The sequence below is a fragment of the Bradyrhizobium lablabi genome (assembly GCF_018131005.1).
GTDB classification, from domain to species: domain Bacteria; phylum Pseudomonadota; class Alphaproteobacteria; order Rhizobiales; family Xanthobacteraceae; genus Bradyrhizobium; species Bradyrhizobium lablabi_D.
This window is the reverse complement of sequence record NZ_JAFCJK010000001.1, coordinates 912,116-968,973: the sequence shown is the minus strand read 5'-3', so window position 1 is coordinate 968,973 and position 56,858 is coordinate 912,116. Positions and strand designations below refer to the sequence as shown.

At 63.6% G+C, this 56,858-nt stretch carries 52 protein-coding genes and 1 tRNA gene (2 of these 53 running past the window's edge); 18 read left to right on the top strand and 35 right to left on the bottom strand.

All coding sequences use genetic code 11. The features are described from left to right. Window positions 1–363, top strand: partial view of a ParA family protein gene (locus JQ553_RS04500; protein WP_212498646.1) — the final stretch only. 489 nt of this gene lie to the left of the window's left edge; the window shows 363 of its 852 coding nt (coding positions 490–852); the start codon falls outside the window, past its left edge; its stop codon occupies window positions 361–363. Between the two features lie 138 nt (window positions 364–501). Beyond that, window positions 502–1,383, top strand: a complete 882-nt coding sequence (locus JQ553_RS04495; protein WP_212498645.1) for a ParB/RepB/Spo0J family partition protein — start codon at window positions 502–504, stop codon at window positions 1,381–1,383. Between the two features lie 59 nt (window positions 1,384–1,442). Here the strand turns inward: JQ553_RS04495 and holA are convergent, their stop codons facing one another. The 4 genes from holA to JQ553_RS04475 all read right to left on the bottom strand — a co-directional run bounded on the left by holA (window position 1,443) and on the right by JQ553_RS04475 (window position 8,235). Then, window positions 1,443–2,471, bottom strand: coding sequence for a DNA polymerase III subunit delta (holA, locus tag JQ553_RS04490; RefSeq protein ID WP_212498644.1), 1,029 nt, complete (start codon window positions 2,469–2,471; stop codon window positions 1,443–1,445). A gap of 8 nt (window positions 2,472–2,479) precedes the next feature. Next, the gene (gene lptE / locus JQ553_RS04485) at window positions 2,480–3,031 is read right to left on the bottom strand and encodes an LPS assembly lipoprotein LptE (RefSeq protein ID WP_212498643.1); all 552 of its coding nucleotides are present in this window, start codon (window positions 3,029–3,031) and stop codon (window positions 2,480–2,482) included. After that, window positions 3,018–5,654, bottom strand: a complete 2,637-nt coding sequence (leuS, locus tag JQ553_RS04480; protein ID WP_212498642.1) for a leucine--tRNA ligase — start codon at window positions 5,652–5,654, stop codon at window positions 3,018–3,020. The genes lptE and leuS overlap by 14 nt, the downstream gene beginning before the upstream one ends. Before the next feature lie 889 nt (window positions 5,655–6,543). Then, window positions 6,544–8,235 (bottom strand): diguanylate cyclase domain-containing protein, encoded by a 1,692-nt coding sequence (locus JQ553_RS04475; protein WP_212498641.1) that lies wholly within the window; start codon window positions 8,233–8,235, stop codon window positions 6,544–6,546. Window positions 8,236–8,343: 108 nt separating this feature from the next. On the opposite strand from JQ553_RS04475, the gene JQ553_RS04470 reads away from it, so the two are divergent. Then, entirely contained in the window at window positions 8,344–9,033 is a 690-nt protein-coding gene (locus tag JQ553_RS04470) for a YggS family pyridoxal phosphate-dependent enzyme (RefSeq protein WP_212498640.1), read from the top strand. 68 nt (window positions 9,034–9,101) lie between these two features. Here JQ553_RS04470 and JQ553_RS04465 read toward each other — a convergent pair whose 3' ends face one another. Continuing rightward, window positions 9,102–9,887 carry a 2-keto-4-pentenoate hydratase gene (locus JQ553_RS04465; RefSeq protein WP_212498639.1) on the bottom strand — a complete coding sequence of 262 codons (786 nt, stop codon included), beginning with the start codon at window positions 9,885–9,887 and terminating at the stop codon, window positions 9,102–9,104. A 95-nt stretch (window positions 9,888–9,982) separates the two neighbouring features. Continuing rightward, on the bottom strand, window positions 9,983–10,522 hold the full coding sequence (locus JQ553_RS04460; RefSeq protein ID WP_212498812.1) for a L,D-transpeptidase: 540 nt from the start codon (window positions 10,520–10,522) through the stop codon (window positions 9,983–9,985). Window positions 10,523–10,763: 241 nt separating this feature from the next. On the opposite strand from JQ553_RS04460, the gene JQ553_RS04455 reads away from it, so the two are divergent. Further along, the gene (locus JQ553_RS04455; RefSeq protein WP_212498638.1) at window positions 10,764–11,450 is read left to right on the top strand and encodes a response regulator transcription factor; all 687 of its coding nucleotides are present in this window, start codon (window positions 10,764–10,766) and stop codon (window positions 11,448–11,450) included. Window positions 11,451–11,507: 57 nt separating this feature from the next. Then, entirely contained in the window at window positions 11,508–11,948 is a 441-nt protein-coding gene (locus JQ553_RS04450) for a cyclic nucleotide-binding domain-containing protein (RefSeq protein ID WP_212498637.1), read from the top strand. A gap of 179 nt (window positions 11,949–12,127) precedes the next feature. Here JQ553_RS04450 and JQ553_RS04445 read toward each other — a convergent pair whose 3' ends face one another. The 9 genes from JQ553_RS04445 to JQ553_RS04405 all read right to left on the bottom strand — a co-directional run bounded on the left by JQ553_RS04445 (window position 12,128) and on the right by JQ553_RS04405 (window position 22,500). After that, on the bottom strand, window positions 12,128–12,943 hold the full coding sequence (locus JQ553_RS04445) for an exodeoxyribonuclease III (protein WP_212498636.1): 816 nt from the start codon (window positions 12,941–12,943) through the stop codon (window positions 12,128–12,130). 136 nt (window positions 12,944–13,079) lie between these two features. Next, complete coding sequence (locus JQ553_RS04440; protein ID WP_212498635.1) at window positions 13,080–13,892, bottom strand: outer membrane lipoprotein carrier protein LolA; 813 nt, start codon at window positions 13,890–13,892, stop codon at window positions 13,080–13,082. A gap of 99 nt (window positions 13,893–13,991) precedes the next feature. Further along, the gene (locus JQ553_RS04435; RefSeq protein WP_212498634.1) at window positions 13,992–16,457 is read right to left on the bottom strand and encodes a DNA translocase FtsK; all 2,466 of its coding nucleotides are present in this window, start codon (window positions 16,455–16,457) and stop codon (window positions 13,992–13,994) included. A 22-nt stretch (window positions 16,458–16,479) separates the two neighbouring features. Continuing rightward, window positions 16,480–17,706 carry an aminotransferase class I/II-fold pyridoxal phosphate-dependent enzyme gene (locus JQ553_RS04430; RefSeq protein WP_212498633.1) on the bottom strand — a complete coding sequence of 409 codons (1,227 nt, stop codon included), beginning with the start codon at window positions 17,704–17,706 and terminating at the stop codon, window positions 16,480–16,482. Between the two features lie 167 nt (window positions 17,707–17,873). Beyond that, window positions 17,874–18,278: a GFA family protein gene (locus JQ553_RS04425; protein ID WP_212498632.1), complete on the bottom strand. Its 405-nt coding sequence runs from the start codon at window positions 18,276–18,278 to the stop codon at window positions 17,874–17,876. 196 nt (window positions 18,279–18,474) lie between these two features. Then, window positions 18,475–19,923: an ammonium transporter gene (locus JQ553_RS04420; RefSeq protein ID WP_212498631.1), complete on the bottom strand. Its 1,449-nt coding sequence runs from the start codon at window positions 19,921–19,923 to the stop codon at window positions 18,475–18,477. 38 nt (window positions 19,924–19,961) lie between these two features. Next, on the bottom strand, window positions 19,962–20,300 hold the full coding sequence (locus JQ553_RS04415; RefSeq protein ID WP_212498630.1) for a P-II family nitrogen regulator: 339 nt from the start codon (window positions 20,298–20,300) through the stop codon (window positions 19,962–19,964). 457 nt (window positions 20,301–20,757) lie between these two features. Further along, window positions 20,758–22,095 carry an ammonium transporter gene (locus tag JQ553_RS04410; RefSeq protein ID WP_409363024.1) on the bottom strand — a complete coding sequence of 446 codons (1,338 nt, stop codon included), beginning with the start codon at window positions 22,093–22,095 and terminating at the stop codon, window positions 20,758–20,760. Between the two features lie 66 nt (window positions 22,096–22,161). Then, the gene (locus JQ553_RS04405; protein ID WP_212498628.1) at window positions 22,162–22,500 is read right to left on the bottom strand and encodes a P-II family nitrogen regulator; all 339 of its coding nucleotides are present in this window, start codon (window positions 22,498–22,500) and stop codon (window positions 22,162–22,164) included. Window positions 22,501–22,858: 358 nt separating this feature from the next. On the opposite strand from JQ553_RS04405, the gene JQ553_RS04400 reads away from it, so the two are divergent. After that, on the top strand, window positions 22,859–23,749 hold the full coding sequence (locus JQ553_RS04400; protein WP_212498627.1) for a DUF4339 domain-containing protein: 891 nt from the start codon (window positions 22,859–22,861) through the stop codon (window positions 23,747–23,749). Window positions 23,750–23,765: 16 nt separating this feature from the next. Here the strand turns inward: JQ553_RS04400 and tesB are convergent, their stop codons facing one another. Beyond that, window positions 23,766–24,629, bottom strand: coding sequence for an acyl-CoA thioesterase II (tesB, locus tag JQ553_RS04395; protein WP_212498626.1), 864 nt, complete (start codon window positions 24,627–24,629; stop codon window positions 23,766–23,768). Window positions 24,630–24,781: 152 nt separating this feature from the next. Between tesB and JQ553_RS04390 the strand changes: the two genes are divergently transcribed. Further along, the gene (locus tag JQ553_RS04390; RefSeq protein ID WP_212498625.1) at window positions 24,782–26,002 is read left to right on the top strand and encodes a ubiquinone biosynthesis hydroxylase; all 1,221 of its coding nucleotides are present in this window, start codon (window positions 24,782–24,784) and stop codon (window positions 26,000–26,002) included. A gap of 74 nt (window positions 26,003–26,076) precedes the next feature. Here the strand turns inward: JQ553_RS04390 and JQ553_RS04385 are convergent, their stop codons facing one another. After that, window positions 26,077–26,274 carry a Trm112 family protein gene (locus JQ553_RS04385; protein WP_044539258.1) on the bottom strand — a complete coding sequence of 66 codons (198 nt, stop codon included), beginning with the start codon at window positions 26,272–26,274 and terminating at the stop codon, window positions 26,077–26,079. Between the two features lie 46 nt (window positions 26,275–26,320). Continuing rightward, complete coding sequence (locus tag JQ553_RS04380; protein ID WP_212498624.1) at window positions 26,321–26,857, bottom strand: TetR/AcrR family transcriptional regulator; 537 nt, start codon at window positions 26,855–26,857, stop codon at window positions 26,321–26,323. A 104-nt stretch (window positions 26,858–26,961) separates the two neighbouring features. Here JQ553_RS04380 and JQ553_RS04375 point away from each other — a divergent pair, with 104 nt between their 5' ends. The 5 genes from JQ553_RS04375 (at window position 26,962) to JQ553_RS04355 (ending at window position 29,703) form a co-directional block, all read left to right on the top strand. Next, window positions 26,962–27,312 carry a hypothetical protein gene (locus JQ553_RS04375; protein WP_212498623.1) on the top strand — a complete coding sequence of 117 codons (351 nt, stop codon included), beginning with the start codon at window positions 26,962–26,964 and terminating at the stop codon, window positions 27,310–27,312. A gap of 15 nt (window positions 27,313–27,327) precedes the next feature. Then, on the top strand, window positions 27,328–28,131 hold the full coding sequence (locus tag JQ553_RS04370; protein ID WP_212498622.1) for a crotonase/enoyl-CoA hydratase family protein: 804 nt from the start codon (window positions 27,328–27,330) through the stop codon (window positions 28,129–28,131). Then, complete coding sequence (locus JQ553_RS04365) at window positions 28,128–28,550, top strand: PaaI family thioesterase (protein ID WP_212498621.1); 423 nt, start codon at window positions 28,128–28,130, stop codon at window positions 28,548–28,550. The genes JQ553_RS04370 and JQ553_RS04365 overlap by 4 nt, the downstream gene beginning before the upstream one ends. 277 nt (window positions 28,551–28,827) lie before the next feature. Then, window positions 28,828–29,106 (top strand): PepSY domain-containing protein, encoded by a 279-nt coding sequence (locus JQ553_RS04360; protein WP_212498620.1) that lies wholly within the window; start codon window positions 28,828–28,830, stop codon window positions 29,104–29,106. Window positions 29,107–29,115: 9 nt separating this feature from the next. Then, window positions 29,116–29,703: a cytochrome b/b6 domain-containing protein gene (locus JQ553_RS04355; protein ID WP_212498619.1), complete on the top strand. Its 588-nt coding sequence runs from the start codon at window positions 29,116–29,118 to the stop codon at window positions 29,701–29,703. Between the two features lie 29 nt (window positions 29,704–29,732). On the opposite strand, the gene JQ553_RS04350 is transcribed toward JQ553_RS04355, so the two are convergent. Then, window positions 29,733–30,407: an LON peptidase substrate-binding domain-containing protein gene (locus JQ553_RS04350; protein ID WP_212498618.1), complete on the bottom strand. Its 675-nt coding sequence runs from the start codon at window positions 30,405–30,407 to the stop codon at window positions 29,733–29,735. Between the two features lie 29 nt (window positions 30,408–30,436). Beyond that, window positions 30,437–31,357 carry a thioredoxin gene (trxA, locus tag JQ553_RS04345; protein WP_212498617.1) on the bottom strand — a complete coding sequence of 307 codons (921 nt, stop codon included), beginning with the start codon at window positions 31,355–31,357 and terminating at the stop codon, window positions 30,437–30,439. 393 nt (window positions 31,358–31,750) lie between these two features. On the opposite strand from trxA, the gene JQ553_RS04340 reads away from it, so the two are divergent. Further along, window positions 31,751–31,825 (top strand) — tRNA-Gly (locus tag JQ553_RS04340). A gap of 354 nt (window positions 31,826–32,179) precedes the next feature. Here JQ553_RS04340 and JQ553_RS04335 read toward each other — a convergent pair. Then, window positions 32,180–35,920: a DUF262 domain-containing protein gene (locus tag JQ553_RS04335; RefSeq protein ID WP_212498616.1), complete on the bottom strand. Its 3,741-nt coding sequence runs from the start codon at window positions 35,918–35,920 to the stop codon at window positions 32,180–32,182. Between the two features lie 1,196 nt (window positions 35,921–37,116). Here JQ553_RS04335 and JQ553_RS04330 point away from each other — a divergent pair. Both JQ553_RS04330 and JQ553_RS04325 read left to right on the top strand, forming a co-directional pair. Next, window positions 37,117–38,397, top strand: a complete 1,281-nt coding sequence (locus JQ553_RS04330) for a sorbosone dehydrogenase family protein (protein ID WP_212498615.1) — start codon at window positions 37,117–37,119, stop codon at window positions 38,395–38,397. A gap of 217 nt (window positions 38,398–38,614) precedes the next feature. After that, window positions 38,615–39,202 carry a cytochrome c gene (locus JQ553_RS04325; protein WP_212498614.1) on the top strand — a complete coding sequence of 196 codons (588 nt, stop codon included), beginning with the start codon at window positions 38,615–38,617 and terminating at the stop codon, window positions 39,200–39,202. 42 nt (window positions 39,203–39,244) lie between these two features. Here JQ553_RS04325 and panE read toward each other — a convergent pair whose 3' ends face one another. The 3 genes from panE to JQ553_RS04310 all read right to left on the bottom strand — a co-directional run bounded on the left by panE (window position 39,245) and on the right by JQ553_RS04310 (window position 41,573). Continuing rightward, window positions 39,245–40,168 (bottom strand): 2-dehydropantoate 2-reductase, encoded by a 924-nt coding sequence (panE, locus tag JQ553_RS04320; RefSeq protein ID WP_212498613.1) that lies wholly within the window; start codon window positions 40,166–40,168, stop codon window positions 39,245–39,247. A gap of 129 nt (window positions 40,169–40,297) precedes the next feature. Continuing rightward, window positions 40,298–40,903, bottom strand: coding sequence for a 2-hydroxychromene-2-carboxylate isomerase (locus tag JQ553_RS04315; protein WP_212498612.1), 606 nt, complete (start codon window positions 40,901–40,903; stop codon window positions 40,298–40,300). Window positions 40,904–40,994: 91 nt separating this feature from the next. Then, the gene (locus JQ553_RS04310; protein WP_212498611.1) at window positions 40,995–41,573 is read right to left on the bottom strand and encodes a DUF2239 family protein; all 579 of its coding nucleotides are present in this window, start codon (window positions 41,571–41,573) and stop codon (window positions 40,995–40,997) included. Window positions 41,574–41,721: 148 nt separating this feature from the next. Here JQ553_RS04310 and JQ553_RS04305 point away from each other — a divergent pair, with 148 nt between their 5' ends. Next, window positions 41,722–42,387, top strand: coding sequence for a glutathione S-transferase family protein (locus JQ553_RS04305; RefSeq protein ID WP_212498610.1), 666 nt, complete (start codon window positions 41,722–41,724; stop codon window positions 42,385–42,387). A gap of 40 nt (window positions 42,388–42,427) precedes the next feature. Here the strand turns inward: JQ553_RS04305 and JQ553_RS04300 are convergent, their stop codons facing one another. From JQ553_RS04300 to JQ553_RS04280, 5 genes are all read right to left on the bottom strand, one after another. Then, window positions 42,428–43,783, bottom strand: coding sequence for a serine hydrolase (locus JQ553_RS04300; protein ID WP_312015084.1), 1,356 nt, complete (start codon window positions 43,781–43,783; stop codon window positions 42,428–42,430). 61 nt (window positions 43,784–43,844) lie between these two features. Beyond that, the gene (locus JQ553_RS04295; protein WP_212498608.1) at window positions 43,845–44,720 is read right to left on the bottom strand and encodes an NAD(P)-dependent oxidoreductase; all 876 of its coding nucleotides are present in this window, start codon (window positions 44,718–44,720) and stop codon (window positions 43,845–43,847) included. Between the two features lie 94 nt (window positions 44,721–44,814). After that, a complete protein-coding gene (locus JQ553_RS04290) occupies window positions 44,815–46,113 on the bottom strand; it encodes an MFS transporter (RefSeq protein ID WP_212498607.1) in 1,299 nt (432 codons plus the stop codon). A 178-nt stretch (window positions 46,114–46,291) separates the two neighbouring features. Beyond that, window positions 46,292–48,040, bottom strand: coding sequence for a gamma-glutamyltransferase (gene ggt / locus JQ553_RS04285; protein WP_212498606.1), 1,749 nt, complete (start codon window positions 48,038–48,040; stop codon window positions 46,292–46,294). 328 nt (window positions 48,041–48,368) lie between these two features. After that, window positions 48,369–49,256: a YiiX/YebB-like N1pC/P60 family cysteine hydrolase gene (locus tag JQ553_RS04280; protein WP_249143912.1), complete on the bottom strand. Its 888-nt coding sequence runs from the start codon at window positions 49,254–49,256 to the stop codon at window positions 48,369–48,371. A gap of 184 nt (window positions 49,257–49,440) precedes the next feature. Between JQ553_RS04280 and JQ553_RS04275 the strand changes: the two genes are divergently transcribed. After that, window positions 49,441–50,850, top strand: a complete 1,410-nt coding sequence (locus tag JQ553_RS04275) for an NAD(P)/FAD-dependent oxidoreductase (protein ID WP_212498605.1) — start codon at window positions 49,441–49,443, stop codon at window positions 50,848–50,850. 122 nt (window positions 50,851–50,972) lie between these two features. On the opposite strand, the gene JQ553_RS04270 is transcribed toward JQ553_RS04275, so the two are convergent. The 5 genes from JQ553_RS04270 to pheS form a co-directional block, all read right to left on the bottom strand. Then, on the bottom strand, window positions 50,973–51,917 hold the full coding sequence (locus JQ553_RS04270) for an MBL fold metallo-hydrolase (protein WP_212498604.1): 945 nt from the start codon (window positions 51,915–51,917) through the stop codon (window positions 50,973–50,975). 40 nt (window positions 51,918–51,957) lie between these two features. Further along, window positions 51,958–52,086: a hypothetical protein gene (locus JQ553_RS34835; RefSeq protein ID WP_283817206.1), complete on the bottom strand. Its 129-nt coding sequence runs from the start codon at window positions 52,084–52,086 to the stop codon at window positions 51,958–51,960. A 54-nt stretch (window positions 52,087–52,140) separates the two neighbouring features. Further along, window positions 52,141–54,549 (bottom strand): phenylalanine--tRNA ligase subunit beta, encoded by a 2,409-nt coding sequence (gene pheT, locus JQ553_RS04265; RefSeq protein ID WP_212498603.1) that lies wholly within the window; start codon window positions 54,547–54,549, stop codon window positions 52,141–52,143. 121 nt (window positions 54,550–54,670) lie between these two features. Beyond that, window positions 54,671–55,081 (bottom strand): ASCH domain-containing protein, encoded by a 411-nt coding sequence (locus JQ553_RS04260; protein ID WP_212498810.1) that lies wholly within the window; start codon window positions 55,079–55,081, stop codon window positions 54,671–54,673. A gap of 2 nt (window positions 55,082–55,083) precedes the next feature. Then, a complete protein-coding gene (gene pheS, locus JQ553_RS04255; protein ID WP_212498602.1) occupies window positions 55,084–56,166 on the bottom strand; it encodes a phenylalanine--tRNA ligase subunit alpha in 1,083 nt (360 codons plus the stop codon). A gap of 148 nt (window positions 56,167–56,314) precedes the next feature. On the opposite strand from pheS, the gene JQ553_RS04250 reads away from it, so the two are divergent. Beyond that, window positions 56,315–56,728 (top strand): hypothetical protein, encoded by a 414-nt coding sequence (locus tag JQ553_RS04250; RefSeq protein WP_212498601.1) that lies wholly within the window; start codon window positions 56,315–56,317, stop codon window positions 56,726–56,728. 11 nt (window positions 56,729–56,739) lie between these two features. Here the strand turns inward: JQ553_RS04250 and rplT are convergent, their stop codons facing one another. Further along, window positions 56,740–56,858 carry the 3' portion of a 50S ribosomal protein L20 gene (gene rplT, locus JQ553_RS04245; protein ID WP_212498600.1) on the bottom strand. Its footprint extends 241 nt past the window's final position, so 119 of the gene's 360 nt are visible here — the last part of the coding sequence; its start codon lies off the right edge, out of view; the stop codon is at window positions 56,740–56,742.

Below are 56,858 nucleotides of genomic sequence, written 5' to 3'. Positions count from 1 at the left end.
GCGTCGGACGCGATCCTGGTGCCGCTGCAGTGCGAGTTCTTCGCGCTCGAAGGTCTGTCGCAATTGCTGCAGACGGTTGAGCAGGTGCGCTCGACGCTCAATCCGAACCTGTCGATCCACGGCATCGTGCTGACCATGTTCGACTCGCGCAACAACCTTTCCAATCAGGTCGTCGCCGACGTACGCCAGTTCATGGGAGCAAAGGTCTACAACACCATGATCCCGCGCAACGTCCGCATCTCGGAGGCGCCGTCGTACGGCAAGCCGGTCTTGGTCTACGATCTCAAATGCGTCGGCAGCGATGCCTACCTCAAGCTCGCCACCGAGGTGATTCAGCGCGAGCGCGAGTTGCGGACGTATTGAATGTAGCGTGGGCAAAGGCTTCTTCGCCGTGCCCGCCATCTTTTGCGCCGCTTGGTGGGCACGGATCGCCTTGCTCATCCTGCAATTCAAGATTCGAAGTCCGGAGTACTGCGAGTGAATCCAAGGGAGCTGGCAACAATGGCCGACGAAGCGCGTTCGCGACTGGGGCGCGGGCTTGCGAGTCTGATCGGGGATGTCGGCGGCGAGGCCGCGCATGTCGAACGGCCGCGCACGCAACGCAAGGTGCCGATCGAATTCCTCAAAGCCAATCCACGCAACCCGCGACGCAACTTCGCCGACGCCGAACTTGCCGAGCTCGCCGATTCCATCAAGCAGCGCGGTGTGATCCAGCCGATCGTGGTGCGCGCCATCAAGGGTGCGCAGGACCGCTACGAGATCATTGCGGGCGAGCGCCGCTGGCGCGCATCGCAGCTCGCCGGCCTCCACGAAGTGCCGATCGTGCCGATCGAGGTCAGCGATTCCGACGCACTCGAGATCATGATCATCGAAAACGTCCAGCGCGAAGATTTGAACGCGATGGAAGAGGCGCAGGGCTATCACGCGCTCGCCGACGAATTCAAACGCAGCCAGGAGGACATCGCCAAGATCGTCGGAAAGAGCCGCAGCCATGTCGCCAACATGATGCGGTTGACCAAGCTGCCGGCCGAGGTGCAGGCGCTGATTTCCAGGGGCGAGTTGTCCGCCGGTCATGCGCGTGCGCTGATCGGCGTGCCCGATCCGCTCGGCGCCGCAAAGCGCATCGTGGCCGAGGGCTTGAACGTCCGGCAGGCCGAGGCGTTGGCGCATGACGAAGGCGTTCCGGAACGCAAGCCGCAAAAAGCCCGCGGCGGTGCCGCCAAGGCAAAGGACCCGGACACCATCGCGCTCGAAAAGCGCGTCAGCGATGCACTCGGCCTCAACGTCACCGTCAACCATCGCGATCCCGGCGGGACCGTCCAGGTCAGCTACCGCAATCTCGAACAGCTCGACGAGGTGATGCGGCGGCTGGAAGGCGGCTAGCCCGGCGCCTCCCTTCGTCGCATTCGCGCCTCGCAGCGGCGGTACACGAAACACCGTTTCTATCCGCGCCGTCTTGCGTTCGCCGCGATCGACAGCAGCGCGCGTTGCGCGATCACGGCGGCCAGCGAAGCCTGCTTGCGCATGTCGAGGGCGGCGGTCGCAAGCTGATCGATGATGCCAACCAGCCGCGGCGCGCTGAAATTGCGCAGCGCGATCTCGACTGCATTCTTGCGCGAAAAGTGCAGTCGGGGAAATCCGCCCTCGAGCACGGCGCCGACGGGCGTGCCTTCGGCGACCGCGAGCGCCGATTTGTGCAGCCAAGCTGCCTGGCGCTGCGCGGCCGAGATGATCACGCCGGGATAGGTGCCTGCCACCATCGCCTTTGCGAATTCGCTCTCGACCAGCGCGGTGTTGCCGGCGAAGGCGCCGTCGACGATCGGATCAAGCTTCAATTCCGAGGCGTCGGACACCACCGTCATCACGTCGTCAAGCGTGATTTCGCCCTTGCCGTGGGCGAACAGCGTAAGCTTGCGCAGCTCGTTGCGCGAGGCCTGGCGGTCGCCGCCGAGCAGCGACGTCAGCACCGCGCGCGCATCCTGCGCCAGCCGCAGATTTGAAAGGCGCAGCTCGTCCTCGATCAGCTTGGCGAGATCGCGCTCGGTGTCGGGATAGCAGCCGATCGCCACCGCGTTCTTCGCGCGTTCGCAGGCCTTGCGGAGCGGCGATTCAGGGCGCAGATCGCCGGCCTCGATCACGATGCGGCAATCCTTCAACGGCGAATCTGCCAACGCATCGATGCCGCTCGCGAAGTTGCGGGAGCCGGCGCGCACGCGGATCGCGCGGCGGCCGCCGAACAGCGGCACCGTCATCGCTTCATCGACGAGGCGCGAGGGGTCGGCGGCGAGCTCGTCGCCATCGAGCCGCACCAGCGAGAACGGATCGTTCGGATCGTCGACCGCCGAGACCATCAGCGCTTCGGCGCGTTCACGCACGAGGCCGGCGTCCGGGCCGTAGAGCAGAATGATCGGGCGGCCGGCGTCAGGCCGGGCGAGAAAGCCGTCGATCTCTTTTCCGCGAAGCGCGACCAATGCTGCGATCAGGTCCCGGCGGTGAAGAAGGATGCGAGCCGGGTCTGGATGTTCTCGGCGATCTCCTGCGCGGCGCGATCCTCGGCGTCGCGCAAGGCACGCGAGCGGGAGAAGCGCTGGTAGGAACCCGGCATGTCATAGGACACGCGCGAGAAGGTCGTGCCGGTCATCACCGATTTGTTGGAGGCGATATCGATCAGGTTGAACTGGGCGTCGATGCCGTAATTCTCGCTGGTCGGCAGGGCGGTATTGGGATCGACGATCAGCGACGAGCGGGTGGTGGCGAATCGCAGCACCAGGCGGTGGGTCGGCGGCATGCCGGTGGCGGTGCCGTACAGCTTGAAGGCCAGCGCGTTGCGGACCTCGACGCCGACGCGCGCCTCGCGCGAGGCGTTGGGCTTGTCGACCGGCGGGATCTCCACGCCCATCAGCTTCTCGCGCAGCGCGGGCGTGCCGTCAGTGTGTTCGGCATACATCGGCTGGAAGCAGCCGGCCGTCAGCGCGGCCAAGGCGGCCACGGCGAGCAGCCGCGCGGCGATCCTGGTCCTAGCCGACAACATTGACGATCCTCATGGGCACAATGATCACCTTGCTGACGGACTTGCCGCCCAGGGCAACTTTTACTGCATCCAGCGCCAGAACGGCAGCCTCAATCTCCGGATTTTGGGCACCCCGTGGCACCGAAACATCACCCCGTTTCTTGCCGTTGACCTGGACCACCAGGGTCACACTGTCTTCAACCAGCAAATCGCGTTCGATTTGGGGCCAATTGGCCTCCGAAACCAGCCCGTCCTGGCCCAGAACCACCCAGCACTCCTCGGCCAGATGGGGCATCATGGGCGCAAACAATTGAACCAGGAGAGTCGCGGCCTCATTCACCGCCCAGGCGACGTCAGGCGCTGGTATGCCACCCTTGGCAGTCTCCCGGGCGAGCACCTCGGCCAGCGCATTGGCGAATTCCCTGATATGGGCGAGGCAGACGTTGAAGTGCAGCCGCTCGATGCCCGATGATACCTTGTCGAGCGCGCCATGAGCCGCCTTGCGCAGGGCCAGCGCCTCAGACGCGAATACGGCCGGCCGGCCGGCCGGGGCCGATTTCGCGATTGCCGCCGATTCGTTCACCAGCCGCCACAGCCGCTGCACGAACCGCGCGGCGCCCTGCACGCGTTCGTCGCTCCAGATCACGTCGCGATCGGGCGGCGAGTCAGACAGCATGAACCAGCGCGCGACGTCGGCGCCGTAGCTCGCGATGATGTCGTCGGGGTCGACGGTGTTCTTCTTCGACTTCGACATCTTCTCGATCGGACCGATCGCGACCTCTTCGCCGCCATCGATCACCGCCGCGCGGCGCTCGCTGCCGACGACTTCGACCTTCACCTCGGCGGGCGTGACATAGCTGCCGTCGGCCTTTTGGTAGGTCTCGTGCACCACCATGCCCTGGGTGAACATGCCGGCAAACGGCTCTTCCATGGCGATGTGGCCGGTCGCCTTCATCGCGCGAATGAAGAAACGGCTGTAGAGCAGATGCAGGATCGCATGCTCGACGCCGCCGATATACTGGTCGACCGGCATCATCCGGTTCACGACCGCGGGCGTCGTCGGCGCCGTCGCGTTCCAGGGATCGGTGAAGCGCGCAAAGTACCAGGATGAATCCACGAAGGTGTCCATGGTGTCTGTTTCGCGCTGTGCCTTGCCGCCGCACTTCGGACAGGTGACGTGCTTCCAGGTCGGATGATGGTCGAGCGCGTTGCCCGGCCTGTCGAAGGTTGCGTCCTCCGGCAGCGTCACCGGGAGTTGATCGTCCGGCACCGGGACGACGTCGCATTTCGGACAGTGAATGACCGGGATCGGGCAGCCCCAGTAGCGCTGGCGCGAAATGCCCCAGTCGCGCAGGCGGAAATTCACCTGTCGCTCGCCGACCGGCGCGTTGCCCCGCAACTCCGACTCGAGCCGCTTCGCCACTTCTTCCTTGGCCTGATCGATCGTCATGCCGTCGAGAAAACGCGAATTGATCATGCAGCCATCGCCATCATAGGCGATGTCCGTGATCACGAAGGTCGTCGGGTCTTGCCCTTCCGGACACACCACGGGCGTGTTGCCGAGATTGTACTTGTTGACGAAGTCGAGATCGCGCTGGTCATGCGCCGGGCAGCCGAAGATCGCGCCGGTGCCGTACTCCATCAGCACGAAATTCGCGACATAGACCGGCAGCTTCCAGTTCGAGTCGAATGGATGGATCGCCTTGATGCCGGTGTCGAAGCCCTGCTTCTCGGCGGTGTCGATGATCTCCTGCGCGGTGCCGATGCGCTTGATCTCGGCGATGAACTCCGCGAGATCAGGATTCTTCGCGGCCGCGGCCATCGCCAGCGGATGATCCGCCGAGATCGCCATGAACTTGGCGCCGAACAGCGTGTCCGGCCGCGTGGTGAAAATCTTCAGCTCATTCTCGCCGGCCGGCGTCGTTGCCGGATCCAGTGCAAAGCGGATCAAGAGGCCTTCGGAGCGGCCGATCCAGTTGCGCTGCATCAGCCGCACCTTGTCGGGCCAGCGGTCCAGCCCGTCGAGCGCGTCCAGCAGTTCCTGCGAATATTTCGTGATCTTGAAGACCCACTGGCTCATCTCGCGCTGCTCGACGACAGCGCCCGAGCGCCAGCCTCGTCCGTCGATCACCTGCTCGTTGGCGAGCACGGTCATGTCGACCGGATCCCAGTTGAGCTTGCGCTTCTCGCGCTCGGCGAGTCCCGCGCGCAGCATGTCCAGAAACATCTTCTGCTGATGCCTGTAATAGCTGGGATCGCAGGTCGCGAACTCGCGCGACCAGTCGAGCGACAGCCCGATCGACCGCAACTGCTTCTTCATCGCGGCGATGTTGTCGTAGGTCCAGGCCTTCGGCGCCACCTTGCGTTCGATCGCGGCGTTCTCCGCCGGCAGGCCGAACGCGTCCCAGCCCATCGGGTGCAGCACGTTGAAGCCCTTGGCGCGCTTGAAGCGCGCCAGCACGTCGCCCAGCGTATAGTTGCGGACATGCCCGATATGGATGCGCCCGGACGGATAGGGAAACATCTCGAGCACGTAATATTTCGGCCGCGGATCGTCGTTTTTCGAGGCGAAGATCGCCTTTTCGTCCCACAGGCGCTGCCAGCGGGGTTCGGAATCACGGGCGTTGTAGCGTTCGGCGGTCATGGAATCGCAGGGCTTTTGGTGGATTTTTTCGGTCCCATCGAAGGACGGCGGACTAGGCCACAAAAGCGCCCGTGGGGTCAACGGCTTGGGCCCTCATGGCCCTCTCCGGGCGGCGCGGAACGCGTGTCCGGTGGCTACGCCCTCGAGACAGCCGCTCAGCGGCCTCTTCAGGTTGAGAGGATGAATTGGCCGGCGTGGGTGAGGTTCGGGAACCATCCTGACAAACCACCGCGATCTCGCGACGCCGTGCGCCCGAGGTTTGCATCACTTTCCGCCCTCATGAGGAATGAGGGCGCAGGGAAAGCCGGGCGCCGATCGCACCCATGGGTCCCGTGCAACAAAAAGCACGGGGGTAGGACCACAGGTGTAACCGGAAACAACCCGGCTTTCCCTGCGCGATGGTTTACGGCTTATACGCGCTCTCCTCGGTGAGACCGGGCTTTGTTGCCACCGTCGTCCGCGAGAAGCTTGCGTCTCACGAACTTAACACCAGCCACTGGGGCGTCAGGACCACACGACTTCGCCGTCCGCGTTGTGCGCACTCGTCAGTTGCACGCTCCGCGTCCACCGCATCTCACCGCAACGTTCGTGACGACCGCGAAGCGTCCCTCGATCGGGTGAGACGAGCGGATTAAACGACTGATTTGGGTGAAACGCGAAGCGGAATGTTTTTCGCGTGAGGTCTTGCCTCGTCGGGCAAATCAGCGATCGTGCCAGGAAGTGGCTATTAAACCCGTCATCCTGAGGTGCTCGCCTCTTCGGCGAGCCTCGAAGGATGAACCGCCTCAGTCGGGCCGTCGCGCTTCGAGACGGCCGCCGTGCGGCCTCCTCAGCGCGACGGTGATAGATAGTGCTCGCTGCTCGATCGGCGTCATCGCACGCGACGCTCTCAACTCGCCAGCGCCATTCCGGCTTCATCCACCATCTGCACGAATCCGTGGTCGACCACGGCATTCCGGCCGCGGTGCTTGGCGGCATAGAGGGCGGCGTCCGCGGCCTCGATCAGGTCGCCGGGGCGCAAGGCATCGGTCGGCTTGCCGGTAGCGACGCCGACGCTGACGGTGACGATGGCGTGGCTCGACGTCCGGTGCGGCAGGCCGAGGCCGAGGACCGCCGTGCGAACGGTTTCACCGATTGCGAGCGCGCGGGCGGGGCCGGTGTTCGGCAACAGCAGGCAGAACTCCTCACCGCCATAGCGGGCGGCAAAACCCATGGTGTCGGCGGCAATTCCGGCGAGCGTTTCGCCGATCCTGGCGAGGCAGGCGTCGCCTTCGGGATGGCCGTAGGTGTCGTTGAAGAGTTTGAAGTGATCGACGTCGATCATCAACAACGACAGCTCGCTGCCATATTGCTGCGCCCGCATCCATTCGAAATCGAGCCGGCCCTGGAAGCCGCGACGGTTGCCGAGACCGGACAGCATGTCGATCGAGGCCATCACCGTGAGGCTGTCGTTGGTGGCGACGAGCTCGCGCTCGCGCTGGCTAAGCTGCGCGGCCATGGTGTTGAAGGCGCGGGCGAGCGGAATGAACTCCGACGGCAGCCTGTGCTTGACGACGCGCGCGGACCAGTCGCCCTCGCCGAATCGGCGCGCCATGCCGGTCATCAGTTCGATCGGATTGATGATCAGCTTCTCCGCGCCGACCAGGGCGCCGAACAGCACGAACAGGCAGGCGAAGGCAAGCTCCAGGTAAGCGGTGCGGATCGCCTGATTGATCGCGGCCGTCACCTCGGCTTCGTCCATGCTGACGATGAGCCGCGACTGCGTTCCGGCAATGCGGGCAAAGCTCAGCGTCCGCTGGGTCCCATCGGAGGCGGTGAAGGAGACCGAGCCCGAGGGTTCGTCGAAGCTGAGCGCCTTCTCGGCGATCGCCGCCATCAGCGGCACGGTGTCGAGCGAGCGGCCGATCAGGCTCGCATGGTCGGCGGGCGCGGCGATCACGACGCCGGTACTGTCGACCAGCACCGCCGACATGCCGGGCCGGCCGCCGAGATTGGTCATGATCTGCGACAGCCAGTCGATATTGATGCCGGCGACGACGACGGCATCATGCTCCGGGTTGATCGCGGCCACCGGATAGGCCGCCATCATCATCGGCCGGCCGTTGGTCTTGCCGAACAGATAATCGCTGAACACGAAGCCGCCGGTCTGCCGCGCCTTCCGGAAATAGCTGCGGTCGCCAAGATCGAGTCCGACCTGGATGTTGAGGGTCGAGCACTGGACGAGTCCGTCCGCGCTGACGAACATGATGCTGCGGATCCACGGCAGGTTGGTCGGCAGGCTGGCGCGAAGCACCTCGCAGCTTCGCGCGATGCCGCCGGAGGCACGGATATAGGCGGCCGACTTCAGCATCGTCTCGACCGAGGACACCACCTCGCGCTGAGTCTCGGCAGCGTGGTGGGTCAGATTGGCGTATTCCTTGGCGGCCTGGGCGATCTGTTTTGCACGGTCGTTTTCGAGCGTCCGCACGCGGTCAAGCATCAGCGGCGCAACGACCAGCAGCGCCAGCATGACGAGCCGAGCGCGGATGCCCATAAGCTTCTTGAGTTTGATCCGGTTGCGGTTGAAAGTGACGCCCGACATTTCAGTCCCTTGCCCCTGCGCAAGATAGAACGGAGGGCCTCAAAAAGCCTTTCCCGAATTTGGTAAAATTCGACCCAACATCCAACTTTGTCCGGAAACGGCACAGGTATGACGGAAAGTTCGAGGACATCGGTGACGTCGCATTCACCAAGCGGGCTCACCGCGGTGGAGCAGGAGATCACGCGCGCCTGCAAGGAAGCGCGGCGCGACCGCGCCTCGGTCACGCTGGTCGCGGTGTCGAAAACCTTCGCGGCGGACGCGATTTCGCCCGTCATCGACGCCGGACAGCGCGCTTTCGGCGAGAATCGTGTGCAGGAGGCCAAGGCGAAGTGGCCCGCGCTGGTGCAGGCCCATCCCGGGCTTGTGCTGCATCTGATCGGGCCGCTGCAGTCGAACAAGGCAAAGGACGCGGTCGCACTGTTCGATGCGATCCATTCGGTCGACCGCCCCAGCATTTGCGAAGCGTTAGCCAAGGAAATCAAATCCCAGCAGAAGCGGCCGGAACTCTTCGTCCAGATCAACACCGGCGAGGAGCCGCAGAAGGCCGGCGTCGCCCCTGCTGAGGCCGATGCCTTCATCGCTGCCTGCCGCGACACATACGGCCTGCAGGTCTCGGGGTTGATGTGCATTCCGCCGGTCGAGCAGGCGCCGGCGCCGCACTTTGCACTCTGCGCCAAGATCGCCGCGCGCAACGGCCTGACCAATCTCTCGATGGGAATGAGTGCGGATTTTGCGGTGGCGATCCAGATGGGCGCGACCCATGTGCGCGTGGGATCGGCTATCTTCGGGGCAAGATAGCTCCTTCAATTTGTCGTCGCTGCTTTCGCATGCTTTCGCAGGGACGACATCGAGTGTGTGGCCAGCGCCTACGCGAACCTCACCGACACGCATCCCAGCACACCAAAATCCGCCTCGAAAAAATCGCCGGCCCGAATCGCCAGCGGCGGATGGCAGGTGCCCGTCGTCACCACTTCTCCTTCCCGCAAAGTCAGACCGAGCCCGCGCAGTTCATTGGCGCACCAGGCGAGCGCGACGCGGGGATCGCCGAGCACGTTCTTGCCATGACCGGTATAATGCCGGCCGCTCAGCGTGATCTTTGGACGCTCCTCGACAAGGTCCGTCGCACGCCAGTCGGCTGACGTGGCTGCGCCCAGCACGAACAGATGCGCGCAGGCATTGTCGGCGATGAGTTGTGCTTCGCCGGCTGAGACGAAATCGGCGAAGCGGGAATCCGGAATCTCGATCGCGGGATGCAGCGTGGCGACGGCGTCGAGCACCTGCTCTACCGCGTAGGGCGTTGAGCGCGGCGGCAAGTCGCGCGCCATGCGGAAGGCGAACTCCGGTTCGCCGACGCGCATCTCGTTGCCTGCCATCGGCGCGGTGCCACCATCGACGATCACGGTCTCGGCGAGGATGCGCCCTGCCATCGGGCCTGCGACATTGATGTGCTTCTGGCCGGCCTCGCTGGTCGCCGCGATCTTCCAGCCGAACAATTGTTCGCGCGAGGTGCCTTCGAGCACGGCCTGCACGGCGTAGCCCTCGGCACGGTCGCGCGGCCGCAGCGATGCATCGAGGTTGCCGAGCTTGGTGCCGGCACGCCAGTGGTCATGCAGCGTCCTTGATGCAGCGGCGATCTGCCTGTTGTCGAGCATTGTCGAATTCCTGACTGTACCAGATCATGATGCGATTACGTCGAATCGCACGGCGCTGCGCGCTCCTCACCATGAGGCGCTGTCATGCGCCAACATCAGCCAATCACGATCTTCGTCCGTGGAGACATCCGCCGCAACAGGCGGAGCATCGACGATTTCGTCATCGAGACGCAGCCTGCGGTCGGCGCAAAATTCGGCCGCGCCAGATGCAGGAATACCGCGCTGCCGCGGCCGGCGATGCGCGGCGCGCTGTTGTGGTCGATCTCGACGATGAAGTCGTAAAGATGATCGTCGCGCGTCAGCCGGTCGCCCGTTTGCGTGCGATCGAGCCGGATTGGCTGATTGTAATGGCGATCTTTGGGGTCTTCGCACCAGGCGTCCTCGGGACGGATCGGGCGAGCCGACAGGAAGGTTTTCGGCCGCCGGTGGCGATCGGCGCGCCACCACAATTGCCGCGGGTAAAAGGTGCCGCGCGGCGTGCCACCGTCGCCCTCCCGCTTGTTGGCGAGGATGCCGCCACGCCCCAGGGCCACCGGAGCGGTCCATCCATCGGCCGTCAGCCAGCCGCGGCGCGGGTTGCCGGCGGCGGCGTGGACCTCAATCAGGGAGAGCGGTCGATCACATTCGGTTGTCACACAAGTGATTGAAATGGTTTGATTTCCCCTCAGAAATGTTTCGATCCGACCTTGTCTAACCGGTCCTAACTGCTCTAAGTGACGGTACCAGAGGGTACTCACCCCGCCCTGCCGAATCTGGGATACAATGGCGTCGCTTGTGAATCGGTAACAATCGCCTAACTGAAAACGTATCTAGCCTAAAGTCCCGGCCATTAGCGCTGCCGCTTCTGTCCGTATGCTTCCTCAGAGGATTGTACCTATGGCCAATGCCCGCAAGATCTTGATCGTGGAAGACGATAGCGATCTGCGCGATACGCTGGTCGAGCAATTGTCGCTGCACGAGGAGTTCGAGGCCTCCGCAGTCGACACTGGCGCAAAGGGTGCCAGCGCCGCCAGAGCGAATTCCCCCGATCTGGTCCTGATGGATGTTGGCTTGCCCGACACCGATGGCCGCGAAGTCGTACGCTCGCTGCGCAAAGGCGGGTTCAAGGCCCCGATCATCATGCTGACAGGGCACGACACCGATTCAGACACGATTCTGGGCCTGGAATCCGGTGCCAACGACTATGTCGCCAAGCCCTTCCGCTTCGCGGTGCTGTTGGCCCGGATCCGGGCGCAGCTCCGCCAGCACGAGGCCAGCGAGGACGCCGTGTTCTCGGTTGGCCCCTATTCGTTCCGGCCCGGCTCGAAGATGCTGACCGGCGCCAATGCACGGAAGGTGCGGCTGACCGAGAAGGAGACTGCGATCCTGCGCTTCCTCTACCGCGCCGGCCAGATGCCGGTGTCGCGCGAGACGCTGCTGCAGGAGGTCTGGGGCTACAATTCGGGTGTGACCACCCACACGCTCGAGACCCACATCTACCGTCTCCGCCAGAAGATCGAGAAGGATGCCGCCAACCCGGAAATCCTGGTTACGGAAGCCGGTGGCTACAAGCTGGTGCCGTGATACGATTTGCGCTCACCGATTCTTGAAATCGAGGCGCATCCCGGCTACCGGACCTGAATGTCGATCGACGATGATGTAGCCCTGCTCGAGCGGGTCCCGACGCTGCGTCTGTTGGGCGAGACAGCGTTGCGCATGTTGGCGATCGGATCCGAGCAACGCAATTTCGAGCGTGGCGACGTGCTGTTCAACATCGGAGATGAAGCGGACGCCGGCTACATCGTGCAACGCGGCGCGTTCCGCGTCGAGGAGGGCGGCGCCGAGATCATTGCCGGCCCCGGCGCGCTGATCGGCGAGCTTGCTCTTATCGTGGCGATGAAGCGTCCGTCGACCGCGGTCGCGCTTGAGTACACGACCGTCATTCGCATCGCGCGCAGCCTGTTCCAGCGCGTGCTGGAAAGCGATCCCGGCGCCGCGCGGCGGCTGCGCGATGAACTGGCGGTGCGAACGAGCCAGCTCGCGAGCGACATCCTGATAGCCGGCGGCAAGCTGAGCACGTGATCTCCAACTCCTCTCTCCCCCACTCTTGCGAGACCTTTGCGAAAGTGGTGTGACGAGCGCAAGTCTCCGCGACGAAGCTAGAGCCCTTTTCGTTCCGATGGAATCGCAACGACGCTCTCGATTCCTGTTTTGACGCGTTTTCTTCACGCGAACCGGTTTCCACTTCGCTCGAAAACGCTCTAAACCTCCAGCACCGCGGTCACCGGCACATGGTCCGACGGGCGGTCCCAGCCGCGGGCGTCGCGGGTGATCTTGAAATCGCTGACCTGGTCCTTGAGCGCGCGCGAGACCCAGATGTGATCGAGCCTGCGGCCGCGGTCGCCGATCGTCCAGTCGGCGGCGCGATAACTCCACCAGGTGTAGACCTTTTCCGACATCGGGATCCGTTCGCGCGCGACGTCGAACCATTCGCCATGGATTTGCGCGGCGAGCAGCTTTTCGGTTTCGACCGGCGTGTGCGAAACTACCTTGAGAAGCTGCTTGTGCGACCACACGTCGTTCTCATGCGGCGCAACGTTGAGGTCGCCGACCAGGATATGGCGGTCGTCGCCGCGCGGATGCAGCGGCTCGCAGCTCTTCATCTCGTCGAGGAATTGCAGCTTGTGCTCGAACTTCGGATTGAGCGCGGGGTCGGGAATGTCGCCGCCGGCCGGCACGTAGAAATTATGCAGCACCAACGGCCTCGAAAGCTGCGCCTTCTCGCCGAACGACACCGAAATATGCCGCGAATCGATCTTGTCGCAGAAGGTTCTGATGTCGGTGCTCTCGAATGGCAGCCGGGAGACGATGGCGACGCCGTGATATCCTTTCTGCCCGTTCAGCGCGACATGCTCATAGCCGAGCCGCCTGAAGCGCTTCAGCGGAAACGCGTCGTCGATGCATTTGGTCTCCTGCAGGCACAGCACGTCAGGCCGCGCCGCCTTGATGAATTTGGCGACGATATCGATGCGCAGGCGCACCGAATTGATGTTCCAGGTCGTGACGGTGAAACGCATGAGGGTGCGCGTTAAATCATGCCGCGATTACGTCAAATCGCATCACCATCCCATGCATCTGTCTGCGCATGATCTCCGCGCAAACGCTTCGCGTTTGTCGCGAGGGAAAACCGTACACGCTCTTCCGGATCATGCTCTAGCCGGGCGGGACGCCCGGATAGCTCGTGAAATCGATCTTGAACAGGGACGGATCGGGCTTCTGCGTCGAATCGAGGTTGTAGACCGCGACCGTGGTGTCATAGCCCTGTGGGTCGGTGACCGTCCATTGCTTGAGCTTGCCGTCCTTGGCGCCGAGCATCAGCAGCAGCCGGCTGGTGCCGATCAGCGCAACCTTTTCCTCGATGATGACGCTGACGAAGACATCGTCGGCCGTGACGCTGACGACGTTGGTGTCCTTCATCAGGTCGATGCGATCGGACAGAAGATAGCGCAGCGGTGTCTGCGACAGCGGATAGATGTCCTGGGTCGCAAGCTTGCGGTCGCGCACGGCGACCGATGAGCCGTCGGCGATGATCTCGATCGGGCTCGGCGACTCGTATTCGAAGCGGACCTTGCCTGGCTTCTGGATGTAGAAATCGCCTTTGGTCTTGGTGCCGTCCGGCCCGACCTGGACGAAGTTTCCGACCAGGGTCTGCAGCGACGAGAGATAGGAGCTGACCCTGGCGGCCTGCGCCTTCTGGTTGGCGTCGAAGGTCGCGAAAATGCTGGCAGGCACGTTGCGGCGCGGATCGGGAATGATCGGCGTCGGCGGTGTCTGGGTCGTGCCCGTGGTCGCCGGCCCTCTCTGCTCCTGCGCGCTCAGTTGGGTGCCGCCGTCGCGGGCCTTGGGCGCCGGTTTCGGGGTCGGGACGTTCTGCGCGGCGGCATACGTTGCGGCGCCCGCGATGGACACGCAGACGAGGAGCGCCAGCGCATAGCCCATGCCGCGATGATTGGGGTGTTTTTCCATCAGATATTTCAAGTCTCAGTTCGACGTGCCGACCCACTTCGTCCGACTTTACCGTGCCTTAGCCTAAGGAGATATGGTTTTTCCGTGAAGATTGTCCGGTCAGAACTGGCCTTCCTCTTCCCCGACCAGGATTTCGCGCTTGCCGGCATGGTTGGCCGGGCCGACAATACCTTCAAGTTCCATCCGCTCCATGAGCGAAGCGGCGCGGTTATAGCCGATTTGCAGCCGGCGCTGAATGTAGGATGTCGATGCCTTGCGGTCGCGCTTGACGATCGCAACCGCCTGGGCGAACAGGTCGCCGCCGCCATCCCCGCCCATGCCGGTGGAATCGAACACCGCGCCGTCCTCGTCGGTCGGCTCTTCGGCGGTGACCGCCTCCAGGTATTCCGGGGAGCCCTGCGTCTTCAGATGGCGCACCACCTTCTCGACCTCTTCATCGGAGGCGAACGGGCCGTGCACGCGGCTGATCCGGCCGCCGCCCGCCATATAGAGCATGTCGCCCTGGCCGAGCAGTTGCTCGGCGCCCATTTCCCCGAGGATGGTGCGGCTGTCGATCTTCGAGGTGACCTGGAAGGCGATACGGGTCGGGAAGTTCGCCTTGATCGTGCCGGTGATGACGTCGACCGATGGACGCTGGGTCGCGAGAATGACGTGCAGGCCCGCCGCGCGCGCCATCTGCGCCAGCCGCTGCACCGCGCCTTCGATGTCCTTGCCGGCGACCATCATCAGGTCGGCCATTTCGTCGACGATGATGACGATGTAGGGCAGCGGTTCGAGGTCGAGCTTCTCTTCCTCGTAGATCGCCTTACCGGTCTCCTTGTCGAAGCCGGTGTGCACGGTACGCGTCAGCTCTTCGCCCTTGCCCTTGGCCTCGACGAGGCGCGCATTGTAGCCGTCGATGTTGCGCACGCCGAGCTTGGCCATCCTCTTGTAGCGCTCCTCCATCTCGCGCACGGCCCATTTCAGCGCGACCACGGCCTTCTTCGGATCGGTGACGACGGGCGTCAAAAGATGCGGGATGCCGTCATAGACCGAGAGTTCGAGCATCTTTGGATCGACCATGATCAGGCGGCACTGATCCGGACGCAGCCGGTAGACGAGGCTCAGGATCATGGTGTTGATGGCGACCGATTTGCCGGAGCCGGTGGTGCCGGCGATCAGCATATGCGGCGTGCGCGCGAGATCGATGATGACGGGGTCGCCGCCGATCGTCTTGCCAAGGCAGAGCGGCAGCTTGGCCACCGATTCGGTGCTCTCCTTCGCCACCAGCAGCTCGCGCAGATAGACTTTCTCGCGGTGCGCGTTCGGCAGTTCGATGCCGATCGCGTTGCGGCCGGCGACGACGGCGACGCGCGCCGACAGCGCGCTCATCGAGCGTGCGATGTCGTCGGCGAGGCCGATCACGCGTGAGGACTTGATGCCGGGGGCGGGCTCGAGCTCGTACAGGGTGACGACCGGGCCGGGATTGGCCTTGACGATCTCGCCGCGCACGCCGAAGTCCTGCAGCACGCCTTCCAGCGCGCGCGAATTGGCCTCCAGCTCGGCCTTGCTGAGCGGCTGGCGATCGCTCGCCCTCGGCGCGGAGAGAACGGTGACGGATGGCAGCTCGAACCTGTCGGAGGATTTCTTCTTGGCGCGCGGCTCGGCCTTCTTGCGCGGCGCGCGGGCCGCGGGCGCTTCGTCCTCGTCGTCCTCGTCTTCCTCCTCGCTGTCGTCCTCGTCGAAATCCTCCTCGCCGGTATCCGGCGCGATCGACGGCGTGGCGCGGCCGCCCGCGCCGATCGTGGGCTCCTGGCGCTCGAAGGCGGCGGCGCGGCCCTGCGGTGCGCTCGACACCAGCGATCGATAGGCGGTCGTGATCAGCCAGCCGAGCCGCGCCTTCGCGCTCATGACCGCATGGAACAGCCAGCCGATCGAAACCGAGCTGCGGTCGTCCCCCTCCTCAACGAACGGCTCGTCGTCATCCGCGATCGGCGTCAGTTCCTCGTCCCGCTGCTTGGCGCCCCAGCCGCAGGCGAACAGGAAGCAGGTCGCCATCGCGGCAAACAGGATGATGCCGAGCACGAACCGATAGACGAAGCCGGGCGGGCCGAACACCACTGCCGGCGCGCGCACCAACGCATCGCCGACCACGCCGCCAAGCCCGGTCGGCAGCGGCCATGCCGTGTTGTGCGGCCAGCAACTGGCAAAACCGGCCGCGATGACCATGCAGAGGATCCAGCAGCCGAACCGCAGCGCCTCGCGGTCGAAGGCGCGATGCGTCAGCATCCGCCAGCCCCACACCGCAATGGGAAGGATCAGCATGATCGCGCCGAGGCCGAGGATCTGCATCAGAAGGTCGGCGCCGATGGCGCCGGGATAGCCTGCGATGTTGCGGATCGCCCGCGAGGTGGCATGGCTCAGCGAAGGATCCTGCGCCGACCAGGTCATCAGCGCCGCCGCGGCGACGCCGGCGAGCGCGATCAGGCCCAGTCCCGCAAGTTCGCGCACGCGCCGCTCGAGCGCCTCGCGAAGTGAAAGCGGCAAATGGCCGACCAGGGGGATGACACGTTCGATCGCTGGCATGCTCTATCTTCGCGTTTCGCGATTAATCCAGGGTTTCGACCAGCCGGTGCAGGGCCTCGGCTGTGGATTCACTATCGGAGACGAGCGCAAGGCGGATATAGCCCGCGCCCGGGTTGGAGCCGTCGTTCTGGCGGCGCGCGAGGTAGCTTCCGGGGATCACGCGTACCCCGGCGTCGCGATAAAGCCTCACCGCGGCCGCCTCGTCGCCGCCGCGGTTGGAGACGTCGAGCCAGACACAGAAGCCGCCCGCGGGCCGCGCATAGCCGTAGCGGTTGCCGAGAATCTGGTCGGCGAAATCGAACTTGATGCGATAGAGCCTGCGGTTCTCCTCGACATGCGCCTCGTCGCTATAGGCAGCGACCGCGACATGCTGCAGCGGCACCGGCACCTGGGGTGCTGCGACGTTGCGCAGCTCGTGGAACGCGGCGAGGAATTTGCGATCGCCGGCGGCAAAGCCGACGCGCATGCCCGGCAGGTTCGATCGCTTCGACAGCGACTGGAACGCCACCACATTGGTGAAATCGGGCCCGGCGCATTCCAGCGCGCTGCCCGGCGCTTCGCGGGTGTAGATTTCCGAATAGCACTCGTCGCTCAGGACGATGAAGCCGTGGCGGTCGGCGAGTTGCTTCAGGCGGATGAAATAGTCGCGCGAGGCGACCGATCCCTGCGGGTTCGCCGGGCTCGCGATGAAGAAGGCCACGGTGCGGGCGAATGTCGCCTCGTCGATCGCGTCGAGGTCGGGCAGGAAGCCATTGTCGAGCGTGGTCGGAAGGTAGATCTGCTCGCAACCGGCGGCGCGGGCGCCGGCGCCATAGGCCGGATAAAATGGATTCGGCATCAGGATCGCCGGCCGACCCTTACGCGGCGAGACGTAGCGCGCCGCCGTGATCGCGGCAAAGAACAGCCCTTCGCGGCTGCCGTTCAGCACCAGCACCTCGCTCTCGGGATCGACGGGGCGCGCGAGCTGGAACCGGTTCGACAGCCAAATCGCCACCGTGCGGCGGAACGGCTCGATGCCCTTGGCCAGCGGGTAGCGGCCGAATTCGGCGGTGTGCCCTGCCAGCACCGGCCCGACAAAATCGGGCACCGGGTGCTGGGGCTCGCCCAATGACAGCGTAATCAATGGCTTGGCCGGCTGATAGGGTGCCAGCAGCTCGGTCGTGCGCAGGAACGGCGAGCGCTCGGCCTGCCCGGCGGAAACGGCGTCGCCGGCGCCCTGCGCCACGCCGGATGAGGCGGTCATTGCCATGTTTGAAGCGCCAACACTCTCACTGCGGTCGGGTGAGGGAGCCCGACCGTAAACCGATCAAATCACCATAGATAGGGCGAGGTTAAGACGCGATTAACCATCGGCGCCGGCGCCGATTTTGGTTGCTCGGAGCTGGCGCGCGCCGGGAATCGAGAGCTTGGGAGACGTTACCGCGCCGGCAGCTTCTCGAATGCCGGCATGCCCTCGGGCACGTGATGGAACGCCTGCTTGTCGCAGGTGTAGATCGCCACCTGCGGATTGAAGAGCGCCGGATCGTCGAAGGTCCCGACCTTGAGCACCACGGCGGGCAGGCCGGGCACCTTGGTCACCATCTGGGTTCCGCATTCGGCGCAGAATTCGCGGGTAACGGCGCGATCGAGGTCGCTGCGGGTGAACTGCTTCGGCTCGCTTGCGGTGTATTTGAAGCCGGCGACCGGCATCGCCACGAACATGTTGGGCGCGCCGCCTGAAAAGTACTGACATTCACGGCAGTGGCACTGCGCCGCCATCATCGGCTCGCCCTCGGCCTGATAGCGCACCTTGCCGCAATAGCATCCGCCTTCGAGCTTCATGACGTTCTCCCATTTTTGTCGGCTCAGCCTGTCGGTTCACAGTGGCAGGCCATTCTGGCAATTTTTTCTCAAGGGACGGAAAAAAGAAAGGGCTCCAGCTTGCGCTGGAGCCCTCAACGGTTGGGGCATTGCCGGGTATGTGCCCCAAACCGTAGTTCTGGGAACGACCCCCGGAGGGGTCGCGCCCCGGGAGAACTCACATGTTGTAGGCGCGCTCCGTGTGCTCGGTGATGTCGAGGCCTTCACGCTCGGTCTCGACATTGGCGCGCAGGCCTACGATCACGTCGACGACCTTGTAGAGGATCGCCGAGCCGATGCCCGACCACACCAGCGTGGTGCAGACGCCGGTAGCTTGCGCGATCATCTGCGCGGCGAAATCGTAGTCGGCGACCTTCGGCGGGATCGCGGTGTAGTCGATGATGCCGGCACCGCCAAGCGCCGGATTGACCAGAATGCCGGTGCCGAGCGCGCCGACGATGCCGCCGACGCAGTGGACGCCGAACACGTCGAGCGAGTCGTCATAGCCGAGCGAGTTCTTCACGACCGTGCAGAAGAACAGGCAGACCACGCCGACCACGAGGCCGAGCACGATGGCGCCCATCGGGCCTGAGAAGCCGGCCGCCGGCGTCACCGCGACGAGGCCCGCGACCGCGCCGGAGAGCGCGCCGAGCAGCGAGGGATGACCCTTGATGATCCATTCCGCGAACATCCAGGACAGCGCCGCCGCGGCCGTCGCCACGAAGGAGTTGGTCATCGCCAGCGCAGCGCCGCCATTGGCTTCGAGGTTGGAACCGGCGTTGAAGCCGAACCAGCCGACCCAGAGCAGCGAAGCGCCGATCATCGACATGGTCAGCGAGTGCGGAGCCATCAGCTCCTTGCCATAGCCGGTACGCTTGCCGATCAGGAGCGCGCCGACGAGGCCGGCAATGCCGGCGTTGATGTGCACCACGGTGCCGCCGGCGAAGTCGATCGCGCCCTTCTTGAAGATCCAGCCCGCATCGGCGTTGATCTCGTCGAGCTTGGCCTGCGCCGCGGTCTTTGCGGCACCATCGGCTGCCGCCGCGAGCGCCTTGGCGGCATCCTGGATCGCGTCCGGACCGGGCCAGTACCAGACCATGTGTGCGATCGGGAAATAGATCAGGGTGACCCAGAGCGGGATGAACAGCGCGACCGCTCCGAACTTCATGCGCTCGGCAAAGGCGCCGACGATGAGGGCGGGCGTGATCGCCGCGAACGTCATCTGGAAGCAGAGATAGACGAGCTCCGAGATGTTGGCGTCGACCGAGAAGGTCGCCGCCTTCGAGTCGGTGGTGATGCCCATCATGAAGGCCTTGGAAAAGCCGCCGATGAAGTCGGAACCGCCGGTGAAGGCGAGGCTGTAGCCGTAAAGGGCCCACAGCACGGTGACGATGCAGACGGTGTAGAAGACCTGCGCCAGCACCGACAGCATGTTCTTGGAACGGACCAGGCCGCCATAGAACAGCGCCAGCCCCGGGATCGTCATCAACAGCACCAGCACCGTCGAGGTCAGCATCCAGGCGTTGTCGCCCTTGTTGATGGTTGGCTCGGCATAGGCGGCGGTCGCGGCGAAGAGGCCGACTGCGAGTGCCGTCAGTCCCGCGCCATAGGGACGCTTCAACGTCATTTTGTCTTACTCCTGAGTCTTAAGGTTTGAGCGCGAAATCAAAGGGCCGCGGCATCCGCCTCGCCGGTGCGGATGCGCACCGCATGCTCGAGGCTGATGACGAAGATCTTGCCGTCGCCGATCTGGCCGGTCTTGGCTGCTGAGGTGATGGCGTCGATGGTCTTGTCGACCTGATCGGTGCCGACTGCGACCTCGATCTTGATCTTGGGCAAGAAGCTCACGGCGTATTCGGCGCCGCGATAGATTTCCGTGTGGCCCTTCTGACGGCCGTATCCTTTGACTTCCGTCACCGTGAGACCATGCACGCCGATGGCGGTCAGGGCGTCACGCACTTCTTCCAGCTTGAATGGCTTAATGATCGCCATAACAATCTTCATGAGTCCTATCCCCCGCTTGGGCCCGGCGCGAAAGAACGCCGGGATATCTTCCGACTGAGGTTCACCACGCGGAGAGGATTCACGACGCGGGCACAGCCAGGACCCTTAGAATCAAATGCCGTGCCAGATCGGTGGCTGCCCCCTAACGGATTATGAAACCGAAGCTTTTCCCGCTTGTCGGGGATCGGTCGGGGCTGCGTTATTCCGCCGCGCCTAAAATCTAACCATGCCTGATTAAAGTGTGTGCGGGACAAACTCCGGACACGATCGTGCCCAGAGCCAAGGCAGATTTAGGGTAGTTAGGTAGCCCTCTCCAGCGGAAGTCCCGACCTTGCTACGGAGGAGCTTGCAGGCAAGCACCTCCGGGGAAGCTGCTGGCCGACCTCCGGATTCGGGACGGCGCTTGCGCCCCCTCGTCATCAGGGCCGAGCTGACAGCGTCGGCCGAATGGAGCAGACTATTGCAGCGCCTCACCGTGCTGCGAAATGTCCAGGCCTTCCAGCTCCTGCTGCAGTGAGACGCGCAATGGGACGAAGACGCCGACCAGCTTGAGCAGCACAAAAGTCATCCCGCCGCACCACGCCAGCCCGACGGCCACGCCGACGAGCTGGATCAGCAGTTGCTGCGGATGACCCTCGAGCAGGCCGGCGGTGCCGCCGATCGCCGACGCTGCGAAGACGCCGACGAGCAACGTGCCGGTCATGCCGCCGATGCCGTGGACGCCGAACACGTCGAGGGAGTCGTCGTATTTGAAGCGGAGCTTCAGCCAGGTGCAGGCCCAGAAGCAGACGGCGCCGGCGACCATGCCGATGACGACGCCATGCCAGGGCGCGACAAAGCCGGACGCCGGCGTGATCGTGCCGAGGCCCGCGATCGCGCCGGAGATCATGCCGAGCACCGACGGCTTGCGGCGCGTCACCCATTCTATCGCGGCCCAGGTCAGCGCGCCCGCGCACGCCGCAAGATGCGTGGCGGCGATCGCCATCACCGCGCGCGAATTGGCCGCGAGCGCCGAGCCGCCGTTGAAGCCGAACCAGCCGACCCAGAGCAGCCCGGTGCCGATCACGGCGAGCGACAGATCGAACGGCGAGAGGTTGTCGCTGCCGTAGCCATGACGGCTGCCCATCACCACCGCCGCGACCAGGCCGCTTACGCCCGCGGAGAGATGCACGACAAGCCCACCGGCGAAATCCAGAACGCCCATCGAGGCGAGGAAGCCGCCGCCCCATACCCAATGCGCCATGGGCACATAGACCAAGGTGAACCAGCCGACCGAGAACAGGAGATAGGCGGAAAACCGCATGCGGTCGGCGACCGAACCAGCGACCAGCGCCACGGTGATGATCGCAAACGTCATCTGGTACAGCATGAACAACGCTTCTGGGATGGTCTTCGCCGCCGGATTGACGCTGTCCATCGTCATGCCTGCGAGGAACCAGCGATCGAGCGTGCCGAGCCATGAACCGTCGCCGACGAAGCTCAGGGAGTAACCGAACGCCACCCAGAGGATCGAGACGATCGCGACCGCGGCAAGGCTCTGCGCCATCGTCGCCAGCACGTTCTTCTTGCGCACCATCCCGGAATAGAACAGCGCGAGCCCCGGTATCGTCATCATCAGCACCAGTGCGGTGGCGACGATCATCCAGGCGGTGTCGGCGGCGTTGAGCGTCGAAAAGTTGTTCGCTGAATCCTGGGCGAAGGCCGGCGAGCTCATCGCATACAGGATCGCAGCGTTGACCGGCGCAACCTTGAACAGCGCAGCCTCGGCGGCCGCACGAAGCACCCGTGCCCCCATCGTCATTCCCCCGGCGTTGTCGTCTCGTGTCCCGCGCCGTTGCCGGCAGCGATCTCGATGGCAGAGTTACAGCGCGTCGCGATCGGTCTCGCCGGTGCGTATGCGCAAGGCGTGATCGATCGGCGTGACGAAGATCTTGCCGTCGCCGATCTGGCCGGTGCGTGCATGCTGGGTGATGACGCTGACCGCCCTCTCGGCGAGGTCGGAATCGACGGCGATCTCGATTCTCAGCTTGGGCAGGAAGTTCACGACATATTCGGCGCCGCGATAGATCTCGGTGTGTCCCTTCTGGCGGCCATAACCCTTGACCTCGGTGACCGTCATGCCGTGAACGCCGATCGCGGTCAGCGCCTGGCGAACCTCATCCAGCTTGAAGGGTTTGATGATCGCAACAACGAGTTTCATGGTCAGGCCTTCATTCTTTCAGAGTTTTCCGCACCCGCCCCGTGCCCGGAGACGGCAATTCGCGCCCGCCAAATCTGGCATCTTTCTAGGCAAATGGCACAAGAAAGTTGCAAATTGAAGGGGAAACCTGGGGGGCAGGAGAACCGGCTCACTGTACGGAATCGAGACCGTCGGCCAAGATACAGCTTTAGATCATGCTGCGATTCCTCGAATCACAGCATGATCTCATCTCTTTGTTTGAGCATGATCTTTTCGGAAAACCGCTGCGCATTTTTCCGGATCGTGCTCCAGGCGCCGGTTGGCGCTCGATGCGTGCATTTTTTTATTCGTTCGATCGCGCGAGCCGCAAGGAAACAATATGTCGAACCGCAACTGGTTTTATGCATCCGAGGGCCAGCAAAGAGGGCCTGTGCCCGAGCTACAGCTCCACGACATGATCGCCCGAGGAACCGTGCGGCCCGATACGCTGGTATGGACCGAGGGAATGTCCGGCTGGCAGAAGGCCGGCGAAATCCCGGGCCTCATTTCCGGCAGTTCGGCGCCGCCGGCATTTCCGCAGGCCGGCGGTCCGCCCGTGGCGGCGCCCGGAAGCTACAGCGGCGGGCCGCTGTCGATCGATTTCGGCATTTGGGATTTCACCTGGCGCAGCATCCTGTTCGTGATCGGCTGTATCTTCATCATCCCGGTGCCGTGGTTGATCGTGTGGTACACCAAGTGGATGGTCCCCTGCATAAGCGTGCCGGGACGGCCAAATCTCAGCTTCGTTGGTACGGCAATGACGATCGTGCCATGGTTTTTCGGGGCCGTTGTGCTGGCGATCGCGGTCAGCCTGACCGGTAACCAGTGGCTCAACAACCTCATGGTCCTTGTCGAGATCGCCTTGTACTGGCTGTTCCTGAAATGGCTGATCGCAAATGTCGCGTCGAACGGGCAGCCGCTCGGGCTCGCGTTCTCCGGCTCGCTCTGGGCCTATCTCGGATGGACGCTGCTTGCGGCCATCTCCATCATCACGATCATCGGCTGGGCATGGGTCTATGCAGCCTGGACGCGGTGGTTCTGCCGAAACATCGAGGGCACGCGGCGGGAGGTCATCTTCAACGGCACCGGGCTGGAGTTTCTCTGGCGTGGGATCGTGACCGTCATCGCCGCCTCCTTCATCATCCCGATTCCGTGGGTGTATCGCTGGATCATGCGCTGGATGGCGTCGCAGACCGTGCTCGTCGAGCGCGGTTCGCAGCCCAGCGCATGACTCTCTATGCTTTGCGTTATGCTCTGCGTTCGCGCACAGAGCCTTCCTGCGCGACCGAGGCCACCAGCGTGCCGTCGGGCTTGAAGATCAGGCCGCGCGTCAGGCCGCGGCCGGATTGCGCGCTCGGCGAATCCTGTGCGTAGAGCAGCCATTCGTCGGCGCGGAACGCGCGGTGAAACCACATCGCGTGATCGAGGCTCGCCGGCATCATGCGCCTGTCGAACAGCGTGCGGCCATAGCGCGCCATCACGGCATCGAGCAGCGAGAAGTCCGATGCGTAGGCGAGGGCGCACATATGCAGCGCCGGATCGTCAGGCAGCTTGGCAGCGGTGCGGATCCAGACATGGATGCGGCCGTCGTCGATCTTCTGGCCGAAATAGCGGCCGAGCTCGACCGGACGCAGCTCGATCGGCCGGTCCGACTCGTAATAGCGGCGAATGAATTCCGGCATCTCCTTGAACATCGGCTGCTTTGACACTTCCTCCGCGGTGAGCTTCTCGGGCGGCGGCACGTCGGGCATCCTGTCCTGATGGTCGAAATTGCCCTGCTCTTCGGCATGGAATGACACCATGATCGAGAAAATGGCGTTGCCATGCTGGATCGCGGTGACGCGACGAGTCGAATAGCTCTTGCCGTCGCGCAACCTCTCGACCTCGTAGATGATCGGGACCTGCGGATCGCCCGGCAGGATGAAATAGCAATGGATCGAATGCGGCAGCCGGCCCTCCACGGTGCGGCACGCCGCAACCATCGCCTGGCCGATGACCTGGCCGCCGAATACGCGCTGCCAGCTCGTCTTCGGGCTGTTGCCGCGGAACAGGTTTACCTCGAGTTGCTCGAGATCGAGGATGGTCAGCAGGTCGATCAGGCTCTTGGACATGGAGGGCTTTCTTGACGTCATTCCGGGTTCGCGCTGCACTCGCCCCCGGAAAGACGTCCGTTACGGTTAGGCACCTTGCCTCAGGGCCCTGTTTCGCCCAGCTAATATCAGGTAGCAAGTATCCAGTTGTTGACGTACCCGGGTAAGCAGGCATGCCGGCACAGCGAAGCATTCTCATCTGCGGGGGCGCATTTGCCGGACTGGCGCTGGCGGTGGCGCTGCGCCAGGGGCTCGGTCCCGACATTCCCGTCATCGTGGCCGATCCGGCGCTTGGCCAGCGTCCGAGCCGCGATCCGCGCGCGACCGCGATCGTCGCCGCCTGCCGCCGGCTGTTCGAGACGCTCGGCGTGTGGGGTGACGTGGCGCCCACGGCGCAGCCGATTCTCGACATGGTGGTCACCGATTCGCGGTTGGAGGACGCGACGCGTCCAGTGTTCCTGACCTTTGCCGGCGACGTCGAGCCCGGCGAGCCGTTCGCGCATATGGTTGAGAACCGGTATCTGATCGATGCGCTCGCCGCCCGCGCGGACGCCGAGGGCGTCGAGCTGCGCGCCACGGCGGTTGCGACGACAGACACGCGCGTCGACGGCGTCAATGTGACGCTGGCCGACGGCGCCGTGATCGACGCGAGCCTGCTTGTCGCCGCCGACGGCGCACGATCGAAATTGCGCGAGCGCGCCGGCATCGTCACCCATGGCTGGGACTATGATCAATCCGGCATCGTCGTCACGGTCGGCCATGAGCGCGACCATCACGGCCGCGCCGAAGAGCACTTCCTGCCCGCAGGTCCGTTCGCGATCCTCCCGCTCACCGGCAAACGCTCCTCGCTTGTATGGACCGAGACGCGAAAGGATGCGGCGCGCATTACCGCGCTGAGCGAGGAGGAATTCCACGCCGAGCTCGAGCAGCGGTTCGGCCTGCATCTCGGCGAGATCAAGGCGCTCGACAAGCCGCGGGCGTTTCCGCTCGGCTATTTCGTCGCGCGCTCCTTCATCGCCGAGCGGATGGCGCTGATCGGCGACGCCGCCCATGTGATTCATCCGATCGCGGGGCAGGGGCTCAATATGGGGCTGAAGGATGTCGCCGCGCTCGCCGAGGTCGTCGTCGATGCGGCGCGTCTCGGCATGGATCTGGGGCAGGCCGACGTGCTCGAGCGCTACCAGCGCTGGCGGCGGTTCGACACGATGGCGATGGGATTCGCCACCAACTCGCTGAACTTCCTGTTCTCCAACGAATCGACGCTGCTACGCACCGTTCGCGACATCGGGCTTGGTCTCGTCGATCGCACGCCGCCGCTGAAGAGCATGTTCATCCGCCAGGCGGCAGGACTGTCGGGCGAGGTGCCGCGGCTCTTGAAGGGCGAGGCGTTGTGAGGGATGAGAATGGCGAATAGAGAGTAGCGAACAGCAAAAAAACATTCGCTATTCGCCACTCGCTATTCGCCCGCTCAATCGATCTTTCTTGCTTCTTCCGGCAGCATGATCGGGATGCCGTCACGGATCGGATAGGCGAGCTTTGCGGAACGCGAGATCAGCTCCTGCTTCGCGGCGTCGAATTCCAGCGGACCCTTGGTGATCGGGCACACCAGGATCTCCAGGAGCTTCGGGTCGGCCGTGCTTTCGAGATGATCGGGCGTGGAATTCATTGCTGCCTCCGGCAGGCCGTCCTTTAGCACATCCCAACATCATTTGTCAGCGCTTCGCCAACTGCAAGAGCCCGTCGAGCGCGGCCTGCTGGCGCGGCTTCGACAACGGCTGGTCGGACAGCGCAAAGCCTATGAACGCCCAGTAGAGGATCTGCGCGCGGCCACGCGCCACGTTCTCTGGAAATCCCGCTTGCCGGAGCATGGTTTCGATGTAGCCGAGGCGGCGCTGGTCGACCTCCTGCACGGCGGCGCGCACGGCGGGCTCGACGGTGGCCCAGGTGCGAACGGCGCGTTCCAGCGCAAGCCGCGCCGAGAACGCCCGGCGCAGCAGCAGCGCCAGCGCGTCATCCCCCTTGGGAACCGCCTCGAGCTCCGCGATGACCCGCTCGGCGGCGACCTCGCGCCAATGCTTCAGGATCGCGGCGTGATAGGCGCCGATGTCGGCGAAGTGCCAGTAGAAGCTGCCGCGCGATACCCCCATCGCCTTGGCCAGCGGCTCGGCCTTCAACGCCGTAAAGCCGCTTCTGGCGAGCGTTTTCAGGCCCTGGTCGAGCCAGTCCTTCGCCGAGAGCTGTTCGGTCATGGTTCCCGTCCGCGTGGCGGCGTACCATACACAACTGTATTGACAGGGGCCAGCGCCAACGGCATAAGTATGCAGCACCGTACAGTACTGTATGGAGGACGGCGATGCGTGATCTTCTGCTGCAAGGCGCCGGAGCGATCGCGATTGCGATCAGTGTGGCGCACGGCATCCTCGGCGAGACCAAGGTGTTCGCCCGCGCGACCGTGGAGCCGCCGCGGCTGCGCATGCTGCTCCGCCTCGTCTGGCAGGCCGGCACGATCGCGTGGATCGGCGGCGGCGTGCTGCTGATCGCGGCACCGGCAATGGCGTCGGATGTCGCGCGGCACTGGATCGTCGCGACGCTCGGCATCGTGTTCGGCGCGGCCGCGCTGGCAAATGCGGTCGCGACCCGTGGCCGGCATATCGGCTGGATCGGGATGAGCGCCGTGGTGGCGCTGGCGGCCGCTGGCTATTAGCGGAGGCGTAACGTCATGGACGATCGTGTCCGGCTCAGCATCGCCAATGGCATCGCCGATGTCCGGTTGAATCGCGCGGACAAGTTGAATGCACTCGACCCGGCGATGTTTAGTGCGATCGCCGATGTCGGCGCGCGGCTCAGGGAAAATAGCCGCGTCCGCGCCGTGGTACTGTCCGGCGAGGGGTCGGCCTTCTGTGCCGGGCTCGACGTGGAGCGCCTGGTCGCAACCACCGAGGGCCAGTCCATCCTGCCCTTCGCAGACCTCGGCAAGCGGACGCACGGCATCGCCAACTTCGCGCAGCATCTGGTCTGGCTTTGGCGGGAGCTGCCGGTGCCCGTCATCGCCGCCGTTCATGGCATCGCATTTGGCGGCGGCCTCCAGCTCATGCTCGGCGCGGACATCCGATACGTCGCGCCCGGCACGCGGCTCGCCGTCATCGAATCCAAATGGGGACTCGTGCCCGACATGGCCGGCACGCAGCTGATGCGCCATCTCGCGCGCGAAGACGTGGTCCGCGAACTGACCTATACCGCCCGTATCTTCTCGGCGGAGGAAGCCCTCGCTTACGGCTTCGCGACGAGGATCACGGATGACCCGCGCGCGGCCGCGCTGCACACGGCGCACGCGATCGCGGACCGCAGTCCCGACGCGATCCGGGCCGCGAAACGGCTGCTCAACCTTGCGGCCGGTTGTGATGCGGCGACCGGGCTTGCGGCCGAAACCGCCGAGCAGGCGCGACTTCTCGGCACGCCCAATCACGTCGAAGCGGTCAGGGCCAATCTCGAGCAACGTGCGCCGCAATGGAGGTTTGCGTGACAGCCAATCCGGGGTTCGATCAGCAGCAGCTTGCTGCGGCCAATGCGTCCGCCGGGTTCAATCGGATGGCCGGATTCGAAATTGTCAGGGCAGCCAATGGCGAGGCCGAGCTTCGCATGTCCTGGCGGGACGACTTCACCCAATTTGCGGGATACCTCCATGCCGGCGTGATCGCCGCGCTGCTTGACACGGCCTGCGGCTTTGCCGCTGCGACGATAGCAGGCTCCGTCACGGCATCGCATTTCTCGATGAACTGCCTGAAGCCGGCCGTCGGCCGCCGTTTCATCGCAAAAGGCACCACGCTGCGCGCGGGACGCAAGCAGGTCTTTGCCCGGGCGGAGCTGTTTGCCGAAAGCGAACAGGGCGAGATCTCGCTCGTCGCAACCGGCGAGACCGTGCTTGTTCCGCTCACTGTCTGAGGTCGATGGCGGGTCCGCCGCACAACGCAACGCCGCGCAGGAGCCGTAGCTGGCGCCGCTCCCTGACGGCAATGGCGGGCCGATCGTCCCCGATGAGGCGTAAGGCCGCAGCGAAGCGGCAAAACCAAATTGCGCGCGGAGACTACAGCGGTTTTCGCGTCCGTTAGAATTTCTCTAAGGAATTCAGGGCGTAGCGCCGCTTGACTCTGCAGCCCCGGCCGCCTCCTTCGGTCCCCGAACGTGTTTTGCGCACGATCGAAACCAAGAGGAGATCTCCGTGAGGGTTATTCGTAGCGTCGTATACGCTGTGTCCGTGCTGTGGTTGATGGGATCGGCCGCCCTGGCCGATGGCTACAAGAATTGCACCAAAGTCGACAAGGCTTCCTGGAAGCCGGCGAGCGAGGCCGAAGCCAAGGCCAAGGCGGCCGGCTACGAGGTGAGGCGGTCGAAGATCGAGGGGTCGTGCTACGAAGTGTACGGCGTCAAGGAAGGCAAGCTCTACGAGCTGTTCTACAGCCCGGAAGACCTCAGCCTGAAGCACACTGTCGCGAAGTAACCGATATCCATGGAAGAGGCGGTGCCAGCGTCGCCGGGTTTGCCCACAGAGGCTCCCGCGCATCGAGTCGCTCCGCGGACGGTGCAGGTCTGGGACTTGCCGCTGCGGCTCTGGCACTGGGCTCTCGCCGTGTGCGTCCTGGTTGCCTGGTTCACGCCCAACGTCCTTGATGGGCTGCACAGGGTGGCCGGCTACTCCGTGATCGGCCTGCTGGTGTTTCGCCTGATCTGGGGCTTCGCAGGCTCGCGCTATTCGCGGTTCAGGATGATCGGCGTCAGGCTTCGCGCCGCGCCGGGCTACATCTGGAATCTTCGGCGCGGCATCAGTGGCCGATATATCGGGCTCAATCCGGCCGGCACCGCGATGCTGGTAGCGTTGCTTGTGTCACTTGCCGTCTCGGCGATATCAGGCGCGATGCAGGTGACCGTGACCTTCTTCGGCGTCTGGTGGGTCGAGGACACCCATGCCTACTCGTCGGATGCCGTCATCATCCTCGTCGTGCTGCACGTCGTGGGCGCAGTCGTGATGGGGATTCTCCAGCGTCAAAACCTGGTGCGGGCGATGATCACCGGACGGAAGCATATCCGCGGCCACTGACGGATCTCAGTCAGCGAGGGGAAGTTGCGCTACTGCACCGGCGGGTCGCCGCTGGTGCGCTTCTTGGCGAGGTCCATCTCGGTGACCGCGATCAGGATCTCGGCGCGGGTCTTCAGATCAGGCGCTTCCAGCATCGCCTGCTTCTCGGCGGGGCCATACGGCGACATCATCGCGAGCGCATTGACCAGCGCCTCGTTCGGCGCGGCATCGATACCCTCCCAGTCGACCTTCAGGTTGTTGGCCTTCAGGAAATCGTTGAGCACGTCGAGCAGGCCCTGACGGTCGACCGCCTCTTCGCCCTTGCGCGCGGTGAAGTCGTCGGCGAACGTGAAGAAATCGACCTTGCACTGGCGGTACAGCGTCAGCACCTTCAGCTCCTCGACGACCTTGAAGCGCGACACGCCGGTGAGCTCGAGGATGTAGCGGCCGTCGCCGGACTCGGCGAGCTGGGTGATGCGGCCGACGCAGCCGATGCGGAACAGCACCGGCGTCTCCTCGTCCGACGAATGCGTCACGTCGGGCTGGATCATGCCGATCAGGCGGTGGCCGTCGCGCAAGGCGTCGTCGACCATCGCGAGATAGCGCGGCTCGAAGATGTTGAGCGGCATCTGGCCGCGTGGCAGCAGCAGCGCGCCGGGCAGCGGAAACACCGGGATTATCTCGGGAAGCTCGCCGGGTCCGCGATATTCGGCATTGATCGGCATTTGCAGTCCCGCTTCCGTACGGGCGGTCGCTACGAGAACAAGATGGTCGACAACCGCTTGCGCCCCTCGACGGTTGCCTCGTCGGCGCCGCCCCATGCCTCGAACAATTGCACGAGCTGCTTGCGCGCGCCATCATCGTTCCACTTGCGGTCGCGCTTGACGATGGCGAGCAACTGCTCGGTCGCCTCAGTGCGCCTACCCATCGCATTCAGCGCGGTCGCGAGGTCGAAGCGCGCCTGATGATCGAGCGGGTTTGCGGCGACTTTCTGTTCCAGCTCCGCGATCGGGCCGACCGACTGCGCCTGCTCGGCGAGATCGATCGCGGCCTGCACCGCCTTCACGGCCGCGTCGTTGCGCTTGGATTCCGAGACCATCGCGAGCGTCTGCTTGGCCTGCTCGACCGCGCCGGTCGTGATGTAGCATTTGGCGAGACCGGCAAGCGCTGCGATGTTGGTGGCGTCGTGCGCCAGCACCTCGGCATAGATCTGCGCGGCCGCGGCGGCATCGCCTTCGGCCAGCACGGCCTCCGCTTCGCTCAGGATTTCGGCAAGATTAGGCTCGCCGGCGGCCGGCACGCCCTTGGTGATCTTCTCGATGAAGGCGTTGACCTGGCTCTCCGGCACTGCGCCCATGAAACCGTCGGCGGGCTGGCCGTTGACGAAGGCGATCACCGCCGGAATCGACTGGATGCCCATCTGGCCGGGGATCGTCGGGTGATCGTCGATGTTCATCTTGACGAGCTTGACCCGGCCCTTGGCGTTGCGCACCGCCTTCTCGAGGAGCGGCGTGAGCTGACGGCAGGGACCGCACCAGGGCGCCCAGAAGTCGATCATCACCGGCTGGCGGCGCGACTCCTCAATGACGTCCTTCACGAAGGTCTGGGTCGTCGTCTCCTTGATGAGATCGGGCGCTGACTGCGGCGTGGAGCCGCCCTGCTCAACTATCGTCACGGTTATCCTCGCCTGGTCCTAACGAATGGGATCGGAAAATTCGGGGGCTGTTCTAGCACGCCTCGAACGCCGGGTTCAGCGGCTCTGTCCGGCTAAATGGCGGTTTGGCCGCGAAATTTCAATCGCTTCCCGGCCTCACCCGTTCCATCGGAAGTCTGGCGGGGAGCCTTGAGACCGCCCTGACGTGGCGAGGCGGCAAAATGGCGGCAAGTCTGGTTACGGCTGACAAGTCGAAGAAATTGTTGCTCCGCCTCGTTTCGGGCCGATTCGCGGTCAATTTTTGAGGAATTCGGGCGATTTCGCGAGGCTCGGGCCGTGCTCTTGTGTTGCATTCACTGTAAGCATTTGGCATAGGTCTGCCGTTGCCGGCGAGCGATCGCCGCCATCTCGGATGCGGGTGTAGCTCAGTGGTAGAGCACGACCTTGCCAAGGTCGGGGTCGAGGGTTCGAGCCCCTTCGCCCGCTCCAGATTTTCTTGGTTTTGAACTACTTCTGACAGGCCGCCGAAAGGCGGCCTTGTCATTTATGTTTTGGGTAAGCGGGGTTAGCAAGAGGCTAGCCTCGCGTCGCTAGGAGTGAACATCGTCGAGCGAAATAAACTCGCACGCTGAAGCCTACGAGCGGATGAATTTCCTATATCAGCGTTACCCGTGCTCGGCCCGCGCAGACAACCTGCCTTGTTCGATGCATTCGGCTGAAGGTGATCAGCCGCGCCACAGGCCTCCGGCTGACTAGGCAGGGCCATTCCACCCCTTCGGGCGACGAGTGCTAGTGAAGGAAATTTGCGGGCTTCAAGGTTTGATGCGGTGTCGAGGGCGCGGTTTACGTCTTTCCTCGTAGGATCTCCAACACGTCAGCACATGCGACGCTCGCGCGAAGAAGGCGGTCAGGGCCAACCTCGCGGACATGAGCGATCTCATTGCGGACGGGTGCGATTTGGTTGACGGCAGACAGAAGCCGCTGCTTCACGTCTGGGGCGCCGCCCAAACGTTGACGAGCAGCCTGTTGTGACTCTGGCGCGAAGAGCAGGGGCGGGATCTGACCTAGGTAGAGGTAGTCGACGATGCTCAGCGGCTCCGATCCTGCGGGCCGTGCCCGGAGCGCACGCGTAAGGTTTTCACGCTCACGCTCAGGAAGTGCGTCCTCAATTCTTTTCGCAGCTGCCCCGCTGAAACGTTCCGCATACACCTCACGGAGAACGTTGCGTAGCGCGCGCTCGGTCTCCGCGATGCGTTGCCACACTGTGTCAGCCCCCGGGAGAAACCAGGGCGGCGTAAGGGGCGGGGAATCTGCCTCGCCGCCGAGCTGCCGGAACGCCACACGAATGATGTCGGCCATTCTGCTCCGCCGCCCACGAAGGAATTCCGTGTAATCCATCGACTCCCATCCCAATGGAAGGGCGTGCTCAGCGCACATTCGGCCCCATCGGTCGTCGTCGATTTCCAGCTTCTGGCGTAGACGCGGAACATAGTACGCCGGCCCCTGCCCACTGATCACGCTATTCTCGTGCCAACCGACGTCCGCCAAATTAGCCACCTGGTTGACGAGGCGACGGTCCCGGACCCCGTTCGCATGGAGCCAAGCCGTCGGAAATAAATGGTGCGCTTCACTGGCGGCGCGCATTCCATCTGAGGGTGGGTCGAGCAGGTTCCGAAGAAACTGATCCGAGAAAAGCGCCCGCGTTCCGAGAACGATTTGGGCTGCCCGAAATGCAAGAGCCGCGGGAGCTCTTCCTTTCTCCGTCTCCAGGGCCGAGACCAAAGACTGGGTCCAGTAGTCGCCGGTAAGGGTCTCACCCATCGCATCGTCGAGCGCGCGTATGAAACCGTCACTGTCGTCCGGTTCCAGCTTGGGGACCCTCGCCAAATCTTGCTCAAAGATAGTTTCCGACGACGCTGAGTAGCGTGCTGTAAGCAACGATCCGAAGACCCAGCGGGCAACTATCTCATCGAGCTTGCTCTTTGCGACGCCCGCCCTTCGACCGAGAATGTAGAAAGCATAGCCGTTCACGATCGCGTTTTTAGAAGCGATGAGCGCTTGGCTCACAAATCCCGCATGCTGCACGCGAAGCAGGTAGTCTCGCCAGGGAGTGGTTTCCATGCACTGCTTCGCGGCGTCGTCAAGTCGGTCTAGGCGCTTGCGGCGCTCGGCCGGATCCGCTTCGCCCGTCGTCGGATCGACGCCGCGAAGATAGCTGTAGATGGCCGACATTCGCGCGCGACCAAACGCAACGCCGCATACGGCCCGTAGAAGCTGTTGAGTATCAATCGTGATCACTGTCCCGTGGGACATTGCGCGCGCACGTTCCTCGATTCGGTCGCGCAACTCTCCATGAAACACCGAGAGAAGCGTTAGGACAAAGTCGGCTTGCCCAAGGCGCGTTCCTTGGTTGTTGATGCGCACGAAGATCTCGGCGATATCTGCGTCCGTGATCTGGTCATCCTGCGTTGCGGCGGTCTTGCGAATGTCGACTATTGGAAAACGGTAGTCAGCGATCGCTTGCGCGCGACCAAGATTGCGGTCTACGGCATCCTCGTAAGCGTCATCGACGATACGTCCCTTATCCCGAAGTGCGTTGATGAGATCGCGTCGTATCTGTCCGGTGAGACGCTTTCCATCCCAGAGTTCAGTCACATTGGGCAGGAACTCTGGGTCATTGCGGATTGCAGCGTCGGCAACTTCGAATCGCCCATCGCGCGGTCGAAACGCGATCTGAATTTTGCGCATTGAGCCGTCTTTGCCGACGACGTCAGCACCTCTCATCACGGCGTATAGCGACGTGAGGCGCTGCTGACCATCGATAACGAGACTCGTGGCTCTGAGGCCTGGTCTCTCTGATCCGATGACACGACCATCCTTGTCGTCGGACGTTTGCCAAAAAACAAGCGTGCCCACGGGGAAACCCACGAAGAGGGAGTCGAGAAGTTGGCGCGCCGCTGTGTCTTCCCAGACGAAGGGCCGCTGCAGGTCAGGTAAAGCGATGATCTCACGCTCAATGTCGCTCATGAGCGAAGCAATCGAGCGCTGACCGAGCTCGAATATTGGTGCCCGTCCGCGAACTCGTGGCTCACGCGAAATGCTCGGATCTTCCTCGCCCGCTGTATCATCGCGCTGTTCGGTGTCTTGCGTGTCGGTGACAGGCTGAGGTAACTCGCGGCCTACGACGGAGGCGATGTACGTTACAGCTTCAGGGACGTGATCTTCTAGGCTGACCGAACGCCGCACGCGAACCGTCGCCTCTTCGATGAAGTTGGAAAGCGCATCTTTGAGCAGGGAGGTAGCTTCGGCCGCGCGCTCCACCGAGAACGAAAGAGTGATAGCTCCGGCGATCTGCCTAACCTCGACCTCCTTCTCGGCGTTAGCTCCGATGGCCTTGCGGACGCCTTCACTAATGGGTCCAATCACGCTGGCTCGAATTCTAAACGGCGAAATTGAACAGGCAAGAAGACGGCCGACAAAAACTCGGAGTCCGCGTTCCTTTTCTCTCACGTACCACGCGTTGCCACGCTCTTCATCCGCGGTCTCGATGACCAACGCCAGTAACCGAAGCGCCTCGCGGCGAGTCGTCTCATTGGGAATTTCCAGTTCAAGCTTCTTGCGGATTCTTTCTCCGACCCCCGGGCGCTCATTCCAGGTGCCATCAGCAGCGTTAAATCTTGCGGGTGGCTCATTATCCGGGATCTTGAACCGTGAGCGGCTCTTTCGCAATTCTGCAATTTCTGGATTCCGGCGATCCAAGGAAGCATTGTCATCGGATTTTCGCCACATAGCTTCCAGCGGCGCGAGATAGAAATCGAGTTCGTCGGTGTTGTTCTCAGACTGTAGGACTTTACGAATTTCAAAGATGGATTTGTCTAACCCGCAGGGTGATGGCCTGGATGCGCCGGGATTTCCGTCGAGCTTCGATGCGAAAGCTGCATAGATTTGTTTCTTGTGGTTTCGACTACAGATTCGCTCAAAAGAGTTCGGATAGCAGAAATAGAGAAACATGTGCCGGAAGCCCCGAACATCGCCCCCTTTGATGTTGGTCACCCATTGACAAAGGCCCCACGGATTCTCCTGGAGCAATGATAATTGCTCAGAGCTCGAAAGAGACTTCCACGCATCCACAACCGTTAGCAGAAACCCGAACTCACGCCAGATTCCCGTTAGGAATGAAGTGCCCGGATTTGCGAACCCTCTGAGGCAATCGTCGCTGAGGTGTGGTGACTCTGGCAGCGTTTCGTTCGAAAAACCCCAGACGTCAGAGACGCGCTCTCGTTTCGTTTCGACGCCATAATATTTTTCGTAAACAAACAATAAAAGGATCCAAATAGCTTCAGCAGCTAGCTGGCTAATCTCAGGTGCGGCGTTAGCAATCTGGGCATGAAGTTTTTCGTAAAATGGTCGGTCATCTTGAAGTGGGTGGTCTACGAAGAGCGTCTTGAGCTGGCCAATATTTTGTTTCGTCCAAAGGCGACGATGGGAAAACAGGCTACCATCTCTTTGCAGACAAATTTCCTTCCAGGCGGTTGCCGCCTTCAAGACAGTGGCTGAGTGCTTCAGGCCTGTCCAAATCGCCAAAGCCTAGCCCCCCTAAGGTACCAGAGACCTTTGTAACAGCCGTGTTGGGAATTCTTGGAATCGAAGGCCTTCGCTTAACGGCGCTCCTGGTAATCGGACAGACCGTGCCAAATCGGATTGACCCAGATCAAAGCACTCGGCGATTCGGACGCAATCCGAGAGCACGCACCGATTCGTAGCCGTAGTCTATGATGAGTGTGACCGTTTCCATGGCCCACGTTCCGAGAGACGCGCCAGCGGATTGGCGTGTCCTGCCATCCCGGCCAGCTTTGCGGACCTTCGGCCTTTGAAAAGGGAACTTCACTGGCCAATCATACGCGAATTGCCGATTCACCTGCGTGAAGGTGATCGGCGCGCCGGAGAGCCCGTGAGCGCGCAATCGGTTGGATCGCAGAGATGGCTTGCCAGCGCTCCCCTTTGCCTTCAGACCCCGGTGCCTGCCCAAGGGAGCGATACCCTTTACGTAGGTGAGCCTACCTCCAAGTAAGCCAACGGTGCGGACAGCGGCCGTCTATCCGCCCGCGATTGATCTCAAAGGTGCTGGCTTTTTTTGGGCAAGCCTTTTGCACCCGATAATGAACCCGATCTGCTCCGTCCGGCTTTGCCGCGTCGATAGTTCGCTTCGTCAGCTTCATACTGTCCGTTTCGCTGTCGAGCGCCGGAAGCTAAGTTTTATTAGAGATTTGAATGCTTTAGCTTGCCACTGGTATTGCCGGAAACCCCTTGTCCACTACCTTGCCAAGGTCGGGGTCGAGGGTTCGAGCCCCTTCGCCCGCTCCAGATTTCCCACCGTCCGAGTTGAGAGCTTGATGAAGCCTCGCACTCCGATGCGGGCTGTTTGCCTTTTCCAACGTCCAAACCTCGGTCGCCTCCCTCCGCTTCACTCTTTGCCACAGCAGCCGGCTGACCGCGCCACCGGCACGCATCAGACGGGAGTGATCGGTCGATCAACCGGCCCGCTCGATCGCGACATCGTTGCTTCGGTCGTCGTAATGGACCGGGGCTCCATCCGCGCAAGAAAATTCTTTCAACGCGTTTTGATCGCGGCGCATCACGACAGCTCCACTTCTCAGCCTCGTTGGATGTGCTACCATTTTGCGGTCTGACCTACCTCGCAGACCGCCACATTCATCTCTCAGGGCGTTCAAATAAATAACAGACGCAAGCTGCAACGGCTTGCATAGGGGAGTCACGCGATGAAATCGGCCTTCAATCGATCCATACTTGCGTTCGCGGCGATCGCGTTCTTGGCGGGGACCACCTTCGCCAGTGCGCAACAGCAGCCGCAGGCGGACAAGAACCGGGCGCTGAAGAAATACGAATCAGGCACCAAGGAATTCTGGACCCATCCGCCGGATGACTGGTTCCTCGGCGACGAGACCGAAGCGCAGAAGGGCCTTGCCCCGCCATCCGGCCCGCCGACCGGTTCCTCCGACGCCGAGCTCGCGGCGATGATGAAGAAGATCAAGCTGCCGCCGGGCTTCAAGATCGAGGTTTATGCCTCAAACGTGCTTGCCGCGCGTCAGATGGCCTGGGGCGACAAGGGCACGTTGTTCGTCGGCTCGTTCGGCCTCGGCAACGTCTATGCGATCAAGGACAACAACGGCAAGAAAGAGGTCAAGACGATCCTCAAGGGCCTCAACATGCCCACTGGCCTCGCCTTCCGCGATGGCGCGCTCTATGTCGTCGCGGTCGACAAGCTGATCAGGTATGACAACGCCGAAGCCAATCTCGACAATCTCGGCAGCGGCAAGGTGGTGTACGACGACATGCCGTCCTACGCCGCGCATGGCTGGAAGTACATCGCCGTCGACAAGGACGGCTGGTTCTTCCTGCCGTTCGGCCCGCCCTTCAACATCGGCATCCCGCCGACCAGCCTTTCGCAGATCCGCCGCGTCGATCCGAAGACCGGCAATGCGGAAATCTGGGCGCTCGGCGTGCGCAACTCGGTCGGCGGCGATGTCGATCCGCGCACCGGCAAATACTGGTTCACCGAAAACGCCCGCGACTGGATCAGCGACGATCTGCCGAGCGACAAGCTCAACATGATCAACAAGATCGGCGAGCATTTCGGCTATCCCTATTGCCACCAGGGCAATCTGCCGGATGACAAGTTCGCGATGGGTCACAAGTGCTCGGAGTTCACCCCGCCGGTGCTCAATCTCGGTGCCCACGTGGCTCCGCTCGGCATGAAGTTCTATACCGGCAATCAATTCCCCGCCGACTACAAGAACAACATCCTGATTGCCGAGCACGGCTCCTGGAACCGGCATAAGTACCAGGGCGCGCGGATCGTGCGCGTGATCGTCGGGCCCGACGGCAAGAACGCCAAGCAGGAAGTCTTCGCATCCGGCTGGATCGAGGGCGACCAGGGCTATCTCGGCCGTCCCAACGACATCCTGCTCGACAAGGACGGCTCGATCCTCGTTGCCGACGACTGGGCCGGTGCGATCTATCGCATCAGCTACAAGAAATAATAACGGCTGAACTCAGGTGAGGCTGCGGTGGCCGACGAGGCGGCCGCAGCCTCTTCTGCGTGATAGGGCAAGCCGGCCGCGGAACCGAGTCGTCATGCCCGGACTTGATCCGGGCTTCCATCCAAATGAAAGACCCTTGCAAGCGAGATGGATTGCCGGTTTTCCCCGATCAGGTGGGGGACCGGCGTTCAGCAATGACAGTCGGAGAAAACCAGCAATGCGAGTTGCGTCGATCGGAATCCTGTCAGCGGCAATCCTGTTGACGTCGTTTGCTCATGCCGCGGATGTCGCTGCCGGCAAGGAGAAGGCCGCGCTCTGCGCCGGCTGTCACGGCGAGAACGGCATCTCGGAGATGGAGAACGTTCCCTCGCTCGCGGGGCAGCTCGACCAGTACATCCAGTGGCAGCTCGTGTTTTTCCGCGCCGGCGCGCGCAAGAACGAGCAGATGCAGCCGATCGTCGAACAGCTCAACAACGAGGACATCCGCAATCTCGGCGCCTATTTCGCCTCGCTGACACCATTCGAGGGAGCAAACGACGACAATCCGGATCTGTCCGAGAAGGGCAAGCAGGCCGCGGCGGGTCGCCGTTGCGCCTCATGCCACACCGACACCTATGCCGGCACCAAGGCGGTGGCGCGCATCGCCGGCCAGCGCGAGGAATATCTCGTCAAGGCGTTGCACGATTACAAGTCCGGCGCACGCTCCGGCGGCGCCCAGGCCGTGATGGCCGACGTAGCCTATCCGCTCAGCGATGAGGAGATCACCGCGCTGGCGCACTATCTCTCGCATCTGAAGGGCGAGTAGCGAATAGCGAGTGGCGAATAGCGAACGGAGGATCTCTATTCGCTATTCGGCAACCCGCTGCTTCTCATATGCTTTGAGATGCGTATAGGCCGTGCGGAGCTTCGGCACCGGAATCTTGGCGGCGTCGGCGCGCACGATCAGGTCGCCGATCACATGATCGGCCTCGACAGGTAGCCCCGCCTTGATGTCGCGGAACATCGACGCCGTCATCGGCGAGCCTTCGGTCGTCAACATCCCGCGGGCGCGCTGGAAGAACGGGCCGCCGGGCGCGTGGCCGGCGTCGGCGGCAATCGCGCTGCATTCATCGAGGATGCCGAGCAGGAAGTCGTTGCCGCCCGGCGCCGCCAGGATGTTGCCGACCGAGGTGCGCATCAGGCTGGTGGAAGCGGCGAGCGAGGCGAGGAACACCCACTTCTCCCACATGTCCTGCATGACGTTCTCGCTGGCGGCGGCGCCGTTGATGGAGGAGAACGTGTCCGCGATCGCGCGCACCCGCTCCGACATCCCGCCCGCGCGTTCGCCGAAATTGAGCGACTGCATCGGTGCAAGCTGCACCACCTCGCGCGCCTCGTTGAGCGTCGCCGCGATCGCGCAGAGCCCGCCGAGCACGCGGGGCGCGCCGAACTTCCGCTCGAGGATGTCCAGATGCAGCATGCCGTTGAGAACCGGGATGATCGCAGTCTTGTCGCCGACGGCAGGCGCAAAAGACCTGATGGCATCCTCAAGGTCGAACGCCTTGCAGCTCAACAGCACGACATCGAATTGTCCGGAGAGCTTGTCTGCCAGAACCGTCGGCGGGCTCTTCAGCGTCGCATCGCCGTTCGGGCTCTTGATCACGAGGCCGGCGGATGCGAGCTCGGCGGCGCGCTTGGGTCGCACCAGGAAGGTGACATCGCGGCCGGCCTCCAGCATCCGGCCGCCAAAGTAACCGCCGATCGCGCCGGCGCCGACCACGAGAACGCGCATGGGGTTTGGTCCTTCTTTGTTGTTTGCCGGGAGAATGGGCGAATGGCGAATGGGGAATAGCGACTAGAATATAGATGCTAGCGCGCCATTCGCTACTCGCTATTCACTATTCGCCGTTCGCTGATCTCGCTACCTTCCCGAAATCAATTCCTCGACGTCGCGCAGTTGCTCCTTGCCGAAGAACATTTCATTGCCGACGAAGAAGGTCGGCGAACCGAAGGCGCCACGCTCAACGGCGGATTGGGTGTTCTCGATCAGCCTGGCCTTGACGTCGGCATCCTGTGCCCGTGCGAACAGCTTTGCAGCGTCGAGGCCCGAGGAGGCGATGGCCTGGCGGGCGACCTCGGGATCGTCCATCTTCTTGGGCTCGACCCACATGTGATGGAACGCCGCCTCGACATATTTCTCGAGCACGCCCTCGAACTGCGCGGCGACGGCGGCGCGCATCAGGTTGAGCGTGTTGACCGGGAAGAACGGGTTCCAGTTATAAGGTTTGACGTTGAAGCGCTTGATGAAGCGCCGGGTCTCGATCTTCTGGAATTCCGGCTTGTTCTTGATGCCGGCGAGCGTTTCAGCGGGCGATCTGTTGTTTGTGGCCTTGAAGATGCCTCCGAGCAGAATCGGCACATATTCGAATCTCACGCCGATGCGCCTCTCGATCGCCGGGATCGCCTCATGGCTGAGAAAGGCGTTGGGACTGCCGAAATCGAACAGGAATTGCGGATTCTGGCTCACGGCGGTCTCCCTCGAATCGGCGGCTCTTATATGATCTTTATCATTTCAACCAACCTAGCTTTTCGCTTTGGCGGGATCAACCGGCCCCGGCTCAGGTCTCGCGATGGAATGCCTGTCCAGCGAGATTCGCAGCATGATCGCGAATGTCGTCCGGCCATTCGGTGATCAATTTTTCGAAACGGGTCTTGTCGTTGGCAAACAGCGCACGGATCGCTTCCTCGTAATGCGGCCGGTTGCCGGCCATGGTCGTCATGAAGCGATACGCCGCGTCCTGGGCCAGGCGGGCGCAGTCCTTGTCGCCGCCATCGCGCCGGGCCTCGTCGATCAGCTTGCGGATCGCAACCGAGGCGCCGCCCTTCTGCTGTGCGAGCCAATCCCAATGCCGCGGCAGCAGCGTGATCTCGCGCGCGACCACGCCGAGCCGTGGGCGGCCCGGCCCGCGCACCGCGCTCGCGACACGCGCATCCTGCGGTTCCGGCAGGCGAGCCAGCACGTCGTCGACCGAGCCGCGGAAGTCGATATCGACCAGACCGGAGGAGCGGCCGTCGAACACCAACACCGCGGCATCGTTGCGCCGGTCAAGCTGCTGCTTGGCGGCGCGGGCGACATCGCGGAGGTCGCCGGCGGCGATGCGGCGCTCACCCTCGAAAGCAATGTAGGCTGGACTCACGACGAAGGACTCCAAGCTGCCGGATATTACCCGGGTAAATTGTATCTGTCACGATCAATCCGATGGACTCTACCCGCAAGCCCGTCTCGACTTTGTCGCGTCCGGCTGGCACCAAGCGCCGCTCAGGCGCGCATTTCAGGGGACGCCAATGCTGACGGTTCATCATCTCAACAATTCCCGCTCGCAGCGCGTGCTGTGGCTGATCGAGGAACTCGGCCTGCCCTACGACATCGTGCGCTATCAGCGTCAGTCAGACTTGCGCGCGCCGCAGGCCTTGCGCGCGATCCACCCGCTCGGCAAGTCACCCGTGATCGCCGATAGAGGCAACACCGTCGCGGAGTCGGGTGCGATCCTCGAATACATCATCGGTACCTACGGCAACGGCCGGCTGATCCCGCCGCCGAACACGCCCGAGCGTCTGCGCTATACCTATTGGCTGCATTATGCCGAGGGCTCGGCGATGACGCCCTTGCTGCTGAAGCTCCTGTTCACGCTGATGCCGAAGCGCGCGCCGGCGCTGCTGCGGCCGCTGGTGCGCAAGGTCTGCAACCAGGCGCTGACTGCGGTGGTCAATCCGCAGCTCAAGCAGCATATGGCCTATTGGGAGAGCGAACTCGGCAAGAGCGAGTGGTTCGCGGGCAACGAGTTCAGCGGCGCCGACATCCAGATGAGCTTTCCGCTCGAAGCCGCAGCCGCACGCGGCGGGCTCGGGGACGGGCACCCCCGATGCGTCGCGTTCCTCGATCGCGTCCATGCGCGGCCCGCCTATGTCCGCGCACTTGAAAAGGGCGGCCCGTACGAGGTCGGCCGATAGTCAGGCGCCGCTCATGCCCGGTCCGCAGCGCAACGCGCAGTCACGGCTGGAGAGCCGCGATGACTTCTTTCACGAGGCGAGCGAGGCCGCGCATGTCGCCGCTGGGATCGACGCTGTCTCCGAGCCTCACGACGACGAGGCGCTGCGTCGGCATCACCACGATGCGCTGGCCAAGATCGCCTGATGCAAAGAACGCGTCGCGCGGGATGCCGAGCCGGGCGCGTGCTTTGGCGTTCGGATGCTCGCTGCGGTTGGTCCAGAAGCCTGCGCCGTAGTCGGTGTCGAGCGTTGCCGCTGCCGAGAAATCCACCCAGTCCTCGTGCAGCATCCGCCTGCCGCCGACCACACCGTCGTTGAGATAGAGCAGCCCGAACTTGGCCCAATCCCGCGCGCTGGCGAGCATGTAGGTGGAGCCGAGCAGCGTGCCCGCACCGTCGAATTCGAGCGTGACATTGCGCATGCCGAGCGGATTGAACAATTCGCGCCAGGCGAAGGCGAGCGCCTTCTCGGGTCCGCCGGTCGCGTCGCGGATGATGCGCGCGAGCACCTGCGTCGTGGGACTGGAATAGCGCCAGCGCTTGCCGGGTGGAGCGACGCTCGGCGCATTGACGGCAGTGGCGGCGGTGTCAGGCTCGAGATAGATCGTCTGGCTCGACGGATCGAACCCGGAGTTGGTCTCGTCGAGCGCCAGCCCGGTGGTCATACGCAGCAAGTGCTCGACCTCGATCTCGCGCCGCGGATCGGATGCACCACGCCATTCGGGAATCGGCGCCGGAAGCGAGGGGGAGGTCAGGCCCTGCTGGGTCAACAGCCCGATCAGCGCGTTGACGACGGATTTCGTCATCGAGAATCCAAGCAGCTGTGTGTCGACGCCCACGCCGTTGGCATAGCGCTCGGCGATCACCTTGCCCTCGCGGACCACGACAACCGCCTTGGTCCTGCGGAACGGCGGCTCGACGGGTTCCTCGAAAGCGTGATCAAGCGCAGCCTTCAGCGCGGGAGCTTCCGGTTCGACGATTTCCGATCCTGCGATCTCGGGCAGCAGCGCTGGTGCCTTCGGCGTCCTGAGCGCATCGAGATCGCTTTTGAGGAAATAGGGCGGTTTTGATCCATTCAGGAGAACGCAGCCGAACCCCTCACGGAACACGGCACGGCTGGTCAGCCCAAGCGCGGACGTATCGACGGTCCTCGCGGCGCGATCGAGCCGGAACGTCAGCACCGGCCTCAGCCGTCGAAGGCCTTCGCGTTCCATCGTTTCCGCAAATACGGCTTGTGGATCGAAGCCGGAGACGAACGTCTTCGAGCAGACATTATGCGCGACCACGGCCGTGGCGACGCGGATCGCGCGATCGACGCGGAAGTAGGCAGCGGCGACCAATGGAACTGCCAGTCCCACCGCGACAGCCGTTCGAAGCCGCCAGCCCACCATTCCTCCGTTCACCGAACCCGCGTCGTCATTACCTCGATGGCAGCGGCTGCACGGTGACGCCGGGCGGCGGCACGTCGTCATCGGGGACGAAGAAATCCGACATCAGCGGCACCGAGCGATCGACGCGATAGGGCTCGAAGTCACGCACACCGGCGGCATAGAGCACCTTGTCGTCGATGCAGAATTGGCCGGTGAACTCGCGCGACGGCTTGGTGACGATGGCATGGGCCGCGTCGCCCATGATGTCAGGCGTCCGGCTGGCACGCATCATGGCATCGCCGCCGAGCAGGTTGCCGACTGCGGCGGTCGCGATCGTGGTGCGCGGCCACAGTGCATTGACGGCGACGCCGGCGGGTTTCAGCTCACCGGCAAGCCCCAGCACGCACATGCTCATGCCGAACTTCGCCATGGTGTAGGCAGTCGAATTCTCGAACCATTTCGTCTTCATGTCGAGCGGCGGCGACAGCATCAGGATGTGGGGATTCTGCGCTTTCTTCAGATGCGGGATGCAATATTTCGACACCATGAAGGTGCCGCGGGTGTTGATGCCCATCATCAGGTCGAACCGCTTCATGTCGGTCGCCTGCGAGTTGGTCAGGCTGATGGCGCTGGCATTGTTGACGCAGATGTCGATGCCGCCGAACGCGGCGACGGTCTTTTCGATCGACGCCATCACCTGCGCCTCGTCACGGATATCGCAGACCACCGGCAGCGCGTTGCCGCCGGCGGCGCGAATCTCGTCGGCAGCGGTGTAGATCGTGCCCTTGAGCTTCGGATGCGGTTCGGTCGTCTTCGCGGCGATCGCGATGTTGGCACCATCACGCGCCGCCCTGAGCGCAATCGCAAGCCCGATGCCGCGGCTTGCACCCGAGATGAACAGCGTCTTGCCTTTGAGTGATGTCATGGAAGCCTCCTGTGAGGGACGCACAAGACGACGACCCTCGCTCCCTGTGGAATCGGGTTGGGGCGAGGGTATCTCTCCGCGCGGTCATCGTGCCTCAGCTGTCGGCATGAAGCACACGCCCGCGCGTCTCGGGCAGCGCGTAGGCGGCAATGAAGAATACGCCATAGGCCGCCACCGCGAAGATCGCGATCGCGTTGGCAAGCGACGTCGTGGTCGAGAGCGCACCGACCAGGAACGGGAACAGCGCGCCGATGCCGCGGCCAAAATTGTAGCAGAAGCCCTGGCCCGAGCCGCGCAGCCGCGTCGGATAGAGTTCGGTGAGGAACGCGCCCATGCCAGAGAAATAGCCCGAGGCGAAGAAGCCGAGCGGGAAGCCCAACACCCAAAGCACCTCGTTGGAGAGCGGGAGCTGGGTATAGAGCAACACCACGGCGATGGCGCCGAGCGAGAAGGTCAGGAACAGGTTGCGGCGGCCGATCCGGTCGGCCAGCCAGGCGCCGACGAGATAGCCGACGAAGGAGCCGATGATCAGGGTCGCGAGATAGCCGGTCGAGCCCACCACTGAAAGCTTGCGCTCGGTGGTGAGGAAACGCGGCACCCAGAACGTGATCGCGTAATAGCCGCCCTGCATGCCGGTTCCAACCAGGGATGCCAGGATCGTGGTCTTCAGGATCGGACCGTGAAAGATTTCCCACAGTGCGGGGCCGCCGCCGGACGCCTGATGCTGCGCCCGCGCCGCGGCGGAGATTTCCGGCTCGGTGACGTAACGGCGGAGATAAAACACGAGCAGCGCGGGCAGCGCGCCGATCACGAACATCCAGCGCCAGGCGCTTTCCGCCGGCAGGATCGAGAACAGCACCGCTTGCGCCAGCACGGCAAGGCCCCAGCCGACCGCCCATCCGGATTGCACGGAGCCTACCGCGCGCCCGCGATATTGCGGGCGGATGGCCTCGCCCATCAGCACGGCGCCGGCGGCCCATTCGCCGCCGAAGCCGAGGCCGAGCAGTGCTCGCGCGACCAGCAGCTGTTCAAAGTTCTGCACGACGGCGCAGACCAGCGAGAAGAAGGAGAACCAGAGGATGGTGAGCTGCAGCGTCTTCACCCGGCCGATGCGGTCGGAGAGATAACCGCCGAGCCAGCCGCCGACCGCGGACGCCAGCAACGTCACGGTGCCCGCGAGCCCGGCGGTGCCGGCATCGACCTTCCACAGCGCAATGATCGTGCCGATCACCAGCGGATAGATCATGAAATCCATGCCGTCGAGCGCCCAGCCCGATGCGCAGGCCCAGAAGGTGCGCCGCTCCGGCAGGTTCATGTCGCGATAGAAGGCGAGGAGGCTTGTGTCTTCGATCTCGGCGACTTCAATTGCCCTGGATGGCTCGGCCGTACTCATGCGCATTTCCTCGGAGGAACTTGTCGCCGGCTCTTTGGCATCCGCGGCCGGACCAGGACGGAGAGCGGCCAATTTATAGCGATGTGACCGCGCGCGCAAAGGCGCATCGACGCGGCGCTATGTCTAATCTCTATGGCTCAGGACGGCCGGCTGACTTGCGCTTCGTCAACCCTGTGTTTCATTGCGCGGCTGCTTCCGACCCACGCGTGCGCGGATCCGCCCCGCCACGCGGGCCGTCGGGGGTGACAAGAATCGAATTGGCGGAGGAATAGCCGAGCGGCTCGACCAGTCTGTGGCCCTTGGCCCTCAATTCGGCGAGCACATCGTCGGGAAAGCCGCGCTCGACCCGGACTTCATCGGGCAGCCATTGATGATGCAGCCGAGGCGCTGCGACGGCGGCGGCGACGTCCATCCGGTAGTCGATGACGTCGACGATCACCTGCGTCACCGCCGAGATGATGCGGCTGCCGCCGGGCGAACCCGTCACCAGCACCGGCTTGCCGTCCTTCAGCACGATGGTCGGTGACATCGACGACAATGGCCGCTTGCCCGGACCGGGCAGGTTGGCCTCGAAGCCGACCAGGCCGAAGGCATTGGAGGCGCCGGGAGCGGCGGTGAAATCGTCGAGCTCGTTATTGAGCAGCACGCCGGTGCCTTCGGCGACCAGGCCGAGGCCATAGGGGAAGTTGAGCGTGTAGGTGTTGCTGACCGCGTTGCCTTTGGCGTCGATGACGGAATAGTGCGTGGTGTTGCTGCCCTCGCGCAGCGGCCTCGCATCCAGCGAGCCGGCCCAGGGCGTGGCGCGCGTGAGATCGATGCTGGCGCGTTGCTTGGCCGCGTAATCCTTGGCGATGAGGATCTGCGTCGGCGCGTCGACAAAGGCGAGATCGCCGAGAAGGCGCGCCCGGTCCGCATAGCCGCGCTTCATCGCCTCGATCATGACATGCAGCGAGGCTGCCGAGCCCTGCGTCATGTCGGACATCGGAAAGCCTTCCAGGATGTTCAGGATTTCCAGGAGGACGATGCCGCCGGATGACGGCAGCGGCATCGAGACGATGTCATAGCCGCGATAGGTCCCGCGCACCGGCGCGCGGATGACCGCCCGGTAGGATTTCAGGTCGTCGAGGCTGATGATGCCGCCGGCGCCCCTGATGGCCTTGACGAGCTGTTCGGCGACCGCGCCCTCGTAGAAGGCCCGCGGGCCCTGCTCGCAAATCGCCGTCAGTGTCGCCGTCAGATCGCTCTGGATCAGCAGGTCGCCCTCGTGCAGCGGCGTGCCGTCGGCGCGGGAAAAGATGGTCGCTGAGTTCGGCCAGCGTGACATGCGGCGATACATGTCGGGCAGCGTATCAGCGGTGTCATCGGTGACGACAAACCCGTCGCGCGCCAGATCGATCGCGGGCTTGAGGATCTGCGCCAGCGTGAACTTGCCGGAGCCGTACTTCTCCAGCGCCAGCGCCAGGCCGGCGACCGTACCAGGCACACCGATGCCGAGCGCGGAGTTGCGCGACTTGTCGGGATCGGGCTTGCCGTCGGCACCCAGGAACATGTCGGATGTCGCGGTCTGCGGCGCGGTCTCGCGATAGTCGATCGCGACGTCCTCGTTGCGCTCGGCGAGATGGATGACCATGAAGCCGCCGCCGCCGATATTCCCGGCGCGCGGATAGGTGACCGCCATCGTAAAACCGGTTGCGACCGCGGCGTCGACCGCATTGCCGCCTTGCCGCAGGATGTCGGCCCCGATCCGCGCCGCGAGATTTTCCTGCGCCACCACCATGCCGCCTTCGGCGGCCACGCTGCGAACGGAGCCCGCGACCGGCGGCACGTAGAAGCGGCGCTGCTGCTGCCCGAATGCGGTGGTGGAGACCGCGGTCGCCACAAGGAGAGCGGCAAACAGCCTTCGCGAGATCATTGCGGCACGCGCCATCGAAAATTCCAGCTCCGTTCGTTGTCGATGCGACCAGGGTAAAACATTCGCAGAACCGCCGCATGCTATACGGGGACGAAATCGGCGGGCAAAACGCGTGTTCGTGATGCGACGTATAGGGATAGGGCTCGCCGGCGCGGTCTGAAGCTCAGCGATGTCGATGTGGAAATAGCCGGATGGTTGAGCCTTTGGCGAGTGCTCTCAGTCGCTCTTGACTATTTTGTATTGCTCGACGGACCGCCCCGCCGTGGCAGCGCGCCGTCTATAACCTGTCCCATAGCGCATCCTTCGAATCGTGGGACGGAATGCATCAAGCTTGACCAAACATTTAAACGGACGTCGGCTCCGCGGCCTTCACTTTCGCAGCCGCAGCCGGAAGCGGCGCCTCTTCGTCAATCTCCTCAGCAATAAGCGGCGGCGGCTGGACTTCTGGAAACACACTGAACTCGCCCGCTACCTCCTGGAGCGGCTTTTGCTTGTCGGCCCAGTGCAGCGCGGTGTAATCGAAGCCTTGCACGATGGTGGGTTTGACGACCTCGAAATAGGGCGAAATGTCGAAGTCGCGCGGCATGTAGAGCGAAGAATCGCGGATATGCAGGATCTCGCGGCGCGCCTTGCGGCTCGCGGCGCGCGTGATCTTGGGCAGGATCGGATAGCGCACCGCGTCGAACGCCTGCGCGATCAGGGCCGAACAGATGATCTTGGTCGGATCACCCGAACCGAACGCAATCATGCGCCGCCGCCAGCGCTGCGGGATCGGCAGCGGAAACAGATAGCGCGCGAGGTCGACGATGTTCTTGGTGTCGTAGCCGAAGCCGATGCGGTTGATGGCATAGCGGCACACCGTGGTGCGATCCTCGTAGGACAGTCCGACCGGGCGGCAAACGCGCGTGTGATAGGCATAGTATTTTGATAGCGCCGAAGAGGTGACGCCCTCGCCGATATTGGCCTCGATCAGCACATGCTGTTCGCCGTCGGCTTCGAAGGCACCGTCGATCGGCCCGACATAGAGCGCGGCATGCGACCAGGTCGACTGCGTGAGATATTTGATGATGCCGGAAATCCGGTTGTTGCCTTCGACCAGCAAGACGTCGCCTGGCTGGATGACGCCGCGCAGATGTTCCGGATCGCTCGGCGTGAACGGCTCATAGCCCCGGATTTCCTTTTCCAGGTAGCGCGCAATCAACTTGCCGACGGTATCGAGCATTACCCCCATGGAATCTCCCTGCGGCTCTACGACCGCTTGTGTTCCATTATCATGGTCGCTAGCCGTTTCAATTTAGTTCATGCCTATGACGGATCAATCATGGTTGATTTACCATGATAGTTGCTGTGAACGGTGAGATGCTGCACAGTTCGCGAAGCGTTCCATTTTTTGCAAAGTCCCCGGAAACCATGCCATGACAATCACCCGCCGCGATTTCCTGTCGGCGTCTGCAGGCCTCGCGCTCGCGCCTGCGCTTGGCGGCCGGGTTCTCGCCGCACCGGCGCCGCGCGAAGCCGATATCGTGGTGATCGGCGCCGGCGCTGCCGGCATTGCTGCGGCGCGACGGATCGCGGCGGCGAACCGCAAGGCGATCGTGGTGGAAGCGGCGAACCGGATCGGCGGGCGCTGCCAGACCGATGCTGCGACCTTCGAGGTGCCGTTCGATCGCGGTGCGCGCTGGATGCATAATCTCGAAACCAATCCGATGATCCGCCTTGCGCGCGCGGCCGGCCTCGAGATCATCACCGTGCCGTCGGGCCAGAAGATCCGCATCGGCCGCCGCTACGCCCGGCCCGGCGAGACCGAGGAGTTTCTCGCAGCCCTGGTGCGTGCCAGCCGCGCCATCGATGATGCCTCGCGCAAGTCCGACGTCGCTTGCGCGGCGGCACTGCCGAAGGATCTCGGCGATTGGACCGGCACGACGGAATTCCTGCTTGGCGCGAGCTTCAGCGGCAAGGATCTGAAGGAGATGTCCTCCGTCGACAAGGCGCGCGCGCAAGATCGCAACGCCGCGATCGCCTGCCGCCAGGGATTGGGGACGCTGATCGCAAAACTGGGCGAGCAACTTCCGCTGGCGCTGTCGACGCCGGCGCAGCGCATGTCCTGGAGCAATCGCGACGTCGAGGTCAACACGCCGTCCGGCAAGATCAAGGCGCGAGCGGCCATCGTCACGGTGTCGAGTAATGTTCTCGCAAGCGGCAACATCAGATTCGACCCCGAATTGCCCAGGCGCGTGACCGAGGCCGCTTCCAAGCTCAGCCTCGGGAGCTACGACCGCATCGCGCTTCAGGTCGCGGGCAATCCGCTGGGTCTTGCGCGCGACGACGTTATCATCGAGCAAAGCAATTCGAACAAGACGGCATTGCTGTTTGCCAATATCGGCGGCTCGTCGCTGTGCACGCTCGATGTCGCGGGCTCCTTCGGCCGCGATCTCTCGGCGCAGGGCGAGCAGGCGATGGCCGCCTTCGCGGTCGAATGGCTGAGCAAGCTTTACGGCAGCGAAGTCGCCAGTGCCGTGAAGAAGACGAGCGTGACGCGCTGGAACGCCTCGCCGTTCATCCTTGGCGCGATGTCGGTCGCCGCTCCCGGTGCGCAGCAAGCGCGAAGGGCTTTGGCCGAGCCGGTCGGCTGCATGTATCTCGCCGGCGAGGCCACGCATGAAACGCTGTGGGGCACGATCGACGGCGCCTGGGAGAGCGGCGAGCGCGCCGCGGAGGCGGCGCTGCGGCGGATTGGTGCGTTGAGGGACGTCGCGCCCGAGGCGCCGCCACCGAAACAGCGATCGCGGCGCGGACGGGCCCAAGCAGCGTCACCGATGAATTGATGCCGCGGCCGAAAGCCGCGGCCGTCGTGCTTCGAGACGTGCGTGCCGCGCTCGTCAGCATGACGGGGGTGAGATTCCGATTCACAGTCACTGAAGGGGAGGATGAAAAGGTTGGCCGCCGCTCACACCGGTAGCTTCAGCTCCATCAAATCCTTGGCCACCAAGATGCGACCCGAAAAATTCTTCTTCACGTCTTCGGTCCAGTTGTCGTCAGTGACGAGCGGATCGTCGCCGGGGACGAAATGGCTCATCACCAGTAGCTTCACGCCCGCCGCGGCGGCGATGCGGCCGACATCTTCGGTCGTGGTGTGGCTCTCGAGCAGGTGCTTCTTCAGCGTCGCGCCGTTCTTGGTCTTGAGAACGAGGCGATCGACCGCCGGAACATAGAGGCATTCGTGGACCAGCACGTCGGCGCCCCTGGCGAATTCGGCGAGCCTGGGATTGTAGGCGGTATCGCTGGAGAACACGATAGTGCCGTCGGGCGTCTCGAACTTGTATGCGAAATTGTCCACGATCGGCGGATGCGGCGTGCGGAACGCGGTGACCGTCACGTCTGATGTCTTCAGCACCACGCCGTCATCCGTGATGTCCTTGGCGATCAGCAGCTTGCGCGGGTCCGGACGGCCCTCATCCTCGATTCGGGTTTCGACGTCGAACTTGTTGAGCTCCCAAAATTCCTTCGTCATCGTCTCGATGCCCTTCGGACCGAACGAATTGATCGGCGTCGACAGGCCGGCCGCCCAGGCGTTGTAGACGAGGTTGCCGTATTCGAGGTTGTGATCGGAATGATGGTGGCTGATGAAGATGTATTTCACGGAAGGGATCGGTACGCCCGCGCTGACGAGCTGGCGGCTGACACCCATGCCGCAGTCGATCACGAACGGCGTGTCATTGACGACGACGAGATTGGCGGGGTTCGAGGCGCCGACGCCGACCCGCGGCCCGCCCTTGGTGCCGAGGAACACGATGCGGGTGCGCGGCTTTGCGGCTTGTCCGAGCGCGGCGGGCGCCGCGAGCAGGGCGGCGCTGCCGAGCGCCAGTTTCAACGCGTTGCGGCGGTCGATCATCGGTGCCTCCCGGGGGTTTCTCGTTATTGCGAGGCAGAGCCTAGCCACCGCGCAAGATGCCATCAAGCGCGGGCAGGTCGACGATGACCGCAGCCAGATCAGCCGCGCCGAAGCCGGAAAAGCCGCGCGAGGTGCCGGAGACGAAGGCGACGACGCAGAGCGCGAGCACGCTATTTGTGATGACGTCGGAGGAGAAGAGGAAGGATACCGCCCCGTCTCCGGGTTATCCGCGCAACGTGCCGCCGGTCTTCTTCGTGACCTCGGCCACGATCTTGGCGGCGACCGCGTCGATCTCCTGATCGGTCAGCGTCTTCTCGCGAGGCTGGATCGTCACCGCGATCGCGATCGACTTCTTGTCGGGGTCGATGCCCTTGCCCTCATAGACGTCGAACACGGTCACGCCTGATATCAGCTTCTTGTCGACGTTCTGCGCCGACCGAACGATGTCGCCTGCCTTGACGCTGCGATCGACGATGAAGGCGAAGTCGCGCGACACCGGCTGGAACGCGGAGAACTCGATCGGCGGCCTGGCGCGGGTTGCCTTCTGCTTTCCTTCCGGGATGCGCTCCAGGATCAGCTCGAAAGCGATCATCGGGCCATCGGCGCCAAGCGTCTCGAGCGCGCGGGGATGCAACTCGCCAAAATAGCCGAGCACGTTCTGCGGACCGATCTGGATGGTGGCGGAGCGTCCGGGATGCAGCCAGGCAGGGCCGCCGGGAACGACTTGCAACGCCTGCATCGGCGCGCCGGCCGCCGCGAGCACCGCGAAGGCATCGGCCTTCGCGTCCATCGCGTCAGTGATTGCCGAACCGGACCAGTGACGTCCTGGTCCTTTCGATGATGCATAACCGTGGCGTACGCCGGAGGCTGCTACGAACTGGTCCTCCGGTCTGTCGCCGCGGAACACCTGGCCGACCTCGAACAGCGCGACGTCGGGATAGCCGCGGTTGATATTCGCCTGAACGGCTGCGACGAGGCCGGGCAGCAGGCTCGGCCGCATGTCGGACATGTCGGAGGCGATCGGATTGGCGAGAGCGAGCTCCGCCTGTCCGCCACCGAACAGTTCAGCCGCGGGCCTGGTGATGAAAGACCAGGTCACGGCTTCGACGATGCCGCGCGCCGCGAGTGCGCGCTTGGCGCGCCGGGTGCGGAGCTGAATCGGCGTCAACACCGGCTTGCGCGGCTCCTCGCCGCGCTCGAACGGGGTCATCGGCACCTTGTCGACACCGACGATCCGCACGATCTCCTCGACGATGTCGGCCTTGCCCTGTACGTCGGTGCGCCAGGAGGGAATCGCGACCTTCACGACCGGGCCGTTGCCGGCCATCATGAAGCCGAGCCGACTGAGGATCAGCTTGATCTCGACCAGCGGCACCTCGATCCCGGCGAGGCGCTTGACCTCGGTGAGCGGGAAATCGATCACGCGGTCTTCGCCAAAACGCTTGCCGACCACGATATTCTCCGACGGCGTGCCGCCGCAGAGATCCATGACCATTTTCGTCGCGAGCTCGAGACCCGGCACCATGAACGCCGGGTCGACGCCGCGCTCGAAGCGATAGCGCGCATCCGAATTGATGCCGAGCTTGCGGCCGCTCTGAGCGATGTTGATCTCGTTCCACAGCGCCGATTCGATCAGCACGTCGGTGGTGTTGTCGTCGCAGCCCGAGGCCTCGCCGCCCATGATGCCGGCGAGCGATTCGACCCCGTGCTCGTCGGCAATGACGCAGACGCCGTTGTCGAGCGTGTAGGTACGGCCGTCCAGCGCCAGCAAGGTCTCGCCGTCCCTGGCGCGGCGGACGGTGAGGTTGCCCTTCACCTTTTTGGCGTCGAACACGTGCAGCGGGCGCGCGCGGTCATAGGTCATGAAGTTGGTGATGTCGACCAGCGCGTTGATCGGGCGCAGTCCGATCGAGGTCAGCCGCTTTTGCAGCCATTCCGGCGAGGGGCCGTTCTTCACCCCGCGTACCAGGCGCAGCGCAAAGCCCGGGCAAAGCGTGGCGTCCTCCACCGTCACCTGCACGGGACAGGGGAATTCGCCCTTGATCGGCTTGATTGCGGGATCCTTGAGCTTCCCCATGTCGGCGGCAGAGAGATCGCGAGCGATGCCGTGCACGCCGGCGCAGTCCTGCCGGTTCGGCGTCAGGTTGATCTCGATGACGGGATCGCCGAGCCCGGCCCAGTCCGCATAGCCCTTGCCGACCGGCGCATCACCCGGCAGCTCCATGATGCCGTCATGGTCCTCGGAGATCTGCAGTTCGGCCGCCGAACAGAGCATGCCGCGGCTCTCGACGCCCCTGATGGTGCCGATGCCGAGCGTGATGTTCTTGCCGGGAATGTAGCTGCCGGGTGGCGAAAACACGCTGATCAGGCCGGCACGCGCATTCGGCGCGCCGCACACCACCTGCACAGGGGCGCTGCCGTCGCCGGTGTCGACCATGCACACGCGCAAGCGGTCCGCATTCGGATGCTGCTCAGCCGAGATGACGCGCGCGATCGTGAACGGCGAAAGCTGTCTCGCCTTGTCCTCGATGCTCTCGACCTCAAGCCCGATCATGGTGAGCTTGTCTGCGAGCTTCTCGAGCGGCTCGTCGGTGTCGAGATGTTCCTTCAGCCAGGAGAGGGTGAACTTCATGACAATGGTTTCTCTTGTCCCCTCTCACGCTTGCGGGGAAGGGTTGGGGTGGGGGCTCTCTCCGCGACATCAGTCGTGAGAAAGGGCAAAACAAAACCTAGCATCAGCTCACGCAATTCGCTCATGACGTCTGTTCGGCGTCGCTGAAAACCTCGATCAGGCGAAAGCGCTCGCACATCAGCATCATGCCCTCGCAAAACTTGCCTTGCCGGCCAAAGTAATTGCGATGCGCGTTGCGCCAGTGGTCGAGACTGCGATCGCCTTCGCCCTCCTCAAAGGCAAAAGCCGCATCGACCTCGCCGAAGCGGCGATAGCTCACTTCGGTCGTTTCAATGATGCAGCGCGGCTCTCCGCGGCCGTCGAGCACGATCCAGCGTTCGCCGGGTGTCGAGGTGTTGGGCTCGTCCTCGGTGCTGCATGTCGCGGTCTTGACGCCCCGGATGACGAGATCGAGCAACTCGTCGGCCAAAGCCGGCCCGTCGCCGAACGCGAACGACCGCAAGCCGCGATATTGCTCCGGGACGGCGCTCAGATTCACGAACTCAATCCCCCCGCGATCGTCGGCACGTCCAGCGGCTTGAAGCCGTAGTGGTTCAGCCAGCGTACGTCATTCTCGAACAGCTGGCGCAGATCGGCGATGCCGTATTTCAGCATTGCGATGCGGTCGATGCCCATGCCCCAGGCAAAGCCCTGGTAGACGTCGGGATCGATGCCGCAGGCGCGCAGCACATTTGGATGCACCATGCCGCAACCGAGAATCTCGAGCCAGTCCTCGCCCTCGCCGAAGCGGATCTCGCCCTTGTCGCGGCGGCACTGGATGTCGACCTCGAGGGACGGCTCGGTGAACGGAAAGAACGAGGGCCGGAAGCGCATGTTGATGTGATCGACCTCGAAGAATGCCTTGCAGAACTCGTGCAGGATCCATTTGAGGTGCCCGAGATGCGACTGCTTGTCGATGACGAGGCCCTCGACCTGGTGGAATTGCGGCGTGTGCGTCGCATCGGAATCGATTCGATAGGTGCGTCCGGGGCAAACCACGCGGATCGGCGGCTTCTGGGTCAGCATGGTGCGCACCTGCACGGGCGAGGTGTGCGTACGCAAAAGCATCCGCGAGCCGTCCTGCTTCGGATTGAAGAAGAAGGTGTCGTGCATTTCCCGCGCCGGATGTCCCTCGGGGAAATTCAGCTTCGTGAAATTGTAGTCGTCGGTCTCGATGTCGGGACCCTCGGCGATCGAGAACCCCATGTCGGCGAAAATCGTGGTGAGCTCGTCCCAGACCTGGCTCAACGGATGGATGCGACCGCTCTCCGCGGCGGTCTCGCGCAGCGGCAGCGTGACGTCGATGGTCTCGGCGGCGAGGCGCGTATCGAGCGCGGCCTGCTTCAGCACCTCGCGCCGCGCGTTGAGCGCCTGCGTCACCGCATCCTTGGCGAGGTTGATCGCCGCGCCTTGCGTCTTGCGCTCCTCCGGCGACATCTTGCCGAGGGTTGCGAGCAGGGCGGAGATCGAACCCTTCTTGCCGAGCGCTGCGACGCGCACCGCCTCGAGGGCGGCTTCGTCGCCGGCGGCGGCGATCTGGTCGAGAATGGATGTTTCGAGCGTTACGAGGTCGGACATGGTCAAGTCCCTGCTGCCGAATTTCGGCTGGGTTGTCGCCGCCCGAAGGCCGTAACGTCAAGCAAAAAGCCGGTCATTTCGGGCAGATGATCGGCTGCGTTGAACCCTCTCGTGCGGATGCCGTACCAAGGCGGAAAAGGAGCTCGCGATGCGGATTGGACCTGGTGCGGCCTTTCTGGCTGTCGTTATGTCGGTCGCAGGGACTCCGGCGGGCGCTGCGGTCTGTCAGGACAAGTCCATGACGCAGGACGAGATCATTGACGCCATCAACGCCGAGCGCGGATGCGAGCGTGCGATGAAGGTGTTCAGGGATTGCGAGTACGGCGCGAGCGGCGATGTCCAACTCGGCGCCGCCGTCGAGAAGAAGTGCGAGGCAGACTTCATGCGTCGCCTCAAAACCGCGCAGAAGCAGGCCTATCAACGCGAGATGCGGGTCTGTGATCGGAAGTACCGGAATCAATCCGGCACGATGTATCTCTCGTTCACAGCGTTTTGCCGGGCGGAGGTCGCCCAGCGGTACTCGCAAAAGGCGCTGAAGGCCGCGGGCCGCAGGGCCCGTTGAGCGCGCAGGCGTCAGGCCGCGAGCGCCGCCTTGGCCTTCTCGGCGATCGCCTGGAACGCAGCGGGTTCGGCGATGGCGAGATCCGACAGCACCTTGCGGTCGACGGTGATGCCTGACTTGGCAAGGCCGT

Bases quoted from the DNA above. Each gene is read 5' to 3' on its own strand.
- JQ553_RS04495 (WP_212498645.1), top strand. From the start codon at position 502: ATGGCCGACGAAGCGCGTTCGCGACTGGGGCGCGGGCTTGCGAGTCTG.
- lptE (WP_212498643.1), bottom strand. From the start codon at position 3,031: ATGTTGTCGGCTAGGACCAGGATCGCCGCGCGGCTGCTCGCCGTGGCC.
- leuS (WP_212498642.1), bottom strand. From the start codon at position 5,654: ATGACCGCCGAACGCTACAACGCCCGTGATTCCGAACCCCGCTGGCAG.
- JQ553_RS04475 (WP_212498641.1), bottom strand. From the start codon at position 8,235: ATGTCGGGCGTCACTTTCAACCGCAACCGGATCAAACTCAAGAAGCTT.
- JQ553_RS04470 (WP_212498640.1), top strand. From the start codon at position 8,344: ATGACGGAAAGTTCGAGGACATCGGTGACGTCGCATTCACCAAGCGGG.
- JQ553_RS04465 (WP_212498639.1), bottom strand. From the start codon at position 9,887: ATGCTCGACAACAGGCAGATCGCCGCTGCATCAAGGACGCTGCATGAC.
- JQ553_RS04455 (WP_212498638.1), top strand. From the start codon at position 10,764: ATGGCCAATGCCCGCAAGATCTTGATCGTGGAAGACGATAGCGATCTG.
- JQ553_RS04450 (WP_212498637.1), top strand. From the start codon at position 11,508: ATGTCGATCGACGATGATGTAGCCCTGCTCGAGCGGGTCCCGACGCTG.
- JQ553_RS04445 (WP_212498636.1), bottom strand. From the start codon at position 12,943: ATGCGTTTCACCGTCACGACCTGGAACATCAATTCGGTGCGCCTGCGC.
- JQ553_RS04440 (WP_212498635.1), bottom strand. From the start codon at position 13,892: ATGGAAAAACACCCCAATCATCGCGGCATGGGCTATGCGCTGGCGCTC.
- JQ553_RS04435 (WP_212498634.1), bottom strand. From the start codon at position 16,457: ATGCCAGCGATCGAACGTGTCATCCCCCTGGTCGGCCATTTGCCGCTT.
- JQ553_RS04430 (WP_212498633.1), bottom strand. From the start codon at position 17,706: ATGGCAATGACCGCCTCATCCGGCGTGGCGCAGGGCGCCGGCGACGCC.
- JQ553_RS04425 (WP_212498632.1), bottom strand. From the start codon at position 18,278: ATGAAGCTCGAAGGCGGATGCTATTGCGGCAAGGTGCGCTATCAGGCC.
- JQ553_RS04420 (WP_212498631.1), bottom strand. From the start codon at position 19,923: ATGACGTTGAAGCGTCCCTATGGCGCGGGACTGACGGCACTCGCAGTC.
- JQ553_RS04415 (WP_212498630.1), bottom strand. From the start codon at position 20,300: ATGAAGATTGTTATGGCGATCATTAAGCCATTCAAGCTGGAAGAAGTG.
- JQ553_RS04410 (WP_409363024.1), bottom strand. From the start codon at position 22,095: ATGGGGGCACGGGTGCTTCGTGCGGCCGCCGAGGCTGCGCTGTTCAAG.
- JQ553_RS04405 (WP_212498628.1), bottom strand. From the start codon at position 22,500: ATGAAACTCGTTGTTGCGATCATCAAACCCTTCAAGCTGGATGAGGTT.
- JQ553_RS04400 (WP_212498627.1), top strand. From the start codon at position 22,859: ATGTCGAACCGCAACTGGTTTTATGCATCCGAGGGCCAGCAAAGAGGG.
- tesB (WP_212498626.1), bottom strand. From the start codon at position 24,629: ATGTCCAAGAGCCTGATCGACCTGCTGACCATCCTCGATCTCGAGCAA.
- JQ553_RS04390 (WP_212498625.1), top strand. From the start codon at position 24,782: ATGCCGGCACAGCGAAGCATTCTCATCTGCGGGGGCGCATTTGCCGGA.
- JQ553_RS04385 (WP_044539258.1), bottom strand. From the start codon at position 26,274: ATGAATTCCACGCCCGATCATCTCGAAAGCACGGCCGACCCGAAGCTC.
- JQ553_RS04380 (WP_212498624.1), bottom strand. From the start codon at position 26,857: ATGACCGAACAGCTCTCGGCGAAGGACTGGCTCGACCAGGGCCTGAAA.
- JQ553_RS04375 (WP_212498623.1), top strand. From the start codon at position 26,962: ATGCGTGATCTTCTGCTGCAAGGCGCCGGAGCGATCGCGATTGCGATC.
- JQ553_RS04370 (WP_212498622.1), top strand. From the start codon at position 27,328: ATGGACGATCGTGTCCGGCTCAGCATCGCCAATGGCATCGCCGATGTC.
- JQ553_RS04355 (WP_212498619.1), top strand. From the start codon at position 29,116: ATGGAAGAGGCGGTGCCAGCGTCGCCGGGTTTGCCCACAGAGGCTCCC.
- JQ553_RS04350 (WP_212498618.1), bottom strand. From the start codon at position 30,407: ATGCCGATCAATGCCGAATATCGCGGACCCGGCGAGCTTCCCGAGATA.
- JQ553_RS04330 (WP_212498615.1), top strand. From the start codon at position 37,117: ATGAAATCGGCCTTCAATCGATCCATACTTGCGTTCGCGGCGATCGCG.
- JQ553_RS04325 (WP_212498614.1), top strand. From the start codon at position 38,615: ATGCGAGTTGCGTCGATCGGAATCCTGTCAGCGGCAATCCTGTTGACG.
- panE (WP_212498613.1), bottom strand. From the start codon at position 40,168: ATGCGCGTTCTCGTGGTCGGCGCCGGCGCGATCGGCGGTTACTTTGGC.
- JQ553_RS04305 (WP_212498610.1), top strand. From the start codon at position 41,722: ATGCTGACGGTTCATCATCTCAACAATTCCCGCTCGCAGCGCGTGCTG.
- JQ553_RS04295 (WP_212498608.1), bottom strand. From the start codon at position 44,720: ATGACATCACTCAAAGGCAAGACGCTGTTCATCTCGGGTGCAAGCCGC.
- JQ553_RS04290 (WP_212498607.1), bottom strand. From the start codon at position 46,113: ATGAGTACGGCCGAGCCATCCAGGGCAATTGAAGTCGCCGAGATCGAA.
- ggt (WP_212498606.1), bottom strand. From the start codon at position 48,040: ATGGCGCGTGCCGCAATGATCTCGCGAAGGCTGTTTGCCGCTCTCCTT.
- JQ553_RS04280 (WP_249143912.1), bottom strand. From the start codon at position 49,256: ATGGGGGTAATGCTCGATACCGTCGGCAAGTTGATTGCGCGCTACCTG.
- JQ553_RS04275 (WP_212498605.1), top strand. From the start codon at position 49,441: ATGACAATCACCCGCCGCGATTTCCTGTCGGCGTCTGCAGGCCTCGCG.
- JQ553_RS04270 (WP_212498604.1), bottom strand. From the start codon at position 51,917: ATGATCGACCGCCGCAACGCGTTGAAACTGGCGCTCGGCAGCGCCGCC.
- pheT (WP_212498603.1), bottom strand. From the start codon at position 54,549: ATGAAGTTCACCCTCTCCTGGCTGAAGGAACATCTCGACACCGACGAG.
- pheS (WP_212498602.1), bottom strand. From the start codon at position 56,166: ATGTCCGACCTCGTAACGCTCGAAACATCCATTCTCGACCAGATCGCC.
- JQ553_RS04250 (WP_212498601.1), top strand. From the start codon at position 56,315: ATGCGGATTGGACCTGGTGCGGCCTTTCTGGCTGTCGTTATGTCGGTC.